General features: G+C 72.8%; 44 protein-coding genes. 29 read left to right on the top strand and 15 right to left on the bottom strand.

Features of this window, described 5'->3' with window-relative positions; genetic code table 11:
• The first annotated feature begins 518 nt into the window (after window positions 1-518).
• On the top strand, window positions 519-833 hold the full coding sequence (locus ABD811_RS14010) for a hypothetical protein (RefSeq protein WP_344946457.1): 315 nt from the start codon (window positions 519-521) through the stop codon (window positions 831-833).
• Here the strand turns inward: ABD811_RS14010 and ABD811_RS14015 are convergent.
• The 3 genes from ABD811_RS14015 to ABD811_RS14025 are packed head-to-tail and all read right to left on the bottom strand — an operon-like array spanning window position 830 to window position 3,311.
• Window positions 830-1,636, bottom strand: a complete 807-nt coding sequence (locus tag ABD811_RS14015) for an ABC transporter permease (protein ID WP_344946459.1) — start codon at window positions 1,634-1,636, stop codon at window positions 830-832. The genes ABD811_RS14010 and ABD811_RS14015 overlap by 4 nt on opposite strands.
• Complete coding sequence (locus ABD811_RS14020) at window positions 1,633-2,400, bottom strand: ABC transporter permease (RefSeq protein ID WP_344946462.1); 768 nt, start codon at window positions 2,398-2,400, stop codon at window positions 1,633-1,635. Before ABD811_RS14020 ends, ABD811_RS14015 begins: the two co-directional genes overlap by 4 nt.
• Window positions 2,397-3,311: an ABC transporter ATP-binding protein gene (locus ABD811_RS14025; protein WP_344946465.1), complete on the bottom strand. Its 915-nt coding sequence runs from the start codon at window positions 3,309-3,311 to the stop codon at window positions 2,397-2,399. Before ABD811_RS14025 ends, ABD811_RS14020 begins: the two co-directional genes overlap by 4 nt.
• Before the next feature lie 168 nt (window positions 3,312-3,479).
• Between ABD811_RS14025 and ABD811_RS14030 the strand changes: the two genes are divergently transcribed.
• Both ABD811_RS14030 and ABD811_RS14035 read left to right on the top strand, forming a co-directional pair.
• A complete protein-coding gene (locus ABD811_RS14030) occupies window positions 3,480-4,661 on the top strand; it encodes a sensor histidine kinase (RefSeq protein WP_344946469.1) in 1,182 nt (393 codons plus the stop codon).
• A complete protein-coding gene (locus ABD811_RS14035; protein ID WP_344946472.1) occupies window positions 4,658-5,314 on the top strand; it encodes a response regulator in 657 nt (218 codons plus the stop codon). Before ABD811_RS14030 ends, ABD811_RS14035 begins: the two co-directional genes overlap by 4 nt.
• Window positions 5,315-5,331: 17 nt before the next feature.
• Here the strand turns inward: ABD811_RS14035 and ABD811_RS14040 are convergent, their stop codons facing one another.
• On the bottom strand, window positions 5,332-6,246 hold the full coding sequence (locus ABD811_RS14040) for a TIGR03620 family F420-dependent LLM class oxidoreductase (protein WP_344946475.1): 915 nt from the start codon (window positions 6,244-6,246) through the stop codon (window positions 5,332-5,334).
• Window positions 6,247-6,586: 340 nt separating this feature from the next.
• Between ABD811_RS14040 and ABD811_RS14045 the strand changes: the two genes are divergently transcribed.
• From ABD811_RS14045 to ABD811_RS14055, 3 genes are all read left to right on the top strand, one after another.
• Entirely contained in the window at window positions 6,587-6,856 is a 270-nt protein-coding gene (locus ABD811_RS14045) for a hypothetical protein (RefSeq protein ID WP_344946478.1), read from the top strand.
• A gap of 118 nt (window positions 6,857-6,974) precedes the next feature.
• Window positions 6,975-7,712, top strand: coding sequence for a TetR/AcrR family transcriptional regulator (locus ABD811_RS14050; RefSeq protein ID WP_344946480.1), 738 nt, complete (start codon window positions 6,975-6,977; stop codon window positions 7,710-7,712).
• A gap of 91 nt (window positions 7,713-7,803) precedes the next feature.
• Window positions 7,804-8,403 carry a DUF4291 domain-containing protein gene (locus ABD811_RS14055; RefSeq protein WP_344946483.1) on the top strand — a complete coding sequence of 200 codons (600 nt, stop codon included), beginning with the start codon at window positions 7,804-7,806 and terminating at the stop codon, window positions 8,401-8,403.
• Window positions 8,404-8,600: 197 nt separating this feature from the next.
• Here ABD811_RS14055 and ABD811_RS14060 read toward each other — a convergent pair whose 3' ends face one another.
• Window positions 8,601-9,269, bottom strand: coding sequence for a nucleoside triphosphate pyrophosphohydrolase (locus ABD811_RS14060; RefSeq protein WP_344946486.1), 669 nt, complete (start codon window positions 9,267-9,269; stop codon window positions 8,601-8,603).
• 243 nt (window positions 9,270-9,512) lie between these two features.
• On the opposite strand from ABD811_RS14060, the gene ABD811_RS14065 reads away from it, so the two are divergent.
• The 3 genes from ABD811_RS14065 to ABD811_RS14075 all read left to right on the top strand — a co-directional run bounded on the left by ABD811_RS14065 (window position 9,513) and on the right by ABD811_RS14075 (window position 12,426).
• Window positions 9,513-9,662 carry a transposase gene (locus tag ABD811_RS14065; protein ID WP_344946489.1) on the top strand — a complete coding sequence of 50 codons (150 nt, stop codon included), beginning with the start codon at window positions 9,513-9,515 and terminating at the stop codon, window positions 9,660-9,662.
• Window positions 9,663-9,954: 292 nt separating this feature from the next.
• Complete coding sequence (locus ABD811_RS14070; protein ID WP_344946492.1) at window positions 9,955-11,334, top strand: MFS transporter; 1,380 nt, start codon at window positions 9,955-9,957, stop codon at window positions 11,332-11,334.
• A 459-nt stretch (window positions 11,335-11,793) separates the two neighbouring features.
• A complete protein-coding gene (locus ABD811_RS14075) occupies window positions 11,794-12,426 on the top strand; it encodes a LysE family translocator (RefSeq protein WP_344946495.1) in 633 nt (210 codons plus the stop codon).
• Between the two features lie 1,584 nt (window positions 12,427-14,010).
• Here ABD811_RS14075 and ABD811_RS14080 read toward each other — a convergent pair.
• Together ABD811_RS14080 and ABD811_RS14085 are read right to left on the bottom strand one after the other, a co-directional pair.
• The gene (locus ABD811_RS14080; RefSeq protein ID WP_344946498.1) at window positions 14,011-14,922 is read right to left on the bottom strand and encodes a hypothetical protein; all 912 of its coding nucleotides are present in this window, start codon (window positions 14,920-14,922) and stop codon (window positions 14,011-14,013) included.
• Window positions 14,923-15,067: 145 nt separating this feature from the next.
• Window positions 15,068-16,351, bottom strand: coding sequence for a citrate synthase (locus ABD811_RS14085; RefSeq protein WP_344946502.1), 1,284 nt, complete (start codon window positions 16,349-16,351; stop codon window positions 15,068-15,070).
• Between the two features lie 195 nt (window positions 16,352-16,546).
• On the opposite strand from ABD811_RS14085, the gene ABD811_RS14090 reads away from it, so the two are divergent.
• Window positions 16,547-17,200 (top strand): thiaminase II/PqqC family protein, encoded by a 654-nt coding sequence (locus ABD811_RS14090; protein ID WP_344946505.1) that lies wholly within the window; start codon window positions 16,547-16,549, stop codon window positions 17,198-17,200.
• Between the two features lies 1 nt (window position 17,201).
• Here the strand turns inward: ABD811_RS14090 and ABD811_RS14095 are convergent, their stop codons facing one another.
• Window positions 17,202-18,101: a serine/threonine-protein kinase gene (locus tag ABD811_RS14095; protein ID WP_344946508.1), complete on the bottom strand. Its 900-nt coding sequence runs from the start codon at window positions 18,099-18,101 to the stop codon at window positions 17,202-17,204.
• Between the two features lie 263 nt (window positions 18,102-18,364).
• Between ABD811_RS14095 and recD2 the strand changes: the two genes are divergently transcribed.
• On the top strand, window positions 18,365-20,563 hold the full coding sequence (gene recD2 / locus ABD811_RS14100) for an SF1B family DNA helicase RecD2 (RefSeq protein ID WP_344946850.1): 2,199 nt from the start codon (window positions 18,365-18,367) through the stop codon (window positions 20,561-20,563).
• Window positions 20,564-20,665: 102 nt separating this feature from the next.
• Window positions 20,666-21,802, top strand: a complete 1,137-nt coding sequence (locus tag ABD811_RS14105) for a tetratricopeptide repeat protein (RefSeq protein WP_344946853.1) — start codon at window positions 20,666-20,668, stop codon at window positions 21,800-21,802.
• Here ABD811_RS14105 and ABD811_RS14110 read toward each other — a convergent pair.
• Window positions 21,786-23,306, bottom strand: a complete 1,521-nt coding sequence (locus tag ABD811_RS14110) for a peptide ABC transporter substrate-binding protein (protein ID WP_344946511.1) — start codon at window positions 23,304-23,306, stop codon at window positions 21,786-21,788. The genes ABD811_RS14105 and ABD811_RS14110 overlap by 17 nt on opposite strands.
• 288 nt (window positions 23,307-23,594) lie before the next feature.
• Between ABD811_RS14110 and ABD811_RS14115 the strand changes: the two genes are divergently transcribed.
• Both ABD811_RS14115 and ABD811_RS14120 read left to right on the top strand, forming a co-directional pair.
• Window positions 23,595-25,040: an LVIVD repeat-containing protein gene (locus ABD811_RS14115; RefSeq protein WP_344946514.1), complete on the top strand. Its 1,446-nt coding sequence runs from the start codon at window positions 23,595-23,597 to the stop codon at window positions 25,038-25,040.
• Between the two features lie 83 nt (window positions 25,041-25,123).
• Window positions 25,124-26,191 (top strand): M14 family zinc carboxypeptidase, encoded by a 1,068-nt coding sequence (locus tag ABD811_RS14120; protein ID WP_344946517.1) that lies wholly within the window; start codon window positions 25,124-25,126, stop codon window positions 26,189-26,191.
• A gap of 102 nt (window positions 26,192-26,293) precedes the next feature.
• Here ABD811_RS14120 and ABD811_RS14125 read toward each other — a convergent pair whose 3' ends face one another.
• On the bottom strand, window positions 26,294-26,866 hold the full coding sequence (locus ABD811_RS14125; protein WP_344946520.1) for a CGNR zinc finger domain-containing protein: 573 nt from the start codon (window positions 26,864-26,866) through the stop codon (window positions 26,294-26,296).
• A gap of 106 nt (window positions 26,867-26,972) precedes the next feature.
• Between ABD811_RS14125 and ABD811_RS14130 the strand changes: the two genes are divergently transcribed.
• Together ABD811_RS14130 and ABD811_RS14135 are read left to right on the top strand one after the other, a co-directional pair.
• The gene (locus ABD811_RS14130) at window positions 26,973-27,176 is read left to right on the top strand and encodes a hypothetical protein (protein ID WP_344946523.1); all 204 of its coding nucleotides are present in this window, start codon (window positions 26,973-26,975) and stop codon (window positions 27,174-27,176) included.
• Between the two features lie 129 nt (window positions 27,177-27,305).
• Entirely contained in the window at window positions 27,306-28,820 is a 1,515-nt protein-coding gene (locus tag ABD811_RS14135) for an Nramp family divalent metal transporter (protein WP_344946526.1), read from the top strand.
• Window positions 28,821-28,838: 18 nt separating this feature from the next.
• Here the strand turns inward: ABD811_RS14135 and ABD811_RS14140 are convergent, their stop codons facing one another.
• The gene (locus tag ABD811_RS14140; protein WP_344946529.1) at window positions 28,839-30,284 is read right to left on the bottom strand and encodes a type I glutamate--ammonia ligase; all 1,446 of its coding nucleotides are present in this window, start codon (window positions 30,282-30,284) and stop codon (window positions 28,839-28,841) included.
• An 86-nt stretch (window positions 30,285-30,370) separates the two neighbouring features.
• On the opposite strand from ABD811_RS14140, the gene ABD811_RS14145 reads away from it, so the two are divergent.
• Window positions 30,371-31,543 carry an amidohydrolase family protein gene (locus tag ABD811_RS14145; RefSeq protein WP_344946532.1) on the top strand — a complete coding sequence of 391 codons (1,173 nt, stop codon included), beginning with the start codon at window positions 30,371-30,373 and terminating at the stop codon, window positions 31,541-31,543.
• On the opposite strand, the gene ABD811_RS14150 is transcribed toward ABD811_RS14145, so the two are convergent.
• Window positions 31,519-31,980: an acyl-CoA thioesterase gene (locus ABD811_RS14150; RefSeq protein WP_344946535.1), complete on the bottom strand. Its 462-nt coding sequence runs from the start codon at window positions 31,978-31,980 to the stop codon at window positions 31,519-31,521. The two genes, ABD811_RS14145 and ABD811_RS14150, sit on opposite strands and share 25 nt — an antisense overlap.
• A 72-nt stretch (window positions 31,981-32,052) precedes the next feature.
• Here ABD811_RS14150 and ABD811_RS14155 point away from each other — a divergent pair, with 72 nt between their 5' ends.
• Both ABD811_RS14155 and ABD811_RS14160 read left to right on the top strand, forming a co-directional pair.
• Entirely contained in the window at window positions 32,053-32,718 is a 666-nt protein-coding gene (locus tag ABD811_RS14155; protein WP_344946538.1) for a HemK2/MTQ2 family protein methyltransferase, read from the top strand.
• Window positions 32,690-32,935, top strand: coding sequence for a CDGSH iron-sulfur domain-containing protein (locus ABD811_RS14160; RefSeq protein ID WP_344946541.1), 246 nt, complete (start codon window positions 32,690-32,692; stop codon window positions 32,933-32,935). Before ABD811_RS14155 ends, ABD811_RS14160 begins: the two co-directional genes overlap by 29 nt.
• A 7-nt stretch (window positions 32,936-32,942) precedes the next feature.
• Here ABD811_RS14160 and ABD811_RS14165 read toward each other — a convergent pair whose 3' ends face one another.
• The 3 genes from ABD811_RS14165 to ABD811_RS14175 all read right to left on the bottom strand — a co-directional run bounded on the left by ABD811_RS14165 (window position 32,943) and on the right by ABD811_RS14175 (window position 36,392).
• Entirely contained in the window at window positions 32,943-34,019 is a 1,077-nt protein-coding gene (locus ABD811_RS14165; RefSeq protein WP_344946544.1) for an iron-containing redox enzyme family protein, read from the bottom strand.
• A gap of 43 nt (window positions 34,020-34,062) precedes the next feature.
• Window positions 34,063-35,229 carry a carboxylate-amine ligase gene (locus tag ABD811_RS14170; RefSeq protein ID WP_344946547.1) on the bottom strand — a complete coding sequence of 389 codons (1,167 nt, stop codon included), beginning with the start codon at window positions 35,227-35,229 and terminating at the stop codon, window positions 34,063-34,065.
• Window positions 35,230-35,342: 113 nt separating this feature from the next.
• Window positions 35,343-36,392: a DNA topoisomerase IB gene (locus ABD811_RS14175; protein WP_344946550.1), complete on the bottom strand. Its 1,050-nt coding sequence runs from the start codon at window positions 36,390-36,392 to the stop codon at window positions 35,343-35,345.
• 277 nt (window positions 36,393-36,669) lie between these two features.
• Between ABD811_RS14175 and ABD811_RS14180 the strand changes: the two genes are divergently transcribed.
• From ABD811_RS14180 to ABD811_RS14225, 10 genes are all read left to right on the top strand, one after another.
• A complete protein-coding gene (locus tag ABD811_RS14180) occupies window positions 36,670-37,638 on the top strand; it encodes a TIGR03557 family F420-dependent LLM class oxidoreductase (protein ID WP_344946553.1) in 969 nt (322 codons plus the stop codon).
• Between the two features lie 138 nt (window positions 37,639-37,776).
• Entirely contained in the window at window positions 37,777-39,015 is a 1,239-nt protein-coding gene (locus ABD811_RS14185; protein WP_344946555.1) for an FAD-dependent oxidoreductase, read from the top strand.
• Window positions 39,016-39,090: 75 nt separating this feature from the next.
• A complete protein-coding gene (locus ABD811_RS14190; RefSeq protein ID WP_344946558.1) occupies window positions 39,091-39,315 on the top strand; it encodes a hypothetical protein in 225 nt (74 codons plus the stop codon).
• Window positions 39,316-39,480: 165 nt separating this feature from the next.
• Window positions 39,481-40,500: a LacI family DNA-binding transcriptional regulator gene (locus ABD811_RS14195; protein ID WP_344946561.1), complete on the top strand. Its 1,020-nt coding sequence runs from the start codon at window positions 39,481-39,483 to the stop codon at window positions 40,498-40,500.
• Window positions 40,501-40,588: 88 nt separating this feature from the next.
• Window positions 40,589-41,872 (top strand): ABC transporter substrate-binding protein, encoded by a 1,284-nt coding sequence (locus ABD811_RS14200; RefSeq protein ID WP_344946564.1) that lies wholly within the window; start codon window positions 40,589-40,591, stop codon window positions 41,870-41,872.
• 54 nt (window positions 41,873-41,926) lie between these two features.
• On the top strand, window positions 41,927-42,955 hold the full coding sequence (locus ABD811_RS14205) for a carbohydrate ABC transporter permease (protein ID WP_344946566.1): 1,029 nt from the start codon (window positions 41,927-41,929) through the stop codon (window positions 42,953-42,955).
• Between the two features lie 112 nt (window positions 42,956-43,067).
• Window positions 43,068-43,928, top strand: coding sequence for a carbohydrate ABC transporter permease (locus ABD811_RS14210; protein WP_344946569.1), 861 nt, complete (start codon window positions 43,068-43,070; stop codon window positions 43,926-43,928).
• 44 nt (window positions 43,929-43,972) lie between these two features.
• The gene (locus ABD811_RS14215; protein ID WP_344946572.1) at window positions 43,973-45,610 is read left to right on the top strand and encodes a glycoside hydrolase family 13 protein; all 1,638 of its coding nucleotides are present in this window, start codon (window positions 43,973-43,975) and stop codon (window positions 45,608-45,610) included.
• A 110-nt stretch (window positions 45,611-45,720) separates the two neighbouring features.
• Window positions 45,721-48,318, top strand: coding sequence for a glucosidase family protein (locus ABD811_RS14220; RefSeq protein WP_344946575.1), 2,598 nt, complete (start codon window positions 45,721-45,723; stop codon window positions 48,316-48,318).
• Window positions 48,319-48,334: 16 nt separating this feature from the next.
• Window positions 48,335-48,659, top strand: a 325-nt coding sequence (locus tag ABD811_RS14225) for a glycogen debranching N-terminal domain-containing protein (RefSeq protein WP_344946578.1), incomplete at its 3' end; no start/stop codon positions are given.

The raw sequence follows: 48,659 nt of genomic DNA on the forward strand, positions 1-48,659 counted from the left end.
TGGGGGCAGCTGCATCCTGGGGCAAGGGTTCACCAGCCAGTCGACGGGCCCGCTCTCAGGCGGGAGATACGCGCCCCATGCTAGAGGATCGGATGGGTTTTGTGGGATGCACACGAAAACACGCGGCGTCGCTGCGCCGCCGTGACGGCATGGGAGCATGCGAGTGGCCGAGACCACCCGGCCGTCACTCAAGTACTGGTGCGAACCGTTGGCCTCAACTGTACGCGGCTTTCCTCGCCGATGAACCCGAAAACCTTCATTTCCATATCTCATCTTTTCGGCGCCCCCGGATCGGGCTCCCGCCCGCACGGCCGCCCACGCCGCCGCCCGGGTGGACCGGGTCGGCTTGGCGCGTGGCGGTATCCGGGGGGCGCCGGCCGCGTGACAGGGGTCTCGTGACGGAGCTCTCGTGATGAAGCTCTCGCCTGGTCGGGTGAACTCCGGGAAGGGCTTCGAAGTCCTTGTTCATGGAGGCGATCCGACCATTCGGCGTTGACCGCCGCACAGTGGGAGAGATCATGAACCTGACACGTCATGAACTGCCGGAACCCGCATTCCTGACCTCGGGAAAGGTGGGCGAGGCCGAACGGGCGGCCGCCACGGACGCGGTCCACGAGGCGCTGGCCGGGACGCGCGAGAGGGTCCGGTCCGTGCGCGTCACCCTGAGCGTGGTCGAGGACCCGTCGCTGCCGCGGCCCGCGCTGGCCCAGGCCGTCGTGGAGATCGACGGCAGGCGCCTGCGCGCCCAGGCCGCCGCCCCCGACCTCACCGAGGCGATCGACCTGATGCGCAGGCGCCTGACCGTCAGGACGGCCCACCTGCGCGCGGGCTAGGCGTCGCGGCGACCGGCCGTGATCGCGGCGGCGGCCAGCGGCACCGCCGCGTAGGCCAGCAGCACCGCCAGCGCCGCCGGCGGCGCCAGCAGGTCACCGTAGACGGACGGTGTGCCGGCCCCTTCGGCCACCTGCTCGGGCAGGCCGGCGAGCATGAACGAGCCGATCCGTGCGTCCCAGGGCGCGGGCAGGTTGGCCACCAGCAGCGGCAGGATGTGCCACAGCAGCACGACGATCACGATGGCGCCGGCCGTCGAGCGCAGCAGGACGCCGAGGGCGAGGCCCAGCAGGGCGAACACCGCGACCGACAGGCCGACGACGAGCAGGTGCGCCGCCTGGTCGGCGAGGACGAGGTTCTGGCCGGTGATCGGCCGGTCGCCGATGATCGCCGAGGACGCCAGGAACGTACCGAACACCGTGACCTGCCCGGCGGCCAGCGCCACCGCGCCCACCACGGCGGCCTTGGCCGCCAGCACCATCCCGCGCCGCGGCACGGCGGCGTACGTCGCGCGGATCGTGCCGGTGCGGTGTTCGGACGTGGCGGCCAGCACGCCCAGGACGGCCATGCACAGCGACACCGCCCACGACGTCAGGTCCGCCAGCGGGGACAGTGCGAACCGCTCCCGTCGCTGCGGGGTGAGGCCGTCCCAGACGTTGGCGGAGTACCAGGCGAGCAGGGCGGCCAGCCCGACGAACGCGACCGCCGCCGCCAGGGTCCAGAAGGTGGAGCGGAGCGTGCGGAGCTTGAGCCATTCGGCCGCGAGGACGCTGCCCGCGGTGAACCCGGGGGTCGTGTTCCTCATGCGTCCCTCCTCAGAAGCAGTACGGCACCGGCGCCCAGGGCGACCACCACGTACGCGGCCATGACCGCGAAGGCCCCCATGGGCGGCAGCAGCGGGTCATCGGCCGCCCCCGCCAGCTGCATGGCGAGGTTGGGCAGCAGCACACCGGCCAGACGCTCGTCCCAGGGGGACGGCAGGAACGCCGGCAGGACGGGCAACACGAACAGCAGCACGCAGACGGCGACGATGGCGCCGGCCGTGGAGCGCAACGCCGTGCCCACGCCCAGGCCCACCAACGCCACGGCCCCCACCGACAGCCCCAGCGCCAACAGCAGTGGCACCGAGTCCGGGAACGGCGTGTCGTAGTCGGCCAGGGGACGGTCGCCGATGACCAGCCGCACGATGCCGTGCGTGGCGAACATCGCGGCGAGCCCGGTGGCGAGCGAGGGCGCGGCCACGGCCGCCGCCTTGGCCGCCAGCGCGGCGGGGCGGGACGGCACGGCCGTCAGGCTGGTGCGGATCATCCCGGTCGTGTACTCGGAGGTGATCGCCATCGCGCCGAGCACCGCCGCGCACAACTGCACGAGCGGCAGGAACATCGTCTCCAGCGGCTGTGCCCGCTGCCAGGCCGCGCGCTGCTCCGGCGTCCCCGAGTCCCAGGCGTTGGTGCCGTTCCACGCCATCAGCGCCGCCAGCAGCAGCGTCGAGGCGACCACGGCGAACACGTAGTACGTGGAGCGGACGGACCGCAGCTTGATCCACTCGGCGGCGAGCGCCCCGCTCACGACCGCGCCCTCTCGGCGGCGCGGTAGTCGACGTCCGCGCCGGTCAGCTCCATGTACGCCTCTTCCAGGGAGGCGCCGCGCGGCCTCACCTCGTGCAGCGGGATTCCCCGCGCGGCGGCCAGCTCGCCGATGTGGGCGACGTCCAGGCCGCTCACCGACAGCCCGCCGTCGGGCAGCGTGTCCACGCTCGCGCCCGCCGCCGCCAGCACGCCGCTGAGCTCGGCCTGCCGGGGAGACCGGACGAGGACGCCGCGCTGGAACCGCGCGGCCAGTTCCTTGACGGAGGTGTCGGCGATGAGGCGTCCCCGGCCGACGATGACGAGATGGTCGGCGGTCATCTCCATCTCGCTCATGAGATGGCTGGAGACCAGCACGGCCCGTCCCTCGGCGGCGAGCGCGCGCAGCAGTTCGCGGATCCAGCGCACGCCGTCCGGATCGAGTCCGTTGACGGGTTCGTCCAGGACCAGCACGCCGGGGTCGCCCAGCAACGCCGCCGCGATGCCCAGCCGCTGCTTCATGCCCAGGGAGAAACCGCCGGCGCGCTTGCGCGCCACCCCGGCCAGACCGACCTGTTCCAGCACGTCCGCCACGCGGCGTGTGCCTATGCCGTTGCTGCGCGCCAGCCAGCGCAGGTGGTCGTAGGCGGTGCGGCCGGCGTGCACGGCCGTCGCATCCAGGAGCGCCCCCACCTCGCACAGGGGACGACGCATCTCGGCGTAGCGTCTGCCGTTGACCAGCGCAGCGCCGGAGGTGGGCGATGCCAGGCCGAGCAGCACGCGCATGGTCGTGGACTTGCCCGCGCCGTTCGGCCCCAGGAACCCCGTCACGGTGCCGGGGGAGACCTGGAACGACAGCCGGTCCACGGCCGTGGTGGGGCCGTAGCGTTTCGTCAGCTCACGTACTTCGATCATGCCGTCAACGGTCGCGTGTCAGGGCGCGGTGAGGCATCGGAGCACGAGCCGAAACCGCACCTGCGACCAGGGGGCGACGGCGGCTCGCCTCGCGCGCGCTTGTCAGACCCAGGGATGACATCCCGTGGCCGGAGGCGATCCGGGCGTCGGCGCCGTTACGGTCGGTACGTGGCGGATTCGGAGTTGCGTTCCCTGTTGGCCAGACGGCTGGACCGCCGTCAGCTCATCGCGATGGACGCCGCGTTCGCCGTCCTCTACACGCTGTTCCTGATGGGGCTGACCGGCGCTCGCGCCCCTGGCGACGCCGCGCTGCCCGGCCCGGCCGAATGGCTCGTCATCTCCGGCACGGGACTGCCGCTCGCCGTCCGCCGCCTCTGGCCCGTCACGGTGTTCGCGCTGGTCCTGGCCCTGTCGATCGTCTCCGTGCCCGCCGACCTGCCGAACCTGTCGTTCGCCGCCGCCGCGTACGCGCTGTACGCGGTCGCGCTCGTCCAGCCGCGGCGCCGCTGGATCCCCACGCCCGTGATCGGCGCGTTCAGCGGCGTGACGCTGTTCGCCGGCGCACTTGTTGGACCCCGCGACTGGCGCGCCGAACGCCTCCTCGACATCCTGCTCGCCCTGGCCGTCCTCGGCGGGGCGTGGACGCTCGGACGCGCCGTGCGGGAACGGCGCGCGCAGGCGGAGCAGTCGGCGACACGGCTGGCCGACCAGGCGGTCGCCGAGGAACGGCTGCGGATCGCGCGCGAGCTGCACGACGTCGTCGCACACAGCATGAGCCTGATCGCCGTCAAGGCGGGGGTCGCCAACCACGTCGCCGAGGAACGGCCCGAGGAGGCCCGCGACGCGCTGCGCGTCATCGAGTCCGCCAGCCGCGGCGCCCTCGCCGAGATGCGCCAGCTGCTCGGGGTGCTGCGCACCGGCGGTCCGGCCGACGCCGAACTGGCGCCCGCGCCGGGCCTGGCCGGACTGGCGGGACTGGTGGAACGCGCGGCGCTGGCGGGCGTGCGCGTCGAGCTGGAACTGAGGGTGGGGGAGCTGCCCGAGGGCGTCGCGCTGTCGGCGTACCGGATCGTCCAGGAGGCGCTGACGAACGTGGTCAAGCACGCCGCCCCGGCGCGCTGCCGCGTTCTGGTCGAGGCCGACGGGCACGAGGTGCGCATCGAGGTCACCGACGACGGGCCCGGCGCGCGCACGCTGCCGCCCGACCCCGCCCCCGGTGCCGGGCACGGACTGATCGGCATGCGCGAACGCGCCATGATGTACGGCGGGGACTTCACCGCCGGGCCCCGCCCCGAGGGCGGTTTCGCGGTGCGGGCCCGCCTGCCGTACGACACCGTGAGGAGCGGATGACCGACATCCGGGTACTGGTCGCCGACGACCAGGCGCTGGTGCGCGGCAGCTTCCGGCTGCTGGTCGACACCGCGCCCGGCCTGGTCGCCGTCGGCGAGGCCGGCACGGGCGCCGAGGCCGTCGACCTGGCGGCCCGCGAACGGCCCGACGTGGTCCTGATGGACGTGCGGATGCCCGAGATGGACGGCATCGAGGCCACCCGCCGCATCTGCGCCACCTCGGACGTGCGGGTGCTCATCCTCACCACGTTCGACCTGGACGCCTACGTCTACGCGGCGCTGCGCGCGGGCGCCAGCGGATTCCTGCTCAAGGACACCCCGCCCGCCGACCTGCTGGCGGCCGTCCGTGTCGTCGCGGCGGGGGAGGCGCTGCTCGCCCCGACCGTCACCCGGCGGCTGATCGCCGAGTTCGTCCGCCGCCCCGAACCGTCCCGCCCGGTGGCCCGCGAGCTGGACGGGGTGACCTCCCGCGAGCTGGAGGTGCTGGAACTGGTCGCGCGCGGCCTGTCCAACGCCGAGATCGCCGACCATCTGCGGCTCAGCCTGGCCACCGTCAAGACCCACATCGGGCACCTGCTGGCCAAGCTGCACGCGCGCGACCGGGCCCAGCTCGTCATCGTCGCCTACGAGACGGGCGTCGTCCGCCCCCGCTGACCGAGCCCCAGCCGGGCTTAACCGAGCTTCAACAGGGCGGGGGCGAGCGCCTCCAGCTGATCGGTCATGGTCTCCAGGTCGGGGGTGAGGGCGAAGACGGACACGTGGTCGGCGCCGGCGTCCAGGTGCTCCGCGATCTTCGCCGCGATGGCGTCCGGGGTTCCCCAGGGGATGCGCTTGTCGACGAGCTCGTCCGTTCCGCCGTCGGCGAGGTCCTCGTCGCTGTATCCCAGCCGCCTGAGCGCCTGGTCGTAGGGGGACTCGGGCAGTCCCGGGTTCGTGACCTGGCGGGCGATGGCGCGGGCCTTGTCCGGATCGGTCTCGAGGATGACGGCCTGCCCCACGACCAGCAGCTTGTCCGGACCGAGGACCTCGCGTGCCATGCGGGTGTGCTCGACCGGCAGCGTGGCGGTGATGGCGCCGTCGGCGCGTTCGGCGGCCAGCTCCAGCATCTTCGGGCCGAGCGCGGCGATCAGGCGGGGGAAGGGCACCGCCGGCTTCGGCGCCTGGTCGGCGGAGGCGTCCATGGCGTCGAGGTATTCGCGCATGCGCCGCAGCGGCCGCGCGTCCCACTTCTGGCCGCTGCCCTCGACGATGGCTCCCATGCTGACGCCGACGCCGAACACCACCCGGCCCGGATAGGCGTCGGCCAGCACCGCGGCGCCGCCCTGCATGGCCGCGGGGTGGCGCGCCCACAGGTTGGCGATGCCGGTTCCGGCGACGAGCCGGTCGGATGCCGCCAGCAGCACCCCCAGCTGCGCGAACGCCTCCCGCCCGCCGATCGCCTCATTGATCCACACCGACCCGAAACCGGCCTTCTCCACGCGCCCGACCGCCCGCCGCCACTCCTCGGCCGGCGCGATCGGAACCATCAGCCCCGCTCCGACCCGGCCGAGCCGCCGCCGGGCCTCGACCACCGCCGTATTCGTCATCCCGCACATCTCCTCGTCTCGTCGCCCAGCCGTGACGTCCGATGATCCGGAACGCTCGGCCCGGTTAAGAGGGACCATACCGGAACGCTCGCCCCGCTTGTCAACGTCGTCGCGCCCCTGCGGGCCGACGGTCGGCCCTGCCGAGCCGCCGGAAGGTGAACGCGCGGGCGGTGCGCACGGCGCTGTCGTTTCGTGGGCGAGCCCGCCGTGGCTGCCGGTGCGGCGGGTGATCGTCCAGCGTGCTGCGCCTGGGAACGTCACTTGGTGGGCCCCGTGGTCGCCCGGCCTAGCACGACGTCTGGCGTACACCTGGCTGAAGGCGGACCGGACGGAGCAGGTCATGGCGGCCTCCACGCTGCCCGCCGATCCCGGCGACGCCCTGGCCGCCTGGGAGAATGCCCTGGCGCTGCCGGCCGTGCTTGGTCGTCGGCCGCGCTGTGCCATACCCCTCCGACGATTGCTCGGCACGGGCTTCTTGGGACGGCAGGTACCGGTGCGCCGGGTCATGGCGCCGTCACGGCACGCCCGTACCGAACAGTTCGGCCTACGGGCTGTCGAAGATCACCATCGCCCGGTGGCGCTGTCCGTCGTCCTGCATGGCAACGGGTGAGGACATGGAATGTGTCGCCTTGACGTGAAGTTCTGGGAGGCTGGGGATCGGCGGCAGGTCGTGCGGGGTCTTCGGATTCCAGGACGTCGTGAAGGGGGTCTGGGAGGTGACCGGTCAGGTGGGCGTTGACGAGGGGACGCGGCTGAGGGCTGACGCCCGGCGTAATCGCGAGCGGATCCTGCGGGCCGCGCAGGAGGCGTTCGCCGAGGAGGGCAGGCTGGTCCCGCTGGACGAGATCGCCCGCCGCGCCAACGTCGGCGCCGGCACGGTCTACCGGCACTTCCCCACGAAGGAGGCGCTCTTCTGGGAGGTGGTGAGCCACCGGCTGAACGGCATCGTGACGGATGCGCGCGCCCTGCTGACCGCCGCTGATCCCGGCGCGGCGTTCTTCGGCTTCTTCGCCGCCGTCGTCGACCGGGCGATGTTCAACCACGCGCTGTGCGAGGCCCTGGCCGACGAGGGGGGCATCGACCGGTTCAAAGTCGGCTGCATCGACGCGGAGTTCAACGACGTCCTCGGCGCGCTGCTCCGCCGCGCCCAGCAGGCCGGTGCCGTGCGCGGCGACGTGGACGTGGCCGATGTGCGAGCCGTCATGAGCGGATGCCTGGTCATGGAGCGGCAGAGCCGGGCGGCGGGGCGCCCGGGGCGAATGATCGAGCTGGTCGGTGACGCACTCCGCCCGCCGGGCGGTGCCGTAACGAAACATCCGTCACGTAACGAAAGTAGTAACGAAACCAGGGGATGTGCGGTCTGCGGTGCCCCGTTGCAGACGGCGGGGACGGGGCGTCCGGCCCGGTACTGCGGCCAGGCCTGCCGCCAGAAGGCCCACCGCCGCCGCCACCGGACGAACGCCTGATCTTTTTTCGGTTGAACGGGCGGACGGCGCGGCGGCATCGTTTGGGCACCGTCGAACCCCGAGGCCGTCCCGGCGAGGAGCCGCCCGTCCGATGCGCACGCATGAGATCCGCGCTGTCCACGACCGCGAGTCGATCACCGTCTACCAGGCGTACCGGCCCGGGATCGCCGTCCCCGCGCTGGAGGCCGGCCGGTTCGTGCCCCCGTTCTCCCGCATCAGGATGACGTGGATCAAACCGTCGTTCCTGTGGCTGATGGCACGCAGCAACTGGGCCCGCAAGCCGGGCCAGGAGATGATCCTCGCCGTGCGGATCACCCGTGCCGGCTGGGAGGAGGCCCTTCGGCAGGCCGTGCCGACCCACCCCGACCGGCGCGTTTTCCGTGACTCCGACGAGTGGCGCGCGCGTTTCGCCAGAGCGCTCGTCCACGTCCAGTGGGATCCCGAACGCACCCTGCGCGGCGCCAAGCTGGAGGCCCGCAGCCTTCAGGTCGGCATCAGCCGTCACATCGTGGACCGCTACGTGGACGACTGGACGATCTCGATCGAGGACCGAACGCCTCTCGTCCGCAAGATCCACCGCCTCCTGCAGGACGGCGACACCGCCAAGGCGAACTCCCTCCTGCCGAAGGAACGCCCCTACCCGCTGCCGCCCGAAATCGCCGACCGCATCGGCGCCGACCGCGTCCCCTGACGCGAGCGGCCTCGGAAAAGAACCGCGTCAGCAGCACGAGCGAGCGGCCAGGAACCGCACGAGCAACCGTCACGGCCACATAGAAAAGGGCAATCGACGCCGTCCGCCATCAGACCGACGTGCCCTCGCTCGGCCCGACCTCCCTGCCCGCCCGGGGCCGTTGCCCGTAGACGGAGGCTCGGTGCGACGTCCCAAAGTCAGCTCTGCGAACTGCCGGAAGGCAGCCGCAGGACGGTGCGGCCGGCGAATCCACCACGTTCGGCGGCCTTGGCCGCACGTCGCCGTTCGAGTTCCTCCGGGTCGAGGCCGTGTAGGGCCGCCAGCGCGTGGACGACCTCCAGCAGGTCGGCGAGTTCTTCCGCGTCCCCGCTCGAAACGTATTCCCCGGCCTCCTCGTACAACTTCGCCCGCAGCATCGCCGCGTACTCCGGGTCCGCGACGACGCGCACGTCCGGTTCGCGGCCGTCGGCCCGGATGATGTCGGGAACGCGGTCGCGGACCAGCTTCTCGGCTCGTGCGCCGCCGCTGCCACCGGGACTGGACGCGGCGCCGTGCCGGCGGTCCAGAGACTGCACCCATTTCACCGCGACGGCGGCCGTCTGGATCAGTTCCGTGCGGAGTTCGGCGGGATCGGACTCCGCGAGCGCCTCGTAGAACTCCTCGGTCAGCACGTGCCGCCAGGTCAGCTCTCCGCGCGTCCACGCCTCCGCGCACTCGCGCTTCGCGCGCTCGGCCGCCTCGGCGTACTGCGGCCCGCTGCCGTCGGGAAACTCCTGCACACCCCACCGACGATCCTGTGCGGCGCGTTCCTCGGCGATGTCGTCCAGCACCCGGCCGAGCGCCCCCGGCACTCCCTCGGTCTCCATGGCAGACGACGTTAGCCGCCGGTGCGAACCTGAGCACGGTGCCCGCGGCAGTCCACCGCCAGCATGGAAGCCCGGCGTCCACCATGTTGCCGAGGCCGGCCAGGATGGCCGCCACCACGGCTCGCAGACGTCGCAACCGCGGCCCCGACCGCGCTTAAGAGGTCATAAAAGCATGCAGCGCGGCACATGGTGATGGCTGGTGTGGTGTGGCGGTGTGCGTAAGGCGAGCAATCCCCGTGGATCGTGCCCGACAGCCTGTGGGAGCGGATCGAGCCGCTTCTGCCGACGGTCGAGCGCCGCAAGCGTCACCCCGGCCGCAAGCGGCTGGACGATCGCAAGGTGCTGCGCGGAATCCTGTTCGCCCTGCACACCGGGACCTGGTGGGAGTACTAAGACAGGTCCGAACAGCACCGCGACGAAGACACGCGCAGGCGGTTGCCGGACCTCCCAGCGGCACCGATGCGCCTCCACCGGGCCGGTGCAGCCGTGAAAAGGACGACCATCTCCCCACGGTCGGCGGCACGTTCACTAGGAGGTCCGGCACGCAGGCGGTACGGCGCGCCGCGGCACAAGCCGCCCGTTACGGCGCCTTCTTGGCAATCGACAAGCGAGTACGCCATAACCGGCCAAAAATGACCATATAGTCACATTGCTCCACCGTGGTGGAACACGTTCTAATGGGCCAATGCCTCCGGCTCCACTGCCCCGCTCGCTGCGCATCGGCTATGGGATCGGCTCTTTCGGTACGGGAACGTTCAGCACCATCCCCGGCCTGCTGCTTCTCTACTACCTCACCAATGTGCTCGACGTTCCCGCGGGAGTCGCCGGGGTCGCCGTCTTCCTGCCAAAAGTATGGGACCTGCTGATCAATCCGCTGGTGGGACGGTATTCCGACCACACGGTGTCACGACACGGCGCGCGACGGCCCTGGCTGCTGGCGGGCGCCATCACTCTGCCCCCGCTGTTCGTGCTGATGTTCGCCGGAACCTCGCTGCGCGGGGTGCCCGCCGCCCTGTACATCGGCGGATGCTTCGTGCTCGCCGCCACCGCGTACGCGCTGTTCGAGGTCCCGTACAAGGCCATGCCGGCGGAAATGACCGACGACTACCACGAGCAGTCCGTGCTGCTCACCTGGCGGATGGCCTTCCTGGGCCTGGCGATCCTGCTGTCGGGCGGCCTGGCTCCGCTACTCGTGAACTCGCGGGGCGGTGACCCGACCATTCCGGGCTACCGGCTGATGGGCCTGGTCATCGGCGCGGTGATGCTCGCCGGGATGGTCGGCACGTTCTTCGGCACGGCCCGGGCGCCCCGCATCGTCCGGAGCGACTCCGACCGCCCCGCGGAACACGCCACCCTCCGGCGGCAACTGGCCGCGGCACGCGGGAACCGGCCGTTCGTCCTGCTGGCCTGCCTCAGCTGCGCCCAGATGCTGGCCGTCGGGATCATGCTGGCGGGCGCGCCGTACTTCGCGTCCTACATCCTGGAGGACACCGGCGCGATCACCACGATCTTCCTGGCCCTCATCGGCCCGATGGTGCTGGTGATGCCCGGCTGGGTGGCGGTGGCGCGCCACTACGACAAGCGCGGCGCCATGGTCGTCGCCGGCGGCCTGTTCCTGCTCGGCGGGGCGTGCCTGACGCTGACCCCGATGTTCGGCGCGGTGTACGCGCACCTGTGCACGATGCTGGTCGGTATCGGATACGCGGGTCTGCAACTGCTGCAGTTCTCCATGCTGGCCGACACCCTCGTCTACGACGAACTGCGGTCCGGCACGCGCCGCGCCGGAGTGTTCACCGGACTGTGGACCGCCCTCGAAACCGTCACGATGGCACTCGGCGCCCTGCTGTTCGGCTGGCTGCTGGCCGCCACCAGATTCGTCTCGTCCGAACCCGAGGAGCCGGTGGCCCAGCCGGACAGCGCCGTCGACGCCATTCTTTTCGGCGCGACCCTGGTCCCCGCCGCACTGACCGCCGCGTCCATCGCCCTGACCCTGCGCTACGACCTGACCGCCAGCCGCCTGGACAGCTTCCGCAAACGCCACACCCCCCTACACCGCCCAGCCTGACTTCCACCACACCGCCAAACCGCGAACAACCCACCCCGTCCGCTCCCCAACGGGTCAAGCAGGAGTTTCCGGACGTGCAGGCGTGGTACGGAAACGCCACGGGCAGTTGGTGGGCGATGGTCCCGATCAGGCCGCGGTGGCGGCTCGTGGAAGCGGTCGACCCGGTGGAATTGTGCGGAGCGATCCTGAAACCGGCGGTCTGGCCGTGGCCTCGGAACTGGGCGGCGCTGCCGTCAGCGGCGCCGTGCATGCCGGCGCGCACGTCGTTCGTTCGCCGCTGCGTTACAGCGGTGAGGGCGGTGCGCAGGTGCTTCCCATTTTCTGGATGCCTTCGGGTGTCAACCTGCCTCTGCTGCTCCCACCACCTGGCCGGGGATGGCGCCTGTTCCACAGACTCCCAACCGTTGTCGAGCGAATAATCAGTAAGCGTGGGATGTGTTGATGTGCGACGATCACCCCATGCCGATTGACCAGCACCTTCTTGTGGCGTTCACCGTCACGACCATGGTCGCCATGATCACTCCAGGGCCTGACATGCTGTTCGTCCTGGGGTGCGGGATGCGGGGCGGGCCGCGCGCCGGCCTGCTCGCCACGGCCGGGGTCGCGACGAGCGAGGCCGTGCACGTCGCGGTGGCGGCCGCCGGGCTGGCCGCCCTGTTCGCGGCGGTGCCGGTCGCCTTCACGGTGGTGCGCGTCGTCGGTGCCGCCTACCTGATCTACCTCGGCGTCCAGATGATCCGTCACCGCAAGGCCGCCATGGAGGACGTGCCGGTCGAGAGCGGCGGGATGCCGGGGCGCCGGGCGTATCTGTCCGGCCTGCTGACGAACCTGCTCAACCCGAAGATGGTCACGTTCACGATCGCCTTCCTCCCGCAGTTCATCAACCCGGGGCTCGGCCATGTGTGGTTGCAGTTCGCGATTCTCGGGACGCTCCTGATCGTGCTGGAGTTCCTGGTCGACGGGACGGTCGGAGTGCTGGCGGGACGGATCGGCGGATGGCTGCGCCGCAGGCGGGCCGCCCGCCGCCGGATCGACGTCGCGACGGGCGGCGTGTTCATCGGCCTCGGAGTACGCCTGGCCGTCGAACGCTGACACCGCCAGCACGCCACTCGCCGCCGCCTCCCGCCACACGAGCCGAGCCCTACGACACAGCACCACGCCACCACCGGCGTCGGCATCCCCCTGACGCCGCCCCCTTCACCGCCGGACTGGCAGTACGCCCGCTACTGGCCGCCATCCCGCCGGTCAATACCAGCGAGATGGCGTGCTGCCGCTGGCAGACGCAGCGAATGCGGGACATGCTGCGGTCGTCGCCGCCCACAGCCTGCAGCCAGAGGAGTAGAACCCCTACTGGCCCGCCGCCCCCTCCCACCCGCCCCAAGCCGCGCCACACAGACCGCCAAGCCATGCGACGCGCTCGCCGGGCGCTGCGACATGAGCCGTCGAGCCGTGCGATGCGGGCTGTCGAGTCGTGTGACGCGGCGCCGAGTCGTGTGACGCGGCGGCTGGGCGCTGCGACATGAGCCGTCGAGCTGTGCGGCGCGGTTGCCGAGTCGTGTGACGCGGTCGCCGGGCGCTGAGACATGGGCCGCCGTGCCAGGTGACGCGGCGCCGGGCCGTGCGATGCGGGCTGCCCGCCGTACGAGGAGGGCCGCCGAGTTGTGCGGCGCGGCGGCCAGGCGCTGCGGCATGGGCCGTCGAGTCGTGTGATGCGGGCTGCCGGGCCGTGCGACGCCGGCCGCCGAGCTGTGCGAGGAGGGCCGCCTAGCCGTGCGACGCGGGCCGTCGAGCAGTGCGATGTCGGGCTGCCGAGTCGTGCGACGCGGCGCCCAGTCATGCCACGCGGGCTGCTGGGCCGTGTGATGCGGTCGCCGGGCGCAGCGACATGGCCGTCGAGTCGTGCGACGCGGGCTGCCGAGCTGTGCGAGGAGGACTGCCGGGCCATGTGACGCGGCGGCCGGGCGCTGCGGCATGGGCCGCCCGGGCCGGGTGACGCGGGCCGCCGGGCGCTGCGACATGGGCCGTCGAGTCGTGCGACGCTGGCCGCTGAGCTGTGCGACGCGGGCTGCCAAGCTGTGCGACCTGGGCTGTCAAGCTGTGCGACGCGGGCCGCCGAGTTGTGCGGCGCGGCGGCCGGGCGTTGCGACATGGGCTGCCGGGCCGTGTCACGCGGCGCCGAGTCCTGCCACTCGGGCCGCCGAGCCGTGTGACGCGGCGCCGAGTCGTGTGATGCGGTCGCCGGACGCTGCGACATGGGCCGTCGAGTTGTGTGACGCGGGCTGTCGAGCTGTGCGAGGCGGGGCCGCCGGGCGCTGCGACATGGCGCTGGGCGCTGCCACCCTGCGGGGCCCATTTGTCGGACAGGTTCTCAGCGAAATCGACGTTGTGGTGAGAGTCGTGCTCGGTGAGTTGAAGGCGTGACTGGCGGTTGCGCGCTGTTGTCCTGAATGATCCGGCGGCGGCGTCACTTCACCAGCCGGCCGCAATGCCCCTGAGGAAACAGCGTTTGCTGTTGGATCTTCGTCGCGTACGGCCTGGTGGCACGATTCTTGCGAGTGGGCCGTGTGCTGTCGTGTGGTGTTCATGCGTCGCTGCGGTCGTGGAGGGGCTTCTAGGGCGGCTGGGTGGGGGCCGTCTGGTCGGTTGCGGGGTGGGACGGAGGCTCGTTTGGGTGGGTTACTGCGGGGCTACGGGGTCTGGGGGGTCGGGGGTGTAGCTGAGGAGGTCGTAGAGGACTGGCGGGAGTTCGTCCCAGAGCCACTCGTTCTGTGAGCCGGGCCAGTCGGGGGGAGGGCCGACTCTCAGCAGGTCCGGGCGGAGGCGGGTGAGCTGGACGGGCACCGGGCCGCCGCTCCACATCGGTTCGTCGGTTCCCCAGTAGGCGCCGAAGTCGATGCCGGTGAGTGCGAGTTCTCTGGAGAGGGCGTGGCGTCCGGGGCTTCTTCCGAGGGGGAGCAGGCGTTGGGCCGTGGTGCGCAGGATGTTGAGAGCGGCGAGGTCATGGCGGCAACTGACGGCGGTCATGCGTAGTTCGGGGAGGCCGAAGCGGGTCAGGCCGCGGGTGGTGAGTTCCAGGCACGCGCAGCCGTCGTGGTCGTCGTCGGCCGCCGGGCACTGGGGGTTGACGGGGAAGGGCGGCAGCCAGGCGCCCAGCCAGTCGTCGGCCAGAGCGAACCGTGACGGTTCGGGGGCGTCCCAGAACGGTACGACCTGGCGGGTGTCGATGTCGATCGGGACGCCCGTGACGGCGTCCGCGACGGCGCCGGTCACGGCGCGGGCCAGTTGGAGGCCGAACGGCAGGTCGTGCGCGGGGACGGTGGCGGTGACTCCGATATGGTGCGCGGCCTTCCGCGCCGATTCGGGCTCGTCCTCGTCGGGCGCGTGCAGTGGACGGTGGAGGTCCCATGGTGAGGCGTCGGCGCTGTACGTGGTCACCGACAGGGCAGGCGTGCCGAGCCGCTCGGCCGCTTCGGCGGCGAACGGCTCGGGCAGTCCCTCGAAAGGAAGCGGCAGATCGGCCTGGTCGGCCGCGACGACGAAGGTCGCGGTGACCTCCTCGGGCACGGTGACGTCGATCGTTTCGGACATGGCGGCCTCCTGTGGCGTGCGTTCGCCATACAGGTTCGGCCGTCGGCGACCCCCACGAAAATAGAACGACGTTCTGGGGATAACCGCCGCACAAAACGAGGCGCCGGGGACACCACCCGTGTCCCCGGCGCGTGTGCGTGAAGGGTCAGCGGTCGGAGATGTCGACGTAGTGGCGTTCGCCGGGGCCGACGTAGACCTGGCGGGGGCGGCCGATCTTGGTGGCGGGGTCGCTCATCATCTCGCGCCACTGGGCGATCCAGCCGGGGAGGCGGCCCAGGGCGAACAGGACGGTGAAGGCGTTGGTGGGGAAGCCCATGGCCTTGTAGATGACGCCGGTGTAGAAGTCGACGTTCGGGTACAGCTTGCGCTCGGCGAAGTAGTCGTCGCTGAGCGCGACCTCCTCCAGGCGCATGGCCAGGTCGAGCAGCGGGTCGTCCTGGCCGAGGGTCTCCAGGACCTTCTTGGTGGCCTTCTTCACCACGGCCGCGCGCGGGTCGTAGTTGCGGTAGACGCGGTGGCCGAAGCCCATGAGTTTGAGGCCCGGCTCCTTGTTCTTGACGCGGCGGACGAAGCCCTCGACGTCGCCGCCCTCGGCGTGGATGCGTTCGAGCATCTCCAGGACGGCCTGGTTGGCGCCGCCGTGCAGGGGGCCGAACAGCGCGTCCACGCCCGCCGAGACCGAGGAGAACAGGTTGGCGTGGCTGGAGCCGACCAGCCGCACCGTGGAGGTCGAGCAGTTCTGCTCGTGGTCGGCGTGCAGGACGAACAGCATGTCCAGGATTCGTACGATCTCGGGGTCGACCTCGTACGGCTCGGTGGGCAGGCCGAACGTCATCCGCAGGAAGTTCTCCACGTACCCCAGGGAGTTGTCGGGGTAGAGCAGCGGCTGTCCGACGGAGGTCTTGTAGGCGTACGCGGCGATCGTCGGCAGCTTGGCGATCAGCCGGACGCTGGACAGGTCGACCTGCTCGTCGTCGAAGGGGTCCAGGCTGTCCTGGTAGAAGGTGGACAGCGCGCTGACCGCCGACGACAGGACCGCCATCGGATGGGCCCGCCGCGGGAACACCGAGAAGAAGTTGCGGAACTTCTCGTCCAGGAGCGTGTGCCGCCGCACCCGGTCGGTGAACCGCTCCAACTGATCGGCGGTCGGCAGCTCGCCGTAGATCAGCAGGTAGGCGACCTCCAGGAAGGACGACCGTTCGGCGAGCTCCTCGATCGGGTAGCCGCGGTACCGCAGGATGCCCGCCTCGCCGTCGATATAGGTGATCGACGACGTGGTCGACGCGGTGTTGGTGAACCCCGCGTCGAGGGTGACGTGGCCGGTCTCCTTGAGGAGACTGTTGATGCCGAGCCCCGAGGGTCCCTCGGTGGCCTGCGTCACCTCAAGAGGCATCCGCCCGCCCGTGTGGTTGAGCTCGAAATCGGACATGCACTCGCTCCCAACTGCTGTCCACACCTGCGTAGACGCTCCGAGTTTCATCGTATCCACGTGATCAGATGGGTCTTGCTGCGGGCTGGGTGGTCTTGTCACGGAAGATCCGAAAGTTGGTGATCAGTCCGCTGATGGGGTCCTCTGACCGGCCGTGGGTTGACGGGGCGGGGCGCCGGATGCTGGGTTGAGGCCATGTCGACCCATGACGCGACGGAGCTGGTTCGAGCCGTGCGGGAGGAGGCCGCGGCCTCCGGCAACCGGTTCCTCGCGCTGCTGGAGAGCGGCGATGTGCCCCGCGAGCGGCTGGTGTGGCTGGCGGGGGAGCAGTACCGGATCCTCGGCAGCGACCGGCGCAGCTTCGCGCTGCTGGCCTCCCGCTACCCGGAGCCGCCAGCCGGTGACATGTTCCTGGCGCTCGCGCAGGGCGAGGGGCGGGCGCTGGAGCTCCTTCGTGTCTTCGCCGCGGCGCTGGGGCTGAGTGATATGGATCTCATCGCCTACGAGCCGCGTCCTTCGGCGCAGACCTACCCGGCCTATGTGGCGCAGCGTGCGGCGTTCGGCACGGCCGGTGAGGTCGCGCTGGCGATGCTGGCCAACCTGGAGGAGTGGGGGGCGTACTGCGGGCGTGCCGCCGACGCGCTCACGGAGCGGTACGGGTTCGATGAGGACGCGGTGGGGTTCTTCCGTTTCTTCGCCGAACCTCCGCCGGGGTTCGACGGGCATGCCACGGCCGTCATCGCGGCCGCGCTGGAGGCGGGGGAGAAGCCCGCCGACATGGCCCGCGCCGCCCGGCTGCTGCACGCCTACGAGAAGGCGTTCTGGGACGCCCTGGCCGACGGCCTGTGAACTACTCGTGCGGGGGAGTCAGCTCGGCGGTCAGCTGCGCGAGGGTGCGTTCCTGGGCGCCGATCAGCTCGCCGACGGCCGAGGGCAGCCACTCCTCGCCGTAGTGGGCGTCCAGCAACGTGGACAACGCCGTGAGCACCTGCTCGGGAGTCGGCCGCTCTTCCGGGGCCTTGGCCAGGCACAGGGTGACCAGGCCGCGCAGCGGGTCGGGCAGGCCGGTCAGGTCGGGGGCGCGGTGCACGATGCGGCCGCGCGTCTTGCGGTCGGTGCCGAACGGGGCCGTGCCCGTCGCCGCGTACACCAGCGTCGAGCCCAGGGAGAACACGTCGCTGGCGGGCGTGACGGCCTCGCCGAGGGCCTGCTCGGGCGACATGAACGCGGGCGTGCCCACGATCGTCGACCGCGACAGCGGACGGGCGTCCAGCGGACGGGCGATGCCGAAGTCGATCACGCGGGGGCCGTCGCCGGCCAGCAGCACGTTGGACGGCTTGAGATCCCGGTGGACGATCTCCGCGCGGTGGATGGCGATCAGCGCCTCGGCGAGCCCGGCGCCCAGATGGCAGGCGGCCTGCTCGGGGATCGGGCCCTTCTCCCGTACCGCCTCGGCGAGGCTGATGCCGTGGATGTACTGCGTGGCCAGCCAGGGCAGCTCGGCGTCGGGGTCGGCGTCGACCACGGCGGCGGTGTAGAAGCCGCTGACCGAACGCGCCGAGGCGACCTCCCGGCGGAACCGGGCCCGCCAGTGCGGATCGTCCAGGAGTTCCGGCCTGATCATCTTCACGGCGACCAGCCGGCGGCTCGGCGAGGCGGCCAGGTACACCTGGCCCATGCCGCCCTCGCCGAGCCGCCCGAGCACCCGGTACGGGCCGATCTTCTCAGGGAGGTCGTGGGGCGGCTGCATGGCTCCAGGTTCCGGGTGCGGGGGCGGGGACTTCATCGTTCCACGAGATGATCTCGAATCCGAAGTCGTGGGGGCCGCCGGGCGCCCGTCCCGCCGGCCGGGGGACGGAGGGCGAGCCCGCCGCGTTCGGTGCCGAGCGCGGCGGCGCATCCGACATGATGTGATCTGTGACGAACGGCGCGCCGGATTCTGGACGGCACGCGGGCCAGGGCCCGCGGCACTCAGGCCGAGCACCGCAGCACGCGGGGCAGGCGCCGGGGCCCGTGGTGCTGGAGGCCGTCCTCGAACGCATCACCTACGCCAACGAGGACACCGGGTACACGGTCGCCCGCGTCGCCACCGAGAAGACCGGCAGTGACCTGCTGACCGTGGTCGGCGCGCTGCTCGGCGCGCAGGTGGGGGAGAGCCTGCGGCTGACCGGACGCTGGCGGTCGCACCCCAAGTACGGGCGGCAGTTCGAGGTCGAGTCGTACACCACCGTGCTCCCCGCCACCGTGCAGGGGATCCGCCGCTACCTGGGCTCCGGCATGATCAAGGGGATCGGCCCGGTGATGGCCGACCGGATGGTGGAGCACTTCGGCACCGACATCCTGCGGATCATCGAGGAGGAGCCGGAGCGGCTCGTGGAGGTGCCGGGGCTCGGCCCCAAGCGCACCAGGCGCATCGCCGACGCCTGGGAGGAGCAGAAGGCCATCAAGGAGGTCATGGTCTTCCTGCAGGGCGTCGGGGTGTCCACGTCGCTGGCGGTGCGGATCTACAAGCAGTACGGCGACGCGTCCATCGACACCGTGCGCCGCGAGCCGTACCGGCTGGCCGCCGACGTGTGGGGCATCGGGTTCAAGACCGCCGACACCATCGCCCAGGCGGTCGGCATCCCGCACGACAGCCCCGAGCGGATCAAGGCGGGGCTGCGGTACACGCTGTCGGAGGCCGCCGACGACGGGCACGTCTTCCTGCCCGAGCCCAACCTGATCACCGCCGCCGAGAAGATCCTCGGCGTGCCGCGCGAGCTGATCGGCCCGGCGCTGGACGAGCTCGCCGCCGAGGAGGAGGGCGTGGTCCGCGAGCCGGTGCCCGGCACGGCGGAGGGCGCGGGGACCGTCCCGGCGGTCTACCTGCCGCCGTTCCACCGGGCCGAGCGGTCGCTGGCGCGCGGCCTGCGGGAGCTGCTCGACGCCGGGCACGACCGGCTGAAGGCGTTCGCCGACGTCGACTGGGACAGGGCCCTGGCGTGGCTGCGCCGGCGCACCGGTGCCGAGCTGGCGCCCGAGCAGGAGGAGGCGGTACGGCTCGCGCTGACCTCGAAGGTCGCGGTGCTCACCGGCGGCCCGGGCTGCGGCAAGAGCTTCACGGTGCGGTCGATCGTCGAGCTGGCCGCCGCCAAGAAGGCCCGGATCGTGCTGGTGGCGCCGACCGGACGCGCCGCCAAGCGGCTGGCCGAGCTGACCGGGCACGAGGCCGCCACCGTGCACCGGCTGCTGCAGCTGCAGCCCGGCGGCGACCCCAAGTACGACCTGGACAACCCGCTGGACGCCGACCTGGTGGTGGTCGACGAGAGCTCGATGGTCGACCTGATCCTGGCCAACAAGCTGGTCCGGGCGGTCCCGCGCGGCGCCCACCTGCTGCTGGTCGGCGACGTCGACCAGCTTCCGTCGGTGGGCGCCGGGGAGGTGCTGGCCGACCTGCTGAACGCCGAGGTGATCCCGCGCGTGCGGCTCACCCGCATCTTCCGGCAGGCGCAGCAGTCCGGGATCGTCGTCAACGCCCACCGCGTCAACTCCGGCGAGCACCCGCATACCCGCGGCTACCCCGACTTCTTCCTGTTCCCGTGCGACGACCCGGAGGAGACCGCCGAGCTGACCGTGGACGTGGTGGCCAACCGGATCCCCCGCAGGTTCGGCCTGGACCCGCGGCGCGACGTGCAGGTCCTCACGCCGATGCACCGGGGCGCGGCGGGCGCCGGGGCCCTCAACACGCTGCTGCAGGAGGCCCTCACCCCGCACCGCGAGGGGCAGCCCGAACGCCGCTACGGCGGCCGGGTGTACCGGCCCGGAGACAAGGTCACGCAGCTGCGCAACAACTACGACAAGGGCGAGGCCGGGGTGTTCAACGGCACCGTCGGCGTCGTCACCAAGGTCTCGCAGGAGGAGCACACCCTCACCGTCCGCACCGACGAGGACGAGGACATCGACTACGCCTTCGACGAGCTGGACGAGATCACCCACGCGTACGCGATCACCATCCACCGCTCGCAGGGCAGCGAGTACCCGGCCGTGGTCATGCCGCTGACCACCGGCTCCTGGATGATGCTGCGCCGCAACCTGCTCTACACCGGCATCACCCGCGCCAAGAAGCTGGTGGTGCTGGTGGGCTCGCGCCGCGCGCTGGCCGCAGCCGTCCGCACCGCCGGCGCCGGACGCCGCCACACCGCCCTGGCCCACCGCCTGGCCGCCCCGGCGTGACGGCGTGACGGCGCGTGCGGAACCGATCGCCCGGCGGCCTCGTCCGTTACGTTGATCAACCGCAGTTTCGCGTCTCCCGAGGGGGTTCCCGTCTTGACCGAGGTGTCCCGCAGCGCCTCCCCACCCGACGCCGATGAGCTCGACGCCGAGACCGTCGTCGCGTTGGTGAACGGATCGCACGACCTGGCGGCGGCCGGCCGCATGGACGAGGCCGTCCGCGACCTGCGCCGGGCCGTGCCCGCCGCGCGGCGGCTGTTCGACCGCGACCCGGTGCGGTACCGCAGCGTGCTGGTCGTCGCACTGCGCAACCTGGAGGGGCGGCTGGCGGCGTCCGGACGGGCCGACGAGACCGTGCCGCTGCTCAAGGAGATCGTCGCGGCCACCACCGGCTACCGCGACGAGGAACTGGCCAACGGCACCCGGGATTCGCTGCACGGCCACCGCATCGGAGCGTTGACGCGGCTGGCGCGGAGGCTGCGCGCCGCCGGCGACCTCGACGGCGCCATCGCCGCCGCGACCTCGGCCCGCGACGAGTCGCCCGAGCCCGCCGACCCGCCCGCGCCGGACGACGCCGGGAAGGCCGAGCCGCTGGTGGCGTGCGAGCTGCTGCTGGGCCAGCTCCTCGAGGAGGCCGGGCGCGTCGACGAGAGCATCCGGGTGGGGGAGAGCGCCGTCGCGCACGCCCGGCTGCTCGCCGACACCGTCCAGCTCGGCGACGCCGCCCTGGACCTGGGCCTGCGGCTGCTCGTCCAGGACCGCCTGGACGACGCGGCCGGGCGGCTGAGGCAGGCCGTCGAGGTCTACCGCGACCACGCCGACGACCCCGGCCGTCCCGACGCCCGCGCCAACCTGGCCGTCGCCGCCAACCGGCTGGGCGTCGCCCTGTCGATGCTGGAACGCGACGGCGAGGCCGTGCCGTACTTCGAGGAGGCGGTCCGGCAGCACCGTCGCCGCGACCCGGCCGACCCCGAGGTCCGCGACGAGCTGGCGGGCTCGCTGCGCGACCTGGCCGTGTGCCTGATCCAGGTCGACCGGGACGCCGAGGCGGTGGCCGCGCTCGCCGAGTCCGCCGATCTGTACCGTCCGCCGGCCCGGGACGGCTCGGCCTTCCACCGCCGGCGGCTCACCGAGGTGCTGAACCGGCTGTGGCGCGGGCTGGCCATCCTCGACCGTGAGGAGGAGTCGGCGAGCGTCAGGGCCGAGTGGTCCGCCCTGGCCGAGGTCAGTCCGTCACCGTGAGACGGGCCAGCGCCAGCCCGGCGAAGGCGTCGGCGGTGACCCCGCGGGTGCGCTCCGACCACACCAGGTGATCGTGCCCGTACCACAGCGGGATCGCCGGCATGTCGCGCAGCAGCGACGACTCGGCCAGCCGCGCCGGGACCACGCTCTCGTCCGGTGCGGCGGCGCGTTCGGCCTGCTCGATGAGGTCGGACGCGTCGCCGCCGGGGTGCGGCAGCGCGGCCAGGGCGGCGGCGGGGGCGGGGTAGTCCGCGGCCGAGTGCAGCACGAAGGGGCCGTCGACCTTCCGGTCGGCGATGGCCTCGCGGAGTTCGGCGGCGGGCACCGCCCTGGGGCGCGCGTCCAGCTTCAGCGTCGAACGCCACTGGTCGGCGACCGCCTTCACCCACGCGTCGTCACCGGCGCCCGCCTCGTACCAGATCGGCACGGGCCCGTCCAGACCGCCGGCGTCGGCGAGCGCCGCGGACGCGGCGGCCCCGTCGTGCACGCACACCCGGCACTGGCCCTCGCGGCGGCCCAGCGCGATGCCCGGCGGGACGAGGGCGTTGGCGGGGCTGGCCTGATGCCCGAGCGGCCCCTCCGTCACCGCGCGCCGGTCCACCGCCATCGACAGCGCGTGCCGCACGGTCGGACCGGCGAACCGCTTCTCCCACTCGGGGATCACCAGGTACGTCATGGCCCGGCCGGGCACCACCAGGTGATGACGGCGGAAGTCGGTGTCCATCGACCCGTGCCGGTCCGGCGGGACGGCGGTGGCCACGTCCAGGTCACCGGCCTGGACGGCGCGGTACTGGGCCGCGGCGTCCGGCATCGCCCGCACCACGACCGTGCGGCCGCGGCCGTCCCGCGGTTCCAGCACCGTTTCGCGGGCGTCGTGGGAGCGTACGCGGAACGGGCCGTTCCCCACGGGCGCGCGCCCGTAGGAGGCCCAGTCGCGGGACCGGAGCACGGCGTCGGGCATCGGCAGGAACGCCGGGTCGGCCAGCAGCGCGGGGAAGCCGGCCAGCGGACGGTCGAGCGTCACCTCGAACGTGCGCTCGTCGCGCACCTTCAGCCCGTCGACGTCGTCGTCGCGGCCGCCCGCGCCCTTCACCCGGGCCACGTCGGTGAACAGGCGGGCGCCGTGCCAGCCCTCGCGCAGCGTGGCGCGCCAGGCGTCGACGAACGACCGCGCCGTCACCAGGGAGCCGTCGTGGAACCGCCCGCCGGGACGCAGCCGTACGGTCCAGACCCGCCGGTCCGGGCTGGTGATCGACTCGGCGGCGGCGTCGACCGGCGTGCCGCCCCGCCCGTCGTGGGCGGTCAGCCCGGTCCACACCGCACCGGCGATCATGCGGCCGGCGGGGTCGTGGACGTCGCCGGGCACCAGCGTGGCGGGCGGCGCCGCGCCCACCGAGATCCGCGGGTCGGCCGGGTCGCTCCACGCCCGCATGGCCACCACCGGCGCGACCAGCATCGCCACCGCGCCGGTCACCAGCGCGGCCGTGCGCGTGACGCTCCTCACCCGCCCCTCCTCGGGGCCTTTCCAGAGCTCAACCGGTCCCTTCCGACGGCGGTGGCGGACGACGCGGGTGAGCGTACGGCACCGTCCCCTGGCGCGGGAAGGGCACGCGGCCGTCATGGGCCGTCCGAAAACGGCCGGGGGCATGGGCCGGATTACCGGTGTCCACCTGCCGGGCGATCATCTGATCACCAACCGGGCCGGGTTTTTTGTGACTACTCGCCGATTGAGCGCGGCGATCTACGCGTCCACACTTGCCTAGGCCCCTCATCCCCTCGGCGTGGAGGCGCGATGCGTACCCGACCCCAGCGACAGTCCAGGCGTGTCCTCGTCGGCACCGCCGCGGCGGCGGCCTCCGCGCTCGCCATGGCCGGCACGGCGTGGGCCTGCCCGCCCGAGCCCGGCAACCAGCGGACCACCGTGTCGCAGGCCCAGGGCGAGGGACGCGACCTCGGCGCGCACGCCGGCCACGGCAGTGGACCGGTCGGCAAGACGTCCTCCCAGGTGTCCGATGCGATCAAGGGCGCGCAGCGGGTCGGCAACGTGCCCGACGCCAAGGAGGCCACGTCCCTGGTCTTCATGGACTACGGCTCGGGCCCGCGCAAGCGCACGATCATGTACGTGAGCGGCCGGTTCGGGCTCAAGGCCTACGACGTCAGCGCCGACCCGCGCAGCCCCAAGCTGGTCGGGAAGTTCGACCTGCCCGGCTTCTGGCAGGGCGAGGACACCGAGGCCGACCACAAGCGCAAGATCATCTACCTGTCCCGGGACCCGCGGGCCTTCGGCGGCACCACCGACACCGGCGAGTCCGGCGTCTACGTCATCGACGTGGCCAAGCCCGAGAACCCGCGGCAGATCGCCTACCAGGTGATCCCCGCCGGGCACACCACCTCGTGCATCAACGACTGCCAGTACCTGTGGTCGGGCGGCCCCGCCAAGGCGAACTGGATGCCCGCCGACTGGGGCGGCCGCCCGGTGTGGGTGACGGACGTGCGCAACCCGCGCAAGCCCAAGGTCTTCAAGGACCCCATCGACACCGGCCGCAACGACGGCAAGACCGACTACACCCACGACATCCAGGTCGACTCGGCCGGGGTCGCCTGGGCGTCCGGCCGGGGCGGCGTGCGCGGCTACTACACGAGCGGACGGCACTGGGACCCGGTGAAGAAGCGCCACCGCACGGCCACCGCCTGGGATCCGGTGCCGTACGCGGGCGGCGGCCTGGACGAGGCCACCACCAACTCCTCGTTCATGCACAACAGCTTCCGGGCCGTGGGCAGCACCCGTGACCAGGGGCCCGACCCCCGCAAGTGGGGCGAAGGGCAGGTGCTCGTCGTCACCGAGGAGACCTTCAACGACGGCTGCGCCAACGACGGGCTGCTCGTCATCGCGTCGCTGAAGGGCTCGTACGGGGGCCAGGGCTGGCGGTCCACGCCCGCCAACCCGTTCCGGCTGCAGACCCTCGGCACCTGGGGCGTGGCGGGCCAGGAGGGCAGCCGTCCCGACACCGACGACTGCTCGGCCCACTACTTCGACGTCAAGAACGGCGTGCTGGCCCAGGCGTTCTACTCGCAGGGCACCCGGTTCATCGACGTGCGCGACCCCACCAACCCGCGCCAGATCGCCTACTACCGGCCCGACGACGCCCGCGCATGGGCGGCCTACTACCACGGCGACTACGTGTACGTGGCCGACCACGCCCGCGGCATCGACATCCTGAAGACCACCTTCCGCTGAGGCGGCACGCGCGGCGGGTCCAGGAAACCCCAAAGCCCTCCGAAGTCACATCCCCTGAACCCCCCATCTGGAGGAATCCCCCCGTGACGCATCTGCGTGCCCGCACCGGAACCGTCGGCCTGGCCGCACTCGCGATGGCAGCCGGAGCACTGGTGGCCCCGGCCCACGCCACGACGATCACCGCCGCCCCGCAGGCCGCCGCCGCGCCCCAGGCGCAGAAGGGCGGCGTCCGGCTGCACAGCAACGCCGAGCTGGCGCGCACCCTCAAGCAGATCGAGCGCGCCTCCCACGGGCGGGTCACCGTCCGCAGCGTCGGCAAGTCCAACGAGGGCCGTCCCATCTGGTTCGCCACGCTCGGCTCCGGACCCAGGCGCGTGATGTACGTGACGCAGCAGCACGGCGACGAGCCCCTGGGCACCGAGTCGGCCCTGGCCGCGCTGCGCACCCTGGGCCAGTCCGACAGCCGCGCCGCCCGCGCCGTCCGCTCGAAGATCACGCTGGGCATCGTGGTGCGCGCCAACCCCGACGGCCACGAGCACCAGTGGCGCTACAACTACGACCCCGACGCCGACCCCGAGTACGGCGAGCCCGGCAAGGGCTACGACATCAACCGCTACCACGACCCGGCCGTCGCGCCCGGCGACAACCCGGCGACCGAGGCCGCGGTGATCCAGCGGACCTACGCCGCGTTCCGCCCGTCGATCGTCGTCGACTACCACATGCAGGGCCGCTACGCCTTCCCGCCGCCGGACGGCCGCGAGATCACCACGTCGATCCTGTGGCCGAACCACCCGTCGGTGTCCGCCGCCGCGCTGCGCCGCTCCAAGCAGGTCGGCGTGGCGGTGCACGACGCGTTCACCCGCGCGGGCGCCGTGGTGTCGCAGTACCCGGGCGGCACCTACCAGGGCATCGCGCGCAACGCCTACGGTCTGCTCGGCAGCGCCTCCCTGCTGGTCGAGCTGAGCGCCCTGCCGCCCGAGCGCGAGCACTTCCAGGTCCGCACGGCCTACCGGTCGATGGTCGAGCTGGCCGAGGCCGCCGCGTCCGGCGCCCTGGACCGCCTCGACCCGGCCGCCGCCGACAGGATCCCGCCGCGGGGCCCGTCGCTCCCCGGCGGCGCCTCGGCGGCCCGGGACCGCGGCACCCACTGATCCCTTCTCCTCCCCCCAACGCCCCGTCCCGCCCTCGGCGGGACGGGGCGTCCCGCTATCCGGACGATCGGCACGGCGCCCCGGCGGCGTCCCGGCCGCGGCTCAGAGCCCGGAGTCGGCGGGCCCGGAGTCGGCGTCGCGGGGGGCGCGCCGACGGGCGCGGAAGGCGGCGACGTTGGTGCGGTTGGCGCAGTTCTCCGAGCAGAACCGGCGCCGCCCGGCGCGTGAGGTGTCGGCGTAGACGCGGTCGCAGCCGGGCGCGGCGCACACGCCCGTGCGGCTCAGGCCGTGCTCGACCACCAGCTCCGACAGGTTCATCAGCGTCGTCGCGCGGAAGCGGTGCGGCAGGCGCGCCGACGGCGGCGCGTAGTGGATGTGCAGGCCGTGCGGGTCGTGGTCGGCCAGGTGGGGGTGCATGGGCACCTCCGCCATCAGCTCGTTGAGCAGCGCCACGGCCTGCTCCAGTTCGGTGGCCTCGAAGAACGGCCGCAGCGCCCGCCCCCAGCGGCGGAACGGCTCGGCGTCGCGCGACTCGAACTGGTGCCAGAAGAAACCGTTCTCGCGCAGCACCGCCCGCAGCGCGTCCTCGCCGTCATCGCCGTCCCGTGAGGTGACCGCGTTCACCAGGGCCACGGCGGCCGCGACCCCGTGGCTCTTGTATCCCGTGATCCGCATCGTTGCCCCGGCTCCCACTCCCATGTCATGCTGTAAACGACATATTAGTTATAACCCTTACGGACGTCCGGTGGGAACGCCGGAGACACAGACGGACGGGAGCGTCGTGGACGAGTGCCCGCGCTGCGGCTGGCCGGAAAGCGAGATCTACCAGGTGCTGTCGCGGCACCTGACCTCCGAGGGAGTGGTCGCCTACACCCGCTGCGCCTGCGGTGAGGTGCAGGTCCGCGTGCAGCCGTATGCGGCCGGACGGGTGGTCACGGCCTCGTGCGGTCCCTCCCGCACCGACCCCGCTCCACCCGGCTTGTGAGCCCGGCGCGCCGGAGCTGACGCCGCGAAATCCGGAAAACGTTTGCTGGAGGGGGTTGTCGGCGTCGCCTCGGTGACGGATCATGCAGTCAGCCGAGGAAGTCGGGGGCGCGTCCGCCTGGAGATCCGTATGGCCGGCCCCACCCCCGCCCCCGACGCTCGCTCCGCCACCCGCCCGCTCGGCGTCAGCCGGCCCGACCTCCCGATCACCGACCTGCCCACCCCCGAAGAGGTCTTCGGGGTGCGCCGCATCGGCCCCCGCGAGCTGTTCCGCCACGCGCTCGGGCCGAGCCTCATCGCGCTCGGCATCTCGATCGGCAGCGGCGAGTGGCTGCTCGGCCCGCAGGCGGTCGGCCAGTTCGGCTTCGAGGGCGTCGGCTGGGTCATCGTCGTGTCGGCGGTGCTGCAGACCCTCTACAACATCGAGTGCTCCCGGTACGTGATGGCGACCGGTGAGGCGCCGGTGGTCGGCTGGGGCCGCGTCCCGCCCGGCTGGTTCCTGTGGGTGCCGCTGTCGGTCCTGGTGGTGATCTTCGCGTTCATCGCGGGCGGCTGGGCCGCGTCCGCCGGGCAGGGCATGTACGCGCTGGTGCACGGGGAGGTGCCGGGGGAGGGCGCCGAGGAGCCGCGGCTGTGGGCGATCGCGCTGCTGGTCGTCGTCTTCCTGATCGCCGCCGGGGCACGGCGCGTGTCGCGCGCGCTGGAGCTGGCCAACTGGCTGATGGTCGGGACGATCCTGCTCGGCCTGCTGATCCTGTGCCTGTTCGTGGTGCCCTTCGGGCTGTGGTGGGACGGCCTCAAGGGCTTCGTCACCCCGGCCGCGCCGCCCGACGGCATCACCGCCACCCAGATCGGCGGGCTGGCCGGGTTCACCGCGCTGGCGTCCGGGCTGAACTGGTACGTCATGGGGCACTACCGCGACAAGGGCTACGGCATGGGCCACCGCGCCGGGTTCATCGCCGGGATGCGCGGCGAACGCGTCAAGCTCCTGCCCAGCGGCGTGACCTTCCCCGACGACGAGAAGAACACCGCGCTGTGGCGCCGCTGGTACCGGCTGCTGCTGGCGGACATGTGGGGCGTGTTCTTCGTCGGTGCGATGCTCGGCATGCTGCTGCCGACGATCCTGATGGCCCGCGCCGTCGAGCTGACCGGCACCCGGCCCACGCAGGCCGACATGCCCACGTTCGTCGCCTCCGCCCTCGACGCCGAGTACGGGCGGTGGCTGTTCTACCTGGCGCTGCTGCTGGGCGTGCTGGTGCTGTTCAGCACCCAGCTGGGGATCTTCGAGGGGATGGTGCGGGCGGCGACCGACGCCGCGCACGCCACCAGCCCCCGCCTGCGCGCGCTCCTGGAGGGCGACCCGCGCCGCCTGTACTACCCGTTCATGCTGGTGCTGCTGGTGGTCATCGCGGTCGTCCTGCACCTCGCGCTGCCGGTCAGCCTGGTGCAGTGGTCGGCCAACATGTCCAACCTGGGCGCGCTGATCTACCCGTTCATGCTGATGTACCTGAACTCCCGGTTGCCGCGGGCGGCGCGGCCCCGGCCGTGGCACCACGCGATCCTGGTGCTGAACTTCCTGTTCTTCGGGTTCTTCTTCGTCAACTTCGTGGCCGACTTCGTGGGCGACCCGCTCGTCACGTTCTAGGCGGGACGGCGCGCCGGGTCAGTGCCGCCAGCGGGTCGCGGCGGCGATCTCCTCCGGGGAGGCCCCGTCCAGCAGGTCGATCTCGCCGCGCCGTACGGCGGCGACGGTGTCGATCACGGCCTCGCCCAGCGCGTCGCGCAGCACCGGATCGGCCTCGAACGCCCGCACCGCCGCGCCGAGCGAGGTGGGCAGCCGGACGATGCCGCGTCCGGCCAGGTCCGCCGGCTCCAGGGAGGCCGGGTCGACGTCGACCGGGGCGGGCAGCACGGCCTCCGCGCCGATCCCGGCACGGCCCGCGGCCAGCAGCGCCGCCAGCGCCAGATAGGGGTTGGCGGCGGCGTCGAAGCACTTGATCTCCAGGTTGGCCGCCTGCGTCCGCTCGTCGTCCGGCCCGGTGACGAACCGCAGCGCCGCCTCGCGGTTCTCCAGGCCCCAGCAGGCGTAGGCGCCCGCCCAGTGCGACGGGATCAGGCGCAGGTAGCTGGCCACCGACGGCGCGCCGACCGCCAGCAGCGCGGGCAGCCGCTCCAGGATGCCCGCCGCGAACGACTCCGCGGCGGCCGTCATCCCGAACGGGCCGTCGCCGCCGGTCATGGCGTTCACCGGCCCCGCGCCGTCCGCGGGCTCCGGCGCGCCGTCCCGCCACAGGCTCAGGTGGACGTGCTGGCCGTTGCCGACCGCGTCCGCCTCCACCTTCGGGGAGAACGAGGCCGCCAGCCCGTGCCGCAACGTCACCGCCCGGATCGTCTCGCGCACCAGCACGGCGGTGTCGGCCGCGCCCACCGGGTCCTCGGGCGCCACGGACAGCTCGTACTGCCCGGCCGAGTACTCGGGGTGGATCTGCACCACCGTCACGCCGGTGGCGGCCAGCGACGTGAGCACGTCGCGCAGGTAGTCGGGCAGCTCGCTGATCCGCGTCATGCCGTAGGCGGGACCGTGGCAGGCCGGGACGAAACCGTCGTCGTCGCCGTCGCCCTCGGACACCACCCACTCGATCTCGAACGCCGCGCGCACCGACCAGCCGCCCGCGGCCAGCCGGGCGGTCTCGCGGCGCAGCAGCGCCCGGGCGTCCAGCGGGTGCACGGTGCCGTCCTGGGCGTACCGGTCGGCGGGGGCCCACGCCCAGCCCGGCAGCGCCGCCAGCGGCGTCAGGCGGTCGAGGTCGGGATGCAGCCGCAGGTCGCCGACCGGCCCGCCGGCGTACCGGCCGGTGGTGATCGAGTCGTCCAGCAGGAAGGCGTCGAACACGGGCGACATGCCGACGCCCCACTCGGCCGCGTGCCCGAGACGCGCCGTCGGCACCGCCTTGGTGCGGGTGATGCCGCTCGTGTCGACCCACGTCAGCGCCACCGCCACCACGTCCTGGTCGCCCAGGGCCCGGGCCGCCGCGGCGGCGCGCCTGCCGAGCCGGTCGCGTGCCGCGCGGTCCAGCGGCGGCCACGCGTCATCCAGGACTGCTACCACGACGGCCCCCTGGTCGCAGATCGCATCGGGTGCGAAGGCTGTTCCTACGGGCATCGTAGAAGTCGGGTCGATCCGAGGCCACGACCATGCGTCGATTGGGGGACGCCGTGTTAGAGGAGAAGATCGAGACGCTGCCGCTGGTGGACCACCACTGCCACGGCGTCGTCCGCGGCGACCTCGGCCGCGCCGCGTTCGAGTCGCTGCTGACCGAGGCCGGCGAGGCCGGGGAGCTGGGCGGCAGCCTGTTCCACTCGCGGATCGGATTCGCGGTGCGGCGCTGGTGCGCGCCGGTGCTCGACCTGCCCGTCCACGCCGACCCGGAGGACTACCTCGCGCGCCGGGCCGAACTGGGCGCAGCCGAGGTGAACCGCCGGTTCCTGCGGGCGGCGGGCCTGGAGGCGCTGTGCGTGGACACCGGCTACATCCCCGACTCGCTGCTGGAGCCCGCCGAACTGGGCGGCCTGGCCGACGCGCCCGCGCACGAGATCCTGCGGCTGGAGACGCTGGCCGAGGAGGTCGTCGCCGACGGTGTGGGCGCCTCGGCGTTCGCCGGGGAGGTGCGCACCCGGCTGGAGGCCCGCGCGCCGCGGGTGGCCGGGTTCAAGTCGATCGCCGCCTACCGGGCCGGGCTGGAGCTGTCGGGGAAGCGGCCGTCGGGCGAGGAGGTGACGAAGGCGGCCGGGCGCCTGCTCCGGGACACCGAGCGCGGCCTGGCCGGATGCGACGCCCCGCCGCGCATCCAGGACGAGGTGCTGCACCGCTTCCTGGTGTGGTGCGCGTGCGACATCGGGCTGCCGATCCAGTTCCACGTCGGCTACGGCGACGCCGAGGCCGACCTGCGCCGCGGTGACCCGCTGCTGCTCACCGGCCTGCTCCAGGAGCTGTCCCGCAAGAACGTCCCGGTCATGCTGCTGCACAACTACCCGTTCCACCGCAACGCCGGCTACCTGGCGCAGGTGTTCCCCAACGTCTTCGTCGACGTCAGCCTGGGCACCCACAACCTCGGTGACCGGGCGCCCGTCATCCTCGCCGAGCTGATGGAACTGGCGCCGTTCGGCAAGGTGCTGTTCGCCTCCGACGCCTACGGCCTGCCCGAGCTGTTCCACCTGGGGGCGCTGCAGTTCCGCCGCGGCCTGGGGCGCGTCCTCGCCGAGGGCGTGGCCGAGGGCTCCTGGACGGAGCGCGACGCCGCGCGCGTCGCCGAGATGATCGCGTCGGGCAACGCCCGCCGTGCCTACCGGCTCGACGAACGCTTCTGATCCGTGGCGGCTGCGCCGTTCGAGGCGGCCTGGCCGTCCAGCGCCCGGCGCACCTCGTCCGGGACGGGCACGGGCCGGTGCGTCCCCGGCCGGATGCTGATCATCACGAACTCCGCCTCGCCGATCGGACGGCCGTCCATGGACAGGCTCACCGCGATGTCGAACGACGTCCGCCCCCACCGCGTCACGCGCGGTCGCAGCTCGATCACGTCGTGCACGCGCGCCGGAGCCGACCACTCCATCGCCGCCTTCTTGACCATGTACTCGAACCGGTCGAGGTATCCGGCGTCGAGCGAGTGCCGGAACCACTGGTCGAGGGCGTCGTCGAGGTAGACGAAGTAGTTGGCGTTGAACACCACGCCCTGCATGTCGCACTCGCTGTACCGCACCCTGATCCGGTGCGTGAAGCCCGTCGCCGGGTGCCGATCGTCCGTCACGGAACGACTGTATCTCCGTCTTGTCTGGATTTGATCATGTTTGGCGGGTGTGTGGAGGGTATTCGGCGAAAGATGTGGATGTTGAGGCCGCCGGGGGTGTATCGCCCGCAGGCGGACACGGCCCTGCTCACCGAGGCCCTGCGGCAGGCGACCGTGCCGCGCGGCGCCCGAGTGCTGGACCTGTGCACCGGCACCGGCGCGGTCGCGGTGGCGGCGGCGCGCGAGACGGCGGGGGCGGTCGTCGCGGTGGACCTGTCCGTCCGGGCTGTGCTGGCCACCCGGGTCAACGCGCGCCTTCGGGGAGCGCGCGTGCGCGTGCACCGCGGTGACCTCCTCGCGCCCGTCGCGGGCGAACTGTTCGACGTCATCCTGGCCAACCCCCCGTACGTTCCGTCGGGGCGGTTCCCGCCGCCGCGGCACGGACGGTCCCGCTGCTGGGACGCGGGCCCCGACGGGCGTGCGCTGCTCGACCGGATCTGCGACCAGGCGCCCAGGCACCTGGCGCCGGGCGGGACGCTGCTGGTCGCCCAGTCGTCGGTCTGCGGGGTGGACGACACGCTGCGCGCCCTGCGGGCCGCCGGGCTGAAGACGTCGGTGGCGGCGCGCCGGCGCGAGCCGTTCGGACCGGTCATGCGGTCCCGGACGGCCGACCTGCTGGCCCGGGGCGCGATCCGGCCCGGGCAGGACGACGAGGAACTGGTGGTGATCCGTGCCGACCACACCCGGCCCCGCGGATGAGGCGGCCGCGCCGCGTCGCCGCGTCCTGGCCGAACGCGGCGGGCCCATCCTGGTCGAGGGCCCGATCGAGGTGGTGCTGCCCGACGGGACCTCGGTCACCTCGGACCGCTTCATGGTCGCGTTGTGCGCCTGCGGCGCCAGCGGCCGCTACCCGTTCTGCGACACCAGCCACCGCCGGTGCCGCAGGTCCCGCGACCGGCGCGGTACCGGCTCCTGACGCGGCGTCAGTCCCGTGACGCCGCGAGCCGGGGGGAGGGCAGCGGGTGCCGCAGGGAGCTGCGGCCCGCCCGCCAGCACGCCAGCACGTGCTCGCCGAACCGGTCCTCCAGCAGTTCGGTGGCCTGCGCGCCGAACACCACGTCGGCGGCCAGCTCCGGCTCGTGGGCGAGCAGGTCCCTCACGACCTCGTGCCGCAGCACCTGCTCGTGGACGGCGTCGGCCTCGATGTGCTCGGTGTAGAAGCGGGTGCACCGCGGGCCCGCCCCGAGCCGCCGCAGGGCCCGCGCCATCCGCCGCGCCGTGGGCGGCGTGGTGATCTCGGCGGCGGCGAAGTGCCCGACCATCGCGCCGCGCAGCCCCCGGTGCAGCCCGAACAGCGACATCATCGACACGATCGCCAGCATCGGCGCCGGGACGAGATCCAGGTAGCGGCCGTAGCGGGAGTCCAGGCCGAGATCGTCCATCAGGTCGGCGAACAGCGTGGCGTGCACCGCCTCGGCCCGGCCGCCGCCGAACTCGTCGAACTCCACCGCGACCAGGGACGCCTTGGCCCGCCCCCGCAGCCGCGGGATCACCCAGGCGTGCGGGTCGGCCTCCTTGAGGTGGTAGGCCGAGCGGTGCGCCACGAACTCGCGCAGCTGCCACCGCTCCCCGTGGTCGCGCAGGTGGTGCGAGACGCCGTAGGCGTCCGCCGGCTCCTCCAGCAGCGCGCTCAGCGTCCCCTCGACGTCGTCGCCGCCGGGCGTGTCGGCGCGCAGCGCGTCGAGGAAGACGCGCTCCATCCCGCCCCGCAGCCGCAGCAGGTCCGGTGACCACTCCCAGGCCGTGTCCACCCCTCCGAACCCGCGGTAGTGCAGCTCGTAGCAGGTGTAGAGGGCGAGCTGCAGATCCTCCCCGTACGGGTCGGCGGACCGGCGCAGGACGGGATGGGCGGCCGCGAGCAGCGGCGGGGCGGGTTCGGACGCCGGTCGGCGCAGCGCCGTCACCACGGCCTCCGACAGCGGCCCGCGCGGCTCGGGCAGCGGCGGGGCCGGCTCACGGGTGGTCGGGGGGAAGGTGGAACCGGTCGGGGTCAGGGTCATGCTCTCTCCCGTCGCCTTGGGACCTTCGCGCACCGGTACCCGTTCAGGACGGGCCCATGCTTCGCGTCGGTCCGGCCTGCCGCTCGGCCTGCCGGCGTCCCGCCGCCTGCCGCACCAGCAGGTCCAGCACGGCCCGGGGGCCGCCGCGCGCGTCGGCGTGCCGCTGCCGCTCGGCGCCCGTCCCGTCCCGCAGCACCCCCGCCAGCAGCGCGCGGACCTCGGCCAGGTCTCCGGTGTCCTCCAGTGCGGGCGTGACGTGATCGATCAGCTCGGCGGCCAGCTCGGCGGCGGGCACGCGGCGTTCCCGCAGCGGGTGCACCCCGGGGCCGGTCATGCCGTACCGGGCGGCCGACCACAGCGCCACCGCGCACACCTCCTGCGACACGCGCGGCGCCTCCCGCCCCGCCGCCAGGTCGGCCAGCGCCGTGCGCACCAGCGCCCGCGACAGCCCCGCCTGCAACGTGGCGTCCTCGACGGTGCCCGCGGCGTCCGCCCCGCGCAGCTCCACGGTCGGCAGCCGGGGCGAGGGGCGGGCCAGCCAGAACGTCATGGCCGTGTCCACCATCGCCCCGCAGTCGACCAGCCGGGCCAGCTCGCGCTCGTACGCGGCGACCGATCCGAACCACGGCGGCACCCCCGAGCAGGGGAACCGGCCCATCTTCTCGGTCACCCGGCAGCTGGCGAACCCGCGGTCGCGGCCCCGGTCGATCGGCGAGTTGACCGCCAGCGCCACCAGCGTCGGCAGCCAGGGACGCAGGTGGTTGACCACCGCGAGCGCGGTCTCCCGGTCCGGGACGCCGACGTGGACGTGGCAGCCGCACACCTCGTAGTCGGCGAACACGCCGCCGCCCATCTCGGCGATCCGCTGGAACCGCTCGCCGGGGGAGAACGCGAACGCCGGCGCGGGGGCGGCGGCGATCGCCGTCCCCGTCGACACCAGGCGCGCGTCCTCCGCGCGGGCCGCGTCGGCCAGCAGGGCCCGGGACTCGCGCAGCTGGCGGCGCACCTCGTCCAGCCGGGTGCACACCCCGGTGGCGGCCTCCACCTGCGTCCTCAGCAGCTCCGCCTGGAGTCTGGTGTCGGGGGCGGGCAGGGGAGCGGCACGCGCGCGTGCCAGCACCGGCTCGGCGCGCGCGACCGTCGCTCCGGTCACCGGGTCCACCAGGAGGAACTCCTCCTCGACCCCCATGGACAGCCCTGCGTCCGACATGTCCACCCCCCTGTTGACCAGCCGTTCCTACCCGTTTTGTCGGCCCGTTCCCCATGGCGGGAGCCGTCGGACGCGCGGGCGGCGGCCGACCGGGGCGGGACGCGGACGGAAGGTCAGCCGTCGCCCCCGTCCTCGCCGGAGGCGTGCAGCAGCAGCTCCCGGACGGCCTGCTCGGTCCTGCCCTGCGTGGCCAGCTCCCCGAACCCGGCGTCCCGGCCGAGCTCGGGCAGGGCGTGGGCGATGGTCTCGCCGCGCTCGTACCGCTCGATGATCCGCGGGTCGATGTAGGAGGCGCGCGCCACGGCCGGGGTGTTGCCCAGATAGTCGGCGACCTCCTGCACGACCCGGCGGACCGCCTTGGCGCGGGCCGTCGGGGAGGAGTCCGAGGTCCGCGCCGACACCGCCAGGCCCACCGCCGCCAGCACGGTCGCGTGCCAGGTGCGGAAGTCCTTGGCGGTGAAGTCGCCCCCCGAGATCTCCCGCAGGTAGTCGTTGATGTCCTCCGCCCGCACGTTGCGCCACCCGCCGTCACCGTCGCGGTAGGCCAGCAGCTCCTCGCCCCCGCCGGTGCGGCGCTTGAGGCCGCGCACGACCGCGCAGACGCTCTCCTCGGCCACCGCCTGCTCGCGCTCCTTGGCGCCCTTGGCCGTGTACTCGAAGATCACCTCGCCGTGGCGGCACTGCACGTGCTCCCGCGTGATCGTGGCCAGGCCGTAGGTGCCGTTCTCGTCGGCGTACTCCCGGCCGCCGGACCGGAAGAACCCCAGGTCGATCAGCCGGACCGCGGCGGCCAGCACGCGTTCGCGGGAGAACCCCCGGCCGGTCAGGTGCTCGGCCGTGATCTCGCGGACGCGCGGCAGCGCGGCGGCGAACTCCAGGACCCGGTCGTGCTTGTCGGCGTCCCGCCGCCTGCGCCACTCGTCGTGGTAGCGGTACTGCAGGCGGCCCGCCGAGTCGCGGCCCACCGCCTGGATGTGGCCGTCCGGCGTCGGACATATCCATACCTGCGTCCACGCCGGGGGGATGGTCAGGTTCTTGATCCGCGTGAGCTGCTCGGGGTCCCGCAGGGGCGTGCCGTCCGGTCTCAGGTAGCGGAACCCGCGTCCGCACCGGCGGCGCCGGAACCCCGGTTCAGCCGGATCACTGCGTCGCAGCGTCGACACTTCCGCGATCATCGCCTCTCGCCCGGGGATCGTTCGGGCGACGGTCTACCCGGCGCCGGAACGGTCATTCCGCCGGGGCCCCGGGATGTCGGTAGAGTGCGAGGCGCCCGGCCTCCGGCACGGCTCATTCCCCGTCTATCGCGGGAGCACTGCATTCACCCGCCGGAGGCCGGGCGCCCGCCCTCTTCACCGGCCACTCCCGCAGGCAGGCCGCCGACTTCTGCCCGGCCACGGGCGGCGGTGAATCTTCGCCGGCGGGCCGGGTAGCGCAGCGTGCATGGAATTCGGATACACGCTGCTCTGCGAACAAACGCCGCCCAAACAGCTCGTCGAGGACCTGGTGGGGGCCGAGGCCGCCGGATTCGACTACTCGGTCATCTCCGACCACTACTTCCCGTGGATCGAGGAGCTGGGGCACTCGGCCTACGTCTGGTCCGTGCTCGGGGCGCTGGCGCAGGCCACCGAGCGGATCCCGCTGATGACGTACGTCACCTGCCCCATCGTGCGCTACCACCCGGCCGTGGTGGCGCAGAAGGCCGCCACCGTGGGGGTGCTGTCGGACGGGCGGTTCACCCTCGGCCTGGGCGCGGGCGAGAAGCTCAACGAGCACGTGGTCGGCCGCGACTGGCCGCCGGTGGACGTGCGGCACGAGATGCTCGCCGAGGCCGTGGAGATCATCCGCCGGCTGTTCGGCGGCGGGTACGTCAACCACCGCGGACGGCACTTCACGGTCGAGTCCGCCAGGCTCTACGACCTGCCCGAGCAGCCCGTCCCCATCGGCGTGGCCGCATCCGGGCCGCGTTCGGGCGGGCTGGCGGCCGAGCGGGGCGACATGCTCGTCACCGACCGGCTCATGCCGGAGGTCGTCAAGGTGTTCCGGGACGGCGGAGGCGCGGGCAAGCCGGTGCACGGGCAGCTCCCGGTGTCGTTCGGGAGCGACCCCGACGAGGCGCTGCGGCACGCGCACCGGCTGTGGAAATGGGGCCTTTCCGGATGGAAAGTAATGTCCGAACTGCCCGGTCCGGTCAATTTCGAGGCGGCGTCCCAGAATGTTCGGGCCGAGGACGTCGCCGCGGCGGTGCCGTGCGGCGACGATGTGGAGGAGTATGTCCGGCGGGTGGCGCAATGGGCCGATGCCGGATACACCCATCTCGCGTTCTGTCAGATCGGCGCCGAACGGCAGAAGGACTTCCGCGACTGGGCGCGGGCCGAGCTGCTGCCCACCCTGCGTGCGCGATTCTCCTGATCAACTAAAGCCGGGGCCAATCTTCATTCGGGAGTAGTCGCAGGTACTGGCGTGTTCCCGTGTCCCTGTCGCAGGATCGTCCAGACAGGTGGGTGCGATTCGGTTCAACGGTGGAGGGGCGCGGTAGTGAACGCTTCCATGGCAGATGTGGCGGTGGTGGGCGCCGGCCCCTATGGGCTTTCCGTGGCGGCGCACGCCGCCGCCCTCGGATTGGACGTCGTCGTGTTCGGCGAGCCCATGGGGACCTGGGCGCGGAACATGCCGCGGGGAATGCTGCTGAAATCCGAACCGCAGAATTCCGGCCTGGCCGCTCCGGGGAACTCCCACAGTTTCGTGGCGTTCTGTGAGATCAACAGCCTGCCGTGCGCGCGGAGCCTGCCGATTCCGGTGGAACGTTTCGTCGACTACGGCCGGTGGTTCCAGCGGCAGGCCGTGCCGCACCTGGATCCGTCGATGGTGACCGCGGTGCGGACCGCCGGCGGCGGGTTCGTGCTGGAGTTGGCCAACGGCGACCAGGCGCGGGCGCGGGCGGTCGTGCTCGCGGTGGGCGTCGTGCCGTTCGCCCGCCGCCCCGAGCCGCTCGCCGCCTTCCCCTCCACGCTGGCCAGCCACACCATCGACCACCACGACCTCAGCGGTTTCACCGGACGGGACGTGACCGTCGTCGGCGCGGGCCAGGCCGCCCTGGAGACCGCGGTGCTGCTGGACGAGGCCGGCGCCCGGGTGCGGCTGGTCGCCCGCGCCGAGCGGCTGCGCTGGAACGGCGTTCCCGTGCCGCGCCGCCCGCTGCGGGACCGGGTCCTCGCCCCCGAGTCGGGTCTCGGATCGGGCTGGCGGACCTGGGTGTACGCGAACATGCCGCACACGGTGCGGCGCCTGCCGGGCTCCACCCGCCGGCACATCGCCCGCACCGCGCTGGGACCGGCCGGCGCCTGGTGGCTGCGCGACCGGTTCGTCGACCGCGTGCCCACGCTGCTGGGCTACCGGATCACCGACGCCGCCGCCGACGGCGACCGGGTCCGGCTGTCGCTCACCGACGCCGACGAACGGCCCCACCAGATCGACACCGACCACGTCGTCTGCGGCACCGGCTTCGTGGTCGACCTGCGCCGCCTGCCCCTGCTGGACCCGGTCCTGGCCGACGGGCTGCGGCGGGACGGCCTGGCGCCCTGGCTGTCGCCGCACTTCGAGACGTCCATGCCGGGCCTGTACGCGGTCGGGCTGATGGCCAAGCAGACGTTCGGGCCGGGCATGCAGTTCGTCCAGGGCACCGCGTTCGCCGCACGCAGGGTCGCCGCCCACCTGGCGCGGACGCTCCCGCGCAGGTCGGTGGCAGTGCCCGCCGAGGCGGTCAGGGCGGGCGCCGCCGCCCGGTGACGCGCCCCCCGGGTGTCGGGACCGGCTGCCTGGGTACGAGCAGGCGGATCACGCCGTCACCGGGGGAGGATCGCGATGCCGCACTACTCGTGGTACCCGGAGGACGATCCGCGTCACCACACCGGCAGGCTGCACGACATGCTCACCGCCGTCATCCGGCACGCCCGGGAGGATCTCGGCAAGGTCGATGACCCGAGGGCGCAGGCGCTCCTGGAGACCACCGCCGAGGTGTGCACCGGCCTGAAAACGGCCTTCGAGCACTACGAACGCCAGGAGCCCGCCTGGCGCGAGCACGACTGAACCGGCACCCGCGTCCGTCCGTCCGCACGCGTCCGTCCGCGTGCGGACACATGGTCGTCACCCCCTTGACACATGCCCGAAACAGTGCCAATTTGATCGCTCACACGGCGGTTTGAACGATCAAATCGCCCGGTGCCCGACGAACCAATGGGGGTGACGGGACCCATGCGCGATCGCAGCGGCGTGACCATCTCCGAGGTCGCCGCGGCCGCCGGGGTCTCGCGCCAGACCGTGTCGAACGTGCTGAACGCGCCGGACCGGGTCGCCCCCGCCACCGCCGAACGGGTCCGCCGGGCGATCGACGAGCTGGGCTACCTGCCCAACCGGGCCGCGCGCAACCTGCGCGAGCGCACCAGCCGCTGCATCGGCTTCAAGATCGCTCCGCCGAGCGGGCTGAACAACCTGCTGGACCGGTTCCTGCACGCGCTGGCCGAGTCGGCCGGCGGTGTCGGCTACCACCTGCTGCTGTTCAGCGCGTCCACGGTGGACGAGGAGCTGGCCGCCTACGCCGAGCTGATCGGCACCGGCACCGTCGACGGGTTCGTGCTGGCCGACATCGACACCGCCGACGAGCGGCTGGACTGGTGCGCCGAACGCGGCATCCCCTGCGTCAGCTTCGGCCGTCCGACCGTCCCCGGGCCGTGCTCGTGGGTGGACGTCGACGGCGGCGACGGGCTGGCGCAGTCGGTCGACCACCTGGTCGCCCGCGGCCACCACCGCATCGCCTACCTGGGCTGGCCCGAGGGCCCGCGGGTCGGTGACGAACGGCGCGCCGGATGGCGGGCGGCCATGCGCCGGCACGGCCTGGCCACCGAGGGGCTGTCGGGCGCCAGCGCCGAGGACCCCGCCGAGGTCGCGGCGGTGGCGCGGCGGCTGGTGCGGCAGCCGGACCCGCCCACGGCGTTCGCCTGCGGCAGCGACACCTTCGCCGTCGCGGCCCGCCAGGCGGTCGGCGCCGACTCCGCCGGGCGCCCCCGCGTGGAGGTCGTCGGCTACGACGACTCCCCGTCGGCGGCGCTGATGACCCCGCCGCTGTCGAGCGTGCGCCAGCCGCTCGACCAGGTGGCGTACCACGTCGTCGACCTGCTGGTCCGGCAGTTCCGCGCACCCGGCGGCCCGCCGGAGGGGGTGATGTTGCGTCCGGAACTGGTGGCCCGGGAGCGGCCCGGCCAAAACCCCCGCTAGCCCGTGCCGCGCGTCCCGGAACCCGGCGGGACGCGGCGGGGCGACGGGGGCGACTGACGCGCAGAACCCCCGAGAGAAGGGAACGATCGTGGCAACCCCTCTGAGGAAGACCCTCCGCTGCGTGATCGCGGCGGGAACCGTGGCGGCGCTGACGGCGGCCTGCGGCGGCGGCGACTCCGGCTCCGGCTCGGACGCGGCGTCCGGCGAGCTGACCGGACGCGGCCCGATCACGCTGGTCCAGGGCAAGGACACCTCCGGCAACGTCCAGAAGCAGGTCGACGCCTGGAACGCCCAGCACCCCAACGAGCAGGTGCGGCTGGTCGAGCTGCCCGAGGAGGCCGACGCCCAGCGCCAGCAGATGGTGCAGAACGCCCAGGCCAAGTCCGACGCCTACACCGTGCTCAACCTCGACGTGGTGTGGACCGCCGAGTTCGCGGCCAACCGCTGGATCGCGCCGCTGCCCCAGGACCAGTTCAACCTGTCGCAGTTCCTGCCGCCGACCGTCCGCACCGGCCAGTACCGGGGCCGCCTGTACGCCGCGCCGTGGAAGACCGACGCCGGGCTGCTCTACTACCGCACCGACCTGGTGAAGAAGGCCGGCGCGTCCGGGCCGCCCAAGACCTGGGACGAGATGAAGCAGATCTGCGACAAGGTCGCCAAGGACGGCGTCTCCTGCTACGGCGGCCAGTTCGAGAAGTACGAGGGCCTGACCGTCAACTTCTCCGAGGCCGTGCACAGCGCCGGCGGCGCCGTCGTCGACGACCAGGGCAAGCCCAACGTCAACACCCCGCAGGCCAAGCAGGGCCTGGAGTTCCTGGTGCAGGGCTTCAAGAGCGGGTTCATCCCCAAGCAGGCCATCACCTACAAGGAGGAGGAGGCGCGCCGCGCCTTCGAGAAGGGCGGCCTGGTGTTCCTGCGCCAGTGGCCCTACCAGTACGCCCTGTCCACCAAGTCCGACGTCAAGGACAAGTTCGACGTGGCGCCGCTGCCCGGGCCGAACGGCCCCGGCGCGCCCACGCTCGGCGGCCACAACCTGGCCATCTCCGCGTTCGCCAAGAACAAGGCGACCGCCCTCGACTTCATCAAGTACCTCACCAGCGCCGAGCAGGAGCGCGCCAACATGCTCGCCAGCTCCGAGGCGCCCACCCTCGCCGCCCTCTACGAGGACGCCGAGCTGAAGAACAAGTACCCCTACCTCGGCGTGCTGAAGGAGTCCCTGCTCAAGGCCAAGCCCCGGCCCGAGGCGGTGCGCTACGGCGACGTCACCAAGGCGATCCAGGAGAACGCCTACGCCGCCCTCACCGGCGCCAAGTCCTCCGACCAGGCGCTGGCCGACATGCAGGCCCAGCTCGGAAAGCTGACCCAGCAGTAGCGGCGACTCCCCGCCGGGACGCCCGCGTCCCGGCGGGGATCCAGGGAGGCTTCCATGACCACCATCATCGCCGCACCCGAGCAGCCGCCCTCCGGCCGGACCGGCGCCAGGGCCGCCGGGCGCAGGGGCGACCCGCAACGTTCCGGCCGCCTGGCCGCGATCCTGCTGTCCCCGACGTTCATCGTGCTCGCGCTGGTCGTCGGCTACCCGATCCTGGCGGCGCTGCGCGAGTCGCTGTACCGGCGCGGGCAGGGCCTGGACGCCGACGGGTTCGTCGTGCAGGGCGACCAGTTCGTCGGCCTGTCGAACTACCTCGACATCTTCTCCGGCCCGAGCTCCTCGGTGTTCTGGGGCGCGCTGTGGAACACCTCGTTCTTCACCGTCACCACCGTCGCCGTCGAGACCGTCCTCGGGGTCTGCATGGCGCTCATCATGCACTGGGCCTTCCGCGGCCGGGCGCTGGTGCGGGCCAGCGTCCTGGTGCCGTGGGCGATCCCGACCGCCGTGTCGGCGCTGCTGTGGCGCTGGGTGTTCCAGGCCGACGGCGTCGCCAACGCGATGATCGGCCGCCAGGTGCTGTGGACCACCGAGGGCGTCCAGGCCAAGTTCGCCGTGATCATCGCCGACACCTGGAAGACCGCCCCGTTCGTCGGGCTGCTGGTGCTGGCCGGGCTGCAGATGATCCCGCGCGACGTGCACGAGGCCGCGCGGGTGGACGGCGCGGGCGCCTGGCACCAGTTCTGGCGGATCACCCTGCCGCTGGTCAAGCCGGTGCTGCTGGTCGCCGTGCTGTTCCGGCTGCTGGACGTGCTGCGCATGTTCGACCTGCCGTTCGTGCTGATCGGCGCGCAGAAGGAGTCGGTGCAGACGTTGTCGATGCTGGCCTACGACGAGGCGTCGAACCTGCGCTACGGCGCCGCTGCGGCCTACTCCACCATCCTGTTCCTCTACGTCGCGGTCGTCGCCTACGCGTTCGTCAAGCTGCTGGGCGCCGACGTGATCGGCGAGATGCGCCAGGGGCGCGCCGCGAACGCCCGCCGCGCCCGCCCGCGCCTGCCGTTCCGCAAGGGAGTGACCTCATGAGCGAGCCGGAGGGGCGCGGCGTCGGCTGGACTGACGAGCGACGAAGGAGCGAGGAGGGAAGGCGGCGCCTGAAAGGCGCCCCGGAGGCCAGCGGGGGACAGGGGGTGACCTCATGAGCGCACCGTCGGCCGGGGCGCCCGCGCGGCGTCGTTTCCCGGCGGCGAACACGCTGCGGTTCGCCGGGGTGGCGGCCGTGGTGGTGTACTGCCTGGCGCCGTTCTACTGGATGATCGTGTCGGCGTTCCGGCGCCCGCAGGACCAGTTCGACAACGCGCCGCTGCCGTCGCCGTGGTCGATGGAGAACTTCCGCGCGGTGTTCGAGCCGGACGTGGGGTTCCAGCGCGCGCTGGCCAACAGCCTGGTCGTGGCGGGCACGACCACGGTGCTGACCCTGGTGGTCGGCACGTTCGCCTCCTACGCCCTGGCCCGGCTGGCCTTCCGCGGGAAGAACCTGGTGCTGGGCCTGGTCATCACCACCTCGATGTTCCCGGGCATCTCGCTGATCGTCCCGCTGCTGAAACTGTTCACCGACATCGGCTGGATCAACACCTACCAGGCGATGGTCCTGCCGAGCCTGTCGTTCGCGCTGCCGCTGGCGGTCTGGAACCTGACGACGTTCTTCCGGCAGCTGCCGTTCGAGCTGGAGCAGGCCGCGATGGTGGACGGCTGCACCCGCGGCCAGGCGTTCCGGCGCGTCATCATCCCGCTGGCCGCGCCGGGGGTGTTCACCACGGCGATCATCACGTTCATCGCGGCGTGGAACGAGTTCATCATCGCCCTGTCCATGGTGAACAAGAAGGAGATGCAGACCGCCACCGTGGCGATCTCCAAGTTCACCGGGGCGTACGGGTTCGACCAGCCGTTCGGCACCCAGATGGCGGCCGGGGTGATCGTCACCGTGCCGCTGGTGATCGTGGTGCTGATCTTCCAGCGGCGCATCATCGCGGGCCTGACCGCCGGGGGCGTCAAGTGACGCCGCCGGGCGGCCGGGTCGCTCCCCCCAACCGAAAGGACGTCGTGCAGCACACGGACAAGGCGCCCTGGTGGCGCAGTGCGGTCATCTACCAGGTCTACATCCGCAGCTTCGCCGACGGGAACGGCGACGGCGTCGGCGACATCGCGGGCATCCGCTCGCGGCTGCCGTACCTGCGGGACCTGGGCGTCGACGCGATCTGGATCACGCCGTGGTACACCTCGCCGATGGTGGACGCGGGCTACGACGTGGCCGACTACACCGACATCGACCCGCTGTTCGGCACCCTCGGCGACGCCGAGGAGCTGATCCGCGAGGCGCACGGCCACGGCATCCGGGTGATCGTCGACGTGGTGCCCAACCACTCCTCCGACCGGCACGCCTGGTTCCGGGCGGCGCTGGCGGCCGCTCCGGGCGACCCGGCCCGCGACCGGTACGTCTTCCGCGACGGGCGCGGCGACGACGGGGAGCTGCCGCCCAACGACTGGCGCAGCACCTTCGGCGGCCCCGCCTGGACGCGCGTGCCGGACGGCCAGTGGTACCTGCACCTGTTCGCGCCCGAGCAGCCCGACCTGAACTGGGAGAACCCCGAGGTGCGCGCCGACTTCGAGCGCGTGCTCGGGTTCTGGCTGGACATGGGCGTGGACGGGTTCCGCATCGACGTCGCGCACGGCCTGATCAAGGCGCCCGGCCTGCCCGACCTGGGCGGCGACGGCGAGGACGTCCTGGAACCCACCGACCGTGTCGACCACCCGCACTGGGACCGCGACGGCGTCCACGAGATCTACCGGGCGTGGCGCCGCGTCTCCGACGGCTACCCCGGGCAGCGCGTCTTCGTGGCGGAGGCGTGGGTGGCGAACCCGCAGCGCCTGGCCCGCTACCTGCGTCCCGACGAGCTGCACACCGCGTTCAACTTCGACTTCCTGCGGGCCCCGTGGGACGCGGCGCGGCTGCGCGACGTCGTCGACACGACCCTCGGCGCGCTGACCGGCGTCGGCGCCCCCGCCACCTGGGTGCTGTCCAACCACGACGTGGTGCGGCACGTCACCCGGTACGGCAGGCCGCACACCGAGGGCCGGGGGCCGCGTCACGACGTGAGCGAACCCCTCGACCTGGAGCACGGCACCAGGCGCGCGAGGGCGGCGGCGCTGCTCATGCTGGCGTTGCCCGGCGGTGCGTACGTCTACCAGGGCGAGGAACTGGGGCTGCCCGAGGTGGAGGACATCCCCGAGGACCGTCTCCAGGACCCGGTGTGGGAGCGGTCCGGCCACGCCAACCGGGGCCGCGACGGCTGCCGCGTCCCCATCCCGTGGTCGGGTGACGCGCCGCCGTACGGCTTCAGCGCCACGGAGGACGCCGAACCGTGGCTGCCGCAGCCGGAGCTGTGGAAGACCCTCTCCGTCGAACGGCAGACCGGCGACCCCGCCTCGATGCTGGAGCTGTACCGGTCGGCGCTGCGGCTGCGGCGCGAGAACCCGGCGCTGGGCGACGGCACGATGCGGTGGAACGAGACGCCCGACGGCGTTCTCAGCTTCTCCCGCGATCCCGGCTTCACCTGCGTGGTGAACGTGTCCGGCGAGCCGTACGAGCTGCCCGCCGGCGCCGAGGTCCTGCTCGTCAGCGGCGACCTGGACGGCGGCCGGCTGCCCGCCGACACCGCCGTCTGGCTCGCCACGTCCTGACACCCGTCCGGCGCGGGGCTCGCCCGCCCCGGGCCCCGCGCCCCGTCCACCGGTCCGGCCGGCCGGTCCGGTTCCGCACATCGGGGGTCAACCGAGGGGAGACACGAACCTTGAGACGCGACACGAGACGCGGCATCGCCCTCGCGGCCACCGCCGTCCTGGCCGCCGGGACGGTCGCCGTGCCGCCCGCCCAGGCACGGGAACGGGCGCCCGAGGAGGAACTGACCACGACGACCAGGCTGGCGGACCGGCGTTCCGTCGTCGTCGGCGACCGGTTCTACGCCATGTCCACCGCCGACGGGCTCTACCCGGCGTCCGGATGGCACGTCACCGGGGAGATGGGCGGGTTCTGGACGCCGCCGCTGAAGCTGCTCGACGGCGTGTGGTTCGGCGTGGACGGCGCGTGGCTCGGCAAGCAGACGCGCGCGGAGAGCCACACCGCCGGGTACGGCTACACCCGCACCCGTTACGCCGCGTCCGGCGGGGTGCGCGTCGAACGCACCGACGTGGTGCCCGACGGGCTGCGCGCCGGCCTGATCGGCCTGACGTTCCGCGCCGACGAGAAGCGCACCGTACGGCTCGACGTCGACGCCCACTCCGAGCTGATGACCGCCTACCCGTGGGGCGGCACCACCCCGAACCAGAGCGCCCACAACCTGCCGGACACCGGCGCCTACGAGGACGGCGCCCTCGTCTTCCGCGAACGCGGAAGACCGCAGGTGCCCAACGCGTCCGAACACGACTTCGCCGCGCTCGTCGCCGCCGACCGCCGCCCCGCCTCGCACCGGCTCGGGTCCGGGCATCGCGGCCCGCAGGAACCGCCCGTCGTCTGCCCCGCCACCGGCACCACGCCGGACCGGTGCGACGACTCGGAGTTCGGCAAGGGCACCGGCGGACGGCTGACCTACGACGTGCGGGTCCCCGCCGGACGCGACGTCACCGTGTGGGTGGCGATCGCCGGATCCGACCGCGGCGACGGCGAGGCCCGCGCGGCGTTGCGGTCGGCGTTGCGCGACCCCGCCGGTCTGCTGGCCCGCAAGAAGGCCGCCCGCCGCGCCGTCGCCGCCAACACCGTCGTCGACCTGCCCGGTGACCGGCTGCTGCAGCGCAGCGTCGAGTGGAGCAAGCAGAACCTGGCCGACTCCGCGCAGGAGGCCCGCGACCTGCGCGTCCGCGTCACCCGCGAGGGCAGGCAGTACCCGGCGCCCAAGGGCGGGGTCCCGGTGGCCCGCTGGCTGGGCGCCGGATGGCCCGACTACCCGTGGCTGTTCGGCACCGACGGCGAGTACACCGCGTTCGCGTCCGTCGCCGCCGGGCAGTTCACCGACATCAAGGCGCACCTGCGCGCGCTGCGCGACACCAGCGAGATCGCCAACGACCGCAGCGGCAAGGTCGTGCACGAAGTGATCTCCGACGGGTCGGTGTACTTCGGCGCCGACGACGACGCGGGCAACACCGACGAGACCGCCAAGTTCCCCAGCGCCGTGGCCCTGGTCTGGCGGTGGACGGGAGACCGCCGCTTCCTGGACGACCTGTACGACTTCTCCGTCCGCAACATGCGGTACGTCACCGGGAAGCTGGACGAGGACGGCGACGGCTGGCCGGAAGGCCTCGGCAACGTCGAGCGCACCGGCATGGGCGTCGAGAAGCTCGACAACACCGTCTACACCATCCGCGGGCTGCGCGACCTGGCCGACATGGCCCGCGCCAAGAACGACACCGCGACCGCGCGCTGGGCCGACGAGCGCGCCGCCCGCATGGAGAAGGCGTTCGACCGGACCTGGTGGAAGGGCGGCGACACCCGCCAGTACGCCGACTCCGTCGACGACCCCGACGACCCCGCCGACGACAACACCAGGCTGTTCCAGCGGCACTGGATCGGCGTGACGCCCATGGACGCCCAGCTCGTCCGCCCCGGCCAGGTCACCCGGCCGCTCGCCGAGGACGAACGCGCGCACACCGCCCTGGCCAAGCGCGAGGAGCCCTGCTACACCGGCGACAACGGCCTCTACCACACCGGCACGGGCCCGACCTCGGCGGAGGGCGGCAACAAGGGGCCGTCCTGCGACAGCGCGGTCTCGGCCGTGCAGAGCGAACGCGTCGTCTACTCGCTCGGCAACGGCATCATGGCCGTCGCCGAGGGCAACTACGGACGGCTCGCCCAGCAGCGCCGCTACACCGCCGCCAACGCCCGCATCCAGCTCGACCCGAACCTGTGGGAGATGCCGGGCGCCATGCCGGAGATCGCGGCCAGCCCCGACTTCAGCCCGGCCAACATCGACCGCAAGCTCACCGACCGTTCCATGGTGCTGCAGGCGTGGGGCGCGTACGGGACGCTGTGGCCGGTCGTGCGGCAGCAGCTCGGCGTCGACCCCGACATGGGGCGGGCGCGGCTGGAGGTCGTCCCGCAGATCCCGCCGGGCCAGTCCCGGGTGTCGGGGCGGTCCATCCGCCTCGGCTCCGGCTCGGTCGACGTCACCGCCGAGTCCCGCGGCGGGACGCTGCGCACCGTGGTGAACGCGGCGCGGCTCGACGGGGTCGCCCTGCGGCTCGGCCACGTGCTGCCGTCCGGAGCCGAGGTCGCGTCCGTGACCCTCGACGGCCGTCCCGTCGCCCCGACCGTGCGCCGCACCGCGCGCGGCGACGAGGTCGTCGTGGACGCCGGGGCGCGGCGCGGCACGTCCACCCTCGTGATCACCCTCCGCTAGCCGACGGGAGTTCCCCTTGCCTCAGTCCGCCCAGCCCGCCGTCCATGAGCACATCACCTGCGTGGCGGCGCCCGCGATCTGGCTGTCGCCGCCGAGCGGCCAGGTCGCCGGCGGCGTCGACGGCCTGTACGTCGCCGAGCGGCGCGTGCTGTCGCGTCTCGTGGTGACCGTCGACGGACGCGAGCCCGAGCCGGCCGAGGCGAGGCCGCACGGCGCGAACGGCGCCCGGTTCACCGCGTCCGCCGGGGCGCTGGCCGTCGAGCGGGTCCGTGTCGTCGTCCCCGACGGCGGCACGGAACGGATCGTCCTGCGCAACACCGGGGACGGCCCGGCCGCCGCGA

Source organism: Actinomadura miaoliensis (assembly GCF_039536785.1).
Taxonomy (GTDB): Bacteria; Actinomycetota; Actinomycetes; order Streptosporangiales; family Streptosporangiaceae; genus Spirillospora; species Spirillospora miaoliensis.

Bases quoted from the DNA above. Each gene is read 5' to 3' on its own strand.
- ABD811_RS14010 (WP_344946457.1), top strand. From the start codon at position 519: ATGAACCTGACACGTCATGAACTGCCGGAACCCGCATTCCTGACCTCG.
- ABD811_RS14055 (WP_344946483.1), top strand. From the start codon at position 7,804: ATGCGCACGCATGAGATCCGCGCTGTCCACGACCGCGAGTCGATCACC.
- ABD811_RS14170 (WP_344946547.1), bottom strand. From the start codon at position 35,229: ATGTCGGACGCAGGGCTGTCCATGGGGGTCGAGGAGGAGTTCCTCCTG.
- ABD811_RS14035 (WP_344946472.1), top strand. From the start codon at position 4,658: ATGACCGACATCCGGGTACTGGTCGCCGACGACCAGGCGCTGGTGCGC.
- ABD811_RS14015 (WP_344946459.1), bottom strand. From the start codon at position 1,636: ATGAGGAACACGACCCCCGGGTTCACCGCGGGCAGCGTCCTCGCGGCC.
- ABD811_RS14195 (WP_344946561.1), top strand. From the start codon at position 39,481: ATGCGCGATCGCAGCGGCGTGACCATCTCCGAGGTCGCCGCGGCCGCC.
- ABD811_RS14025 (WP_344946465.1), bottom strand. From the start codon at position 3,311: ATGATCGAAGTACGTGAGCTGACGAAACGCTACGGCCCCACCACGGCC.
- ABD811_RS14090 (WP_344946505.1), top strand. From the start codon at position 16,547: ATGTCGACCCATGACGCGACGGAGCTGGTTCGAGCCGTGCGGGAGGAG.
- ABD811_RS14085 (WP_344946502.1), bottom strand. From the start codon at position 16,351: ATGTCCGATTTCGAGCTCAACCACACGGGCGGGCGGATGCCTCTTGAG.
- ABD811_RS14165 (WP_344946544.1), bottom strand. From the start codon at position 34,019: ATGACCCTGACCCCGACCGGTTCCACCTTCCCCCCGACCACCCGTGAG.
- ABD811_RS14115 (WP_344946514.1), top strand. From the start codon at position 23,595: ATGCGTACCCGACCCCAGCGACAGTCCAGGCGTGTCCTCGTCGGCACC.
- ABD811_RS14080 (WP_344946498.1), bottom strand. From the start codon at position 14,922: ATGTCCGAAACGATCGACGTCACCGTGCCCGAGGAGGTCACCGCGACC.
- ABD811_RS14075 (WP_344946495.1), top strand. From the start codon at position 11,794: ATGCCGATTGACCAGCACCTTCTTGTGGCGTTCACCGTCACGACCATG.
- ABD811_RS14145 (WP_344946532.1), top strand. From the start codon at position 30,371: ATGCGTCGATTGGGGGACGCCGTGTTAGAGGAGAAGATCGAGACGCTG.
- ABD811_RS14095 (WP_344946508.1), bottom strand. From the start codon at position 18,101: ATGCAGCCGCCCCACGACCTCCCTGAGAAGATCGGCCCGTACCGGGTG.
- ABD811_RS14070 (WP_344946492.1), top strand. From the start codon at position 9,955: ATGCCTCCGGCTCCACTGCCCCGCTCGCTGCGCATCGGCTATGGGATC.
- ABD811_RS14185 (WP_344946555.1), top strand. From the start codon at position 37,777: ATGGCAGATGTGGCGGTGGTGGGCGCCGGCCCCTATGGGCTTTCCGTG.
- ABD811_RS14190 (WP_344946558.1), top strand. From the start codon at position 39,091: ATGCCGCACTACTCGTGGTACCCGGAGGACGATCCGCGTCACCACACC.
- ABD811_RS14060 (WP_344946486.1), bottom strand. From the start codon at position 9,269: ATGGAGACCGAGGGAGTGCCGGGGGCGCTCGGCCGGGTGCTGGACGAC.
- ABD811_RS14135 (WP_344946526.1), top strand. From the start codon at position 27,306: ATGGCCGGCCCCACCCCCGCCCCCGACGCTCGCTCCGCCACCCGCCCG.
- ABD811_RS14180 (WP_344946553.1), top strand. From the start codon at position 36,670: ATGGAATTCGGATACACGCTGCTCTGCGAACAAACGCCGCCCAAACAG.
- ABD811_RS14045 (WP_344946478.1), top strand. From the start codon at position 6,587: ATGGCGGCCTCCACGCTGCCCGCCGATCCCGGCGACGCCCTGGCCGCC.
- ABD811_RS14210 (WP_344946569.1), top strand. From the start codon at position 43,068: ATGAGCGCACCGTCGGCCGGGGCGCCCGCGCGGCGTCGTTTCCCGGCG.
- ABD811_RS14205 (WP_344946566.1), top strand. From the start codon at position 41,927: ATGACCACCATCATCGCCGCACCCGAGCAGCCGCCCTCCGGCCGGACC.
- ABD811_RS14040 (WP_344946475.1), bottom strand. From the start codon at position 6,246: ATGACGAATACGGCGGTGGTCGAGGCCCGGCGGCGGCTCGGCCGGGTC.
- ABD811_RS14155 (WP_344946538.1), top strand. From the start codon at position 32,053: ATGTGGATGTTGAGGCCGCCGGGGGTGTATCGCCCGCAGGCGGACACG.
- ABD811_RS14125 (WP_344946520.1), bottom strand. From the start codon at position 26,866: ATGCGGATCACGGGATACAAGAGCCACGGGGTCGCGGCCGCCGTGGCC.